Below are 57,671 nucleotides of genomic sequence, written 5' to 3' on the forward strand. Positions count from 1 at the left end.
ATCCCTTAACCCCAGTATCTCAAACTTTCTATGAACTTACGCTCCCGGTTTCCCCGTTTGCGGGTGCAAATATACCACCCTTTTTTCCTATCCAACAAACTTTTTCAAACCTTTTTTTGAAGTTTTTTTGAAATTGAAAATCAAAGATTGATTTTCAGAGCTTTACAAGATAAGAAAAAATCTTTGTTTTGAAAAACCTTATAAAAAGAAATTCCAAACAATACCAAAACGCAGTATAAAATCTCTGTATGGGTAGTTTGGTGCGGAATAATAATCGTATCCAGTCCACGCTGAATTGAAGTGTTCTGCCTTAAAATAAATACGCGCCGTTCTTACCTTCGCATCGATAAAGAAATCAAACATAGGGAAACCTCCAAACTTACGATCTGTCTGAACATAGAATTCTGCCAAAAGTGGATCATAAGCATTCATATAATATTCGGTAAAATAATTAAAGGTTACTCCCGTTTGCAGGAACAACGCATTTCTGAAGAAATGGTTCTGATAATAAACTGTGTTACGTGTTACAAATTCTGGAGCATTGAATACCTGGCTGCCATCTTCAATAGTTTGGTATACTATAGAGTTATCTATTCCAAACTTACCTAACTTCACATCCTTTTTTAATTGAACCTTCAAATATCCAATTGTGCTATTATTCTGAAAGGGCTTAACTAAATCTGAAGTCTCCTCCTTTATATAATAGGCATAATCTGTAATGGTGGAAATATCAACCAGTACTTCAGCCCATTTTTGAGACAAGATTCCAAATTGTAAGTTTTGAGTCTTTACATTATTAAAGTTATTTCGCCAGTTATAGTTCTTGTAACTACTTTGATAAAGTAGAAAGTTATAGTTGGGAGCTTTGGAACTATGATTGATCTTTGCAGACAATAATATATCATCTATGATATTAAGAGTAGCCTGTCCCGTTATAAAGTTACCATCAAAGTCTCCCGCCACGTTTAAACCAAAATCTCCTTTTATATTAAATCTTCCAATTTTATTGGTATAACCTCCTCCTATATTATATACCTTCCCTTTAAGCCTATTCGTTATGACCTCTTCATTTAAGATGACTAGCTTGTCATATCCATAATTGAAGTCATCCATTCCAGTCTGGAATCTTAAATCACCAAGAAGTTCGTTTCTATATTCTGCATAAGCTCCTAAATGAAAATCTTCTAAAGTAGCCCGATCTCTTAAATTACTTGCTTGAAATGCATCACCGAAATACTCATTGGCTGCACTTTGGTTGAATTCATAATACTTGTCTTCAAATGAAATGACATTTCCTACTTTTAAGGAACTATTAGAAATCGAATCCTTTTCTTGGATTAATTTATATGTGTGATCTAAATGAAAGCGCTTTCCTTTTAATATGTTTTCCGCATTTTCAAAGTTTACATCAAATACACCTCTATCCTTAAAATCGGGATTACCGGATTCAAAATATATGATATTATCATCCCGTATCCCTCCATTTTCTTGATTCAACAAATCCTGAATAACGATATGACCGTTGGCCGAGTACCTTTTATCCTTAGAATCATAACTGGAGGTAAACCTAAAGTTTCCCGTACTGGTCAATATATGTTGGTATTTACCTAAAGACCGTAGTCCTTTATATGCCACAGAAAAATTAAACTGCTTGGACGTATTAACAGTAAAGAAGGCATCAACCTGTTGCCCTTGCTCAAATGCTGACTTATAATAGAGCTCTGTAAATGGTGTAGGCACATGATAATAATTGATATCCTCAATCTCCATATAATTAAAATGTCTCGCCCTTGCACCAAAAAGCGGCATTAGTTTTTCATTATCTAAGTTATATATTAAGGTATTATATGTTTGCCCAACATTATTGAACTTCAGCAACCCAAAAAAATCTCTCCTGAGATAGTTCCACTTATATTCTTTTTTTATTGTTAAAGAAGTATCCACATGAGTCGTATCTCGTTCTGGAGATATTATAAGATACTGCTCAATTTTAGCATCATAGTTAATAATGTTCTTATTGGAGGTACTTTTTGTAGACCCTCTTCTTTGTTGGTTTTCATCGTAATCTCCAGTTGGAGTTAGGCCATCTGTTGATTGAATTATTTGCGAATATGTAGAAAGGCCAAAACCAAACAAAAAAAGTGCTAAAAATATCTTCTTCATAATAATTTTTCAGACCTTGCAAAGGTATGTACAATTTATCATAACGCGATTATACTAAGAATTATTTAAATGCTCAAGCTGAAATATTCTGAATTTAAATTTGAATGTGGAACAGATGAAGCAGGGAGAGGTTGCTTATCTGGTCCGGTGACGGCGGCGGCCGTTATTTTACCAAATGACTTTTCAAACAACCTTTTGAATGACTCCAAACAATTATCTGAAAGGAAACGGAAATTCCTAAGGCCTATTATTGAACAAGAAGCACTTGCATTTGGTGTGGCTCATGTTTTCCCTGAAGAAATCGATGCCATCAATATTTTAAATGCCTCCATTTTGGCAATGCATCGGGCCATTGAGCAATTAAAGATCACACCGGAATATATCATTGTTGATGGCAATCGATTCAAACCCTTTAATGAAGTTCCTTTTGACACTATTATCAAAGGAGACAGTAAATATTTATCGATTGCAGCTGCATCTGTTTTGGCAAAAACCTACCGTGATGATTATATGGAACAGGCTCATGAAGAATTCCCTCAATATGATTGGAAAAAAAATAAAGGATACCCAACCAAAAGACACAGGGAAGCCATAAAAAAATTGGGGCCGACAAACTACCACAGAAAATCATTCAAACTACTTCCAGAACAATTAAAGTTAGACCTATAACAATTATATTTGCACAAACCCTCTTTAATGAAAAACCTAAAATATGCCATTCTTTTTGTGGTGCTTGTTTTTAGTTGCTCCAAAGAATCTTCAAAAAGGCAACCTTTAGACTATTTACCCCAGGATCCAGAATTTGTTTTTAGAATTAACCAATTAGAAGGATTAAAAAGCTCCTTAAAGAATAATGACCTTCTAAAATCCCTTTCTTCCTCGGAGGTTTCCCAAAACTTAACCGACAAGTTGGATTTGATTCAGCACTTTTCTACAGAGGAAGAAATTTTATTAAGCTTCATTCATGATCAAAATGATAGCCTACAATATAGCCTAGCTACTCACCTCAATAAATATTTATTCCAAATCGATTCTTTACCGAATCATAAATTAGAGACCATCACAGATCAAGGATTTACCTTTTCCAAAACCACTATTGACCAACACATATTATATAGTGTAATTAAAGACAGTATTTTTATTGGAGCGTCCACATTAGATTTACTTCAAAACTGCCTTAAGTCTAACATCAAAGGAAGTGAATGGTTAGAATTACTGAACTCTTCAAACAGTGGTTCTGATTTATCCGTTTTCATAAATAATAAGAATCATTCCATTCCTCAAAACATTTTTCATCTAGACTCTATTTCTTCAGCGTCCTTTAGTTCATACTATAATTTAGATATAGACTTGAATCAAGATGCTGTTATATATAATGGTGTAACGAAAGCTACTGATTCTACAAAAAGTTTCATCAATCAGTTTAAAGGCATTCAACCTCAAGAAAATGAATTGGCTAAAATCACCCCAGCTAATAGCGATGGCTTTCTAAGTTTCACTTTCGCAAACTACAGCCAACTGAAACCTCAATTGAGATTACCTGAAATCGCAGATTCCTTAAGTGTAGAAACTTCCCTCTTAGATAATATTATAGAAGTAGGTCTCATTTTTGAAGGAAATGACCAGGCTGTCGTTTTAAATTCCCTAGACGACCTATCTACTTTAGAATCTCTAGAATCATCCTTAATAGAAACCTATAGACAAGTGGAAATTCATGAGTTTAAATATCCAGAATTTTTTCATCAATCTTTTGGAAGCTTAGTACCCTATTCAACGGCCACCAAATATTGCCAGTTAAATCAGTTTTTTGTTTTTTCAGATAGTTACGAACTTTTACAAAACATTATAGTCAACTTTCAAAATAATACCACCTTATCTCATCGAGACTTTTATGAGGATATCAAAATGCAGTTAAGTGACGAGTCTTCACTTTTAATGGTGGGGAACCAGGAAACCCTAAGTAACTTCTTCGAAAAAAATCTTAATGAAGAACAAGCATTTAAATTAAATCAATATAAGGTTTCTGCCCTTCAATTTATCTACGATCAAGATTTCGCACATATTAATGGTATTTTCAAAAAGGCCAAAACAAAGGCTGTTGACAATTCCATTTCAGAAGAATTTTCAATAGAACTTGATGCAGCCCTTATTAATGAGCCCAAGTTTGTATCAAATCACATCACACAAGAGAAGGAAATAGTAGTTCAAGATATTAAGAACAACCTTTATCTTATTTCCAATTCTGGGAAAGTTCTTTGGAAAAAGCAACTACATGGACCTATACTTGGTCAAATTAGTCAAATAGACATGTATAAAAATGGAAGGCTTCAATTAGCTTTTGCCACCCCACATCGGGTTTATGTTTTGGATCGCAATGGCAAGGAAGTAGATCCTTTCCCTTTAAAATTCAATGACGATATTACCCAGCCATTAGCTGTATTTGACTATGACAATAACAAAAAATATCGTTTAATCATTACTCAGGGTAACAGAATCTATATGGTTGATGGTAGAGGGAAATCGGTAAAAGGATTCAATTTCAAAGGAACAGAAAAGAACCTAGTACATGCTCCGCAACATATAAGAATAGGAAATAAAGACTACCTCCTATTTCAAACAGAAGACAAAATTTACATTCAAGACCGCGTTGGAAAAACAAGGGTAACCCCGAAAAATCAATACCAGTATTCAGATACCGGCATCTATGAATTCGAAAACAAATTCATAACTACAACAAAAGACGGTATTTTGGTTACTATTGATCAAAGTGGAAATACGGCATCAAGAGATTTAAAACTGACCGATCATCACAAATTGGTAACAACTTCCAAAACATTAGTTGCAATGTCTGAGAATAGATTGACCATTAAGGATAAAACCATAGAACTTGATTTTGGAAATTATACCGATCCCGATATCTTCTACTTAAATGACAAAATCTATGTGACTGTAACTGATTTGCAAACCCAAAAAGTCTATTTATTTGACAGTAATGCCAAACCTATTAATAATTTCCCAGTTTATGGAACTTCAAAAATGGCATTAGACAACATCGACAAAGACAGAAATTTGGAATTTGTTACCCAAGGAGAAAATAACTCCATCTTAATTTACCAAATCAATTAATCTTTTCAAGCTATGATAAAGCGTTCCCAAGCCTCAATCTCTAAGTTAATCATTCATAAAGTTGGTAATAAGTTTAACCATACCAAAAATGCTTTTTCTGAAGATATTGTAAGATTTGATGATGCCAGTTACGATTTAATGCTCCCATTTTTATTACGCCCTTTTGGAAGTGTGGTTCAGAGTTATAGGTTCAACCACCATGCTAGTATTGCATTAAATGAGATCAACACCTATAGCTCTCAAATTTTTGAAGATGACGATCATTTTGTTGAAACTTCCAAACATATTGTTGAGCATCTTTTTGAGCAATCTAATTCTGCACAAATAAAAACGGGAGATGTATTGGTAGTTTTGTTTGAGGGTATTGAATACAATGAAATCACAACCAATGCTGTTGGCATCTTTAAAATAGAGAATAAAGTGGACTTCTTTCAAACCTTTTTAGAAAATAGCAGTTATGATGTGGTTGTTCAAAAAGGAATCAATTCAAAAAAAGTTGATAAAGGATGCTTGATTTTAAATCAAAGCGATGCTGAAGGGCGTATTATTTTGAGCGCCGACAACAATAATTATGATGCGCAATATTGGACCAAGCAATTTTTGAATATCAAATTTGCCGATGATGCTAATCAGCACACCCAAACTTATATCGAATTATGTAGAGATTTTTCTGAGGAAGTTTTAAAGACTTCTTATGGCAATCAAGAGCAAAGTACCTTTTTGGCCAAAACTATTGACTACTTCAAGGAACATGAAAGTGTGGATGTGGAAGACTTCAAAGACGAGGTGTTTTTTGAAGACAAACACAAAGAGCTCTTTGACAATTACAAAAAGAGCTTTGAAAGTGAGCTCGATATTGTGGTTAGAAATCACTTTGACGTGGCCGAAGCTGTAGTAAAAAAGGAAAAGCGAAAGTTAAAAACCGAAATAAAACTTGATACCAATATTCAAATAAAACTGGATATTGATGCTCCCGATGCTTCGGAGGAGTATTTAGAACGAGGCTATGACGAAGAAAAAAAGATGCATTACTATAAAGTTTATTTCAACACAGAGGGATAATTCATTAAATTTATAATGACCCTTTTTTAATAAAAGAGCACTAACATGAAAAAAGTTCGTTACCTCTTTCCTATTCTCATTTTATCTGCGCTTGCTTTACAAAGTTGTAAAGATGATGATTGCTACATACAAGTAAGTAATCCCGTTTATAATCCAGACACAGGTACCTACTCAGATCAAATGAGCAGGGTTCCTTGTGAGGAAGGTAATCGATAATCTCTGGGGTTAAATTAAAATCTCCTTATTTGTTGAAATAAATTCTGCTTCAAAAAGCTCAGTAAAATGCTTTAACAATTTGGATTTCACCTCTTCCATATCAATCTCCTTTTTACCCAGCTCCATATTTAGAGACGTTACGGCTTTACCTTTAATTCCACAAGGAATCATATTGTCAAAATAGCCCAAATCTGCATTTACGTTTAAAGCAAATCCATGCATGGTTACCCAGCGACTCGCTCTTACGCCCATGGCACAAATTTTTCTAGCGAAAGGTGTTCCTACATCCAGCCAAACTCCCGTTTCTCCTTCACTTCTTTCCGCCTTTAATCCGTATTCCGCTAGTGTGAGAATAATCATTTCCTCTAAAAGTCGCAGATATTTGTGAATATCAGTAAAGAAATTATCTAAATCCAAAATCGGATATCCTACAATCTGTCCTGGACCATGGTAGGTGATATCTCCTCCTCTGTTTACTTTGTAAAAGGTTGCCTCTTTTTCTGCTAATTGCTGTTCAGAAATTAATAAGTTGGAGATGTCGCCACTTTTACCCAAGGTATAAACATGCGGATGTTCTACAAAAAGAAAATAGTTGGGAGTTTCAAGAGTTGTTTCCTCCCGTCTATTTTTGATTTTTACATCAACTATTTCCTGAAATAAGGATTCCTGGTAGTCCCATGTATCCTTATAATCCCTTCTTCCTAACTCCTGTAATTGAACTTTTTTATTCATCTATTCATCTTCTAGTTCCACTTCCACGTTTAACAATTCCGGATTTTTCAAATAATCCATAAAATTTAACTCTAGGGTCATGGTCTTTTTATCCTCACTAAACAACGCATCTTCATGAGACGCTGACTTTATTTTTCTAGGGAAATGATAATTCAACTTATAGGTTGAACTTGCCAAAATAGGAGTCAAATCTCCCATACTGTCAACCAAAGTCTTGTATACTTCTTGATCTTTCATCACTGTCTCCCTTTTAAACAAATTTCCTTTAAGGCTATAAGTAAGTTCTGATCCATTTGCATTTGCCATGGCAGAAAAAGGATTACTTGTATCTTTAGTATCCACGCCTCCTTCTCCTTGGAAATTACTCACATTATTCATGGCTTTAAAAAGGTCATCCAATTCTGAAATCGAATTAAAATCTGAGAACAAATCAAACTTCATGGTTTGTTCTTTGGAATCCATAACCATGTGCATTCCAAAAGCCTCAAGGTTTTTTAATTTCTCTTGCTCTTCTTGGCTTAATTTTGAAATACTGTCTTTTTTAGCCTCCAGAAAATCCTTAAAATACAAAATAGAATCTATCGATTTCTCTCCGTCCTTGGACATCTCGTCCCCAGCCATCTTCATTAGTTCAGATGCATCCATGCTAAAGGTCATTTTTCCAGATCCATCTTCTTGCATATAAATGTTTTCTGAAAATTGACAACTGGTTAATAAAAGTATAGCGACAAAAGTTAGGGTAAAAAATAGCTGTTTCATTTGTAAATTTTAAGGTTGGTACAAAGATACAAATTAAGACTTAGGATTATTCAAAATAACCAATGCAGCAATAACTCCAGGAACCCAGCCACAAAGCCATAATAAAAAGACTATTAAAATAGAACCGCAACCCTTATCCAATACGGCTAAAGGTGGGCAAATGATAGAAAGTAATACTCTCCAAAAACTCATAATAATTTAGTTTATTGATTGATGTACTCATTTGTCGAAAAACAAGATGACTTGTTACAGGATTTTCCAATATAATAAATTGAAATAGTAATGAATACTAGTTATCTTTGTGCCTTCAAAAATTACACAAATAATAGTATATGTCACAGTTATCTGAACAAGAAATCGTAAGAAGAGACAAACTTGCCAAATTACGCGAGTTAGGTATCAACCCATACCCTGCAGATTTATTTCCTGTAAAACAGACGTCCAAGGGAATAAAGTCTGATTTCGAGGAAGGAAAGAAGGTTGTGGTTGCTGGCAGATTGATGTCCAGACGTATACAAGGAAGTGCCAGTTTTGCAGAATTACAAGATAGTGAAGGCCGAATTCAAGTGTATTTTAACCGTGACGAAATTTGTACCGGTGATGATAAAAGCAAATACAATGATGTCTATAAAAAATTGCTGGATATTGGGGATTTTATCGGTATTGAAGGTGAATTATTTAAGACTAAGGTGGGTGAAAAAACCATCATGGTTAAGGATTTCACGCTTTTAAGTAAAGCTTTAAAACCTTTACCATTACCTAAAGTTGATGCTGAAGGGAATGTACATGACAAATTTGACGACCCCGAATTAAGATACAGGCAGCGTTATGCCGATTTGGTTGTAAACCCAAATGTGAAGGAAGTCTTTGTAAAACGTACTAAGCTCTTTAATGCGATGCGTGATTTCTTTAACAATGCTGGTTATTTTGAAGTTGAAACTCCAGTTTTACAACCCATTCCTGGTGGAGCGGCAGCTAGACCATTTGTAACGCATCACAACTCTTTGGATATTCCTTTATATATGAGAATAGCCAATGAGCTTTATTTGAAGCGATTAATTGTAGGTGGATTCGATGGTGTCTATGAGTTTTCTAAGAATTTCAGAAATGAAGGAATGGACAGAACACACAACCCAGAGTTTACAGCTATGGAAATCTATGTCGCTTATAAAGATTATAATTGGATGATGGATTTCTGTGAGCAATTGTTGGAACATTGTGCAACAGCTGTAAATGGAACAACCAAGGCGACTTTTGGAGATCATGAAATAGATTTCAAAGCACCTTACAAGCGTGTGACCATGGCCGATTCTATTAAGGAGTTTACTGGTTTTGATATTACTGGCAAAACAGAAGATGAGATTAGGCAAGCGGCTCAAGGCATGGGCATTGAAGTTGATGACACCATGGGTAAAGGAAAATTGATTGATGAGATTTTTGGTGAAAAATGTGAAGGCAATTACATCCAACCGACGTTCATCACAGATTATCCAAAAGAAATGAGTCCGTTGTGTAAAGAACATCGTAACAATCCAGAACTAACTGAACGTTTTGAATTGATGGTTTGTGGAAAGGAAATAGCTAATGCGTATTCCGAATTAAACGACCCAATTGATCAAAGAGAACGTTTTGAACACCAATTAAAATTGGCTGACCGAGGTGATGATGAAGCAACTCAATTTATTGATTATGACTTTTTGCGTGCTTTGGAATATGGCATGCCTCCTACTTCTGGAATGGGAATTGGAATGGATCGTTTGATCATGTTTTTAACTGACAACCAATCGATACAAGAAGTACTATTCTTCCCGCAAATGAAACCAGAGAAAAAGGCTCCAGAAATGACCGAGGACGAAAAAGGGGTATACAACATTTTGAAAGGACAAAGCCCTATTGATTTGAACCAGTTAAAAACACAGTCTGGATTGAGCAATAAAAAGTGGGATAAAACCATTAAGGGCTTGACCAAAAATGGTATTGCCAAAGTGAACAAAACTGATGAAGGTTTGTTTGTGGAAATGGCTTAAAAACTAGTTATGCTAAAATAGTTCAGTATCTAATAATAGTGAAGGGTTGCTTGATGCAACCCTTTTTTATTGGCAGATTATAGCAGATAAATCTTAGAATGATGTCACGCATCTGTCACTTTAATCATCAAACCAAAAAACATCAAACAAGGGCTCTTCATATCCCATGCCTCCTTTATAATTACAATTCCTTTTTTAGTACATTAAGAACCTGACCATCCATTAACAAGATACATAACGAGTAAAAAGCTTCTAACCTGTTATATAGGAAAATCCTTTCACTTTTATTATCTTGGTTTAAAATTCACAAGGGGCGGTTAAAGCCCAGTCTTTTGAGAATTATTAGTAAGCTTAATTGAATTAAAAAAAAGAGAATCAAATGATTATGCAAATCCCCTCTTATCTCAAAACGTTTTATTAATACTGGTAAAATTAAAGGATACTTTAGAGGAAAACTATTAAATTAATTTGCACCTTATGAGATACAAAATTCCAAATATTTCTGCAGACCTAGATTTAACAGAGAATCTAAAAAATATAGATAAAATAATAGACAACCTCAATCGGAGAAGAGATCATGGCCTTGATGCTGATTTAGAGAACAGATTAAAAAAACATCTTCTAATTTCTTCAGTTTACAATTCTAATGCAATTGAAGGAAATAAATTATCCTTGAGAGAAACAGAAATTATATTAGATGGAATGGTTATCAATGAAAGGCCCTTAAAGGATGAAATTGAAGCCAAATCATTAGCTAACGCCACTGAGTATCTTTATAAGTTAATCGATGGTCGCGAACAACTAAGTAAACGTACCCTTGAAGAATTACACTCCTTAATAATGGAAAATATTCCAAAAATTATTGGTGGTCAATTTAGAAAGGAAGAGGTTTCAATTAAAAACTCTGAACATATTCCAATTAGTTGGTTAGATATTGAATTAGAGATTGATGAGTTGTTCAAATGGATGAATAGAAACATGCACAAATACAATCCAATTGTAATGAGTGCAATACTACATCATTGGCTTGTGTGGATTCATCCATTCAGCGATGGTAATGGTCGGGTTACTCGACTATTTACTAACTTCTTTCTACTTCAGAAAGGATTCCCAGAAATTGTCGTTAAAATTGGGGATAGAGACAATTATTACAATGCACTAATTGATGCAGACAAAGGGGACATTACAAAATTAGTTGATTTATTCTCAGACAAAATAAGACAAACCGTTAATATTTATGAGGAGTTTTTGAATGAACATGATAGACAAATAGCTTGGAAAAAAAGATATAAAGAACTTGGAGAAGAAAAGTACTCAGATGCAAAAGAAACATTTTCATATCAATATGAGGTATGGCAAAATCAATTAAATACCTTTAAAACAATTCTTGCTAAAAATGTTGAAACAATTGATAAATTACTACCAAATATTTCCTTTTATATTAAAGAATATGAAATATTATCCTATAGCCAATATTTAGATATTTTAGAGGATAGAAAAGTATCAAACACTTGGTATTTTGTATTATCTGTCAGAAACAATGATAATAATGATAGTATGGGGTTTGTATTTTATTTTGAACGATTTAGACCAACTGGAAAAGCTAATATTGTAGAAGGAAAAGTAAAAAAAAGGCCACATATCAAATTGTATGTAGCAGCAAGAAGAGACCAAGAATCTTTTAAACTTAATCGCAATGTGGATTTAGTTAATGTTGGAACTCACAGAGACCAATTATCCTTTGGAGTTCATAATAGAAATTGGAACCCAAAACTGCAAGATAAAAATAGCAGAGCCTCAATAATAACTGTAAAAGATAACCCAAATAAAATTGTGAGAACATTTATAGACCAAATTCTATTTAATTATTTTGATGTAGGCAAGAAAAAACCTAGAAGAATTAATAGATAAGGCTCAAAGAACGATAGTATCCTGACTTAATTCAAATAAATAAATCACACATCACAATTTTATATGATAAATGAACCATGCGAGCTTTTTAAAAATAGCAGTAGATGTTTTAGATGACAATCCAGAAATTCATTTCTTACATTTTGATAAATTGATGGATGCCCTCTTATCCTTATTTAAGAACAGGATAGAAAAAAAAGAAACACAATTCGAGAATGAGCGAAATTATTTTATAAACCTATTGACTCAAAAATTTATCATTCATGGATTTTCAATTAAGAAGTTAATAGATGGTATAAGCCTAGACTCTAGAAGCAAAAATTTCTCTATTAAATTAATTGATCCATTTTCCATTCATTGTTTAGTAAGGGCTATTATTGAAAATTACTTAGTTCAAAACTATATTTCAAATTTAAACTTCGATAATGATTTACTTCAATTGAGATTTGAGATTTGGATGAGATATGGATTACTTCAAAGACAAATAAATCCTCAAACAGATGAAGCAAAAAGGGTTCATGAGTCAGATAAAAAAAGTATTGAACGGCTGGATATGGCCATCAAAACTAGACACGCCTACTTGGAACTTACTGAAGATAAAAAAATCTCATTTCTAAAAACCATTAATAAGGAATGGAAAATCACATTCAACCATGATAAATTTCATCCATTAAGTTGGAAACAATTAATGAAAGAGGCTGGAATCAAAGAAGGTATAAATGACCAAATTTATAATTTCCTTTCCTGGCACGCCCATTCTCAAAGCATTTCCATTTTACAATTAAAAAATATGTGGGACAAAAATTTTGATAAGCAAAGTATTTTCCTGTCTATTAAAAAATTAAATATGTTTACTAGTTTTATCCTTTCAGATATAATTAAATCGGATAATAGCTTTAGAAATTCATACAAAGACTTAAGTGAAGAATATCAAGATTTAATTAATTTTTACAATTTCTCTTTTAGGGAAAAAGAACATATCGTGGAATGATTTAAATTTTAACTCATCCACTAATATCAACTTTTTCCATTATATTTATCCGTAGGATAAACCTCTAGTAAATGGCCGTTAACCTTAGAAAGAAATATATAGGAGACAGTAAATTAAGTGCTAGAAACAGACCGTATAAATTCCAATTAGATTACTTGGTCAATGGTAAAAGGATTAGAGAGACCATTAAAGAAGTTGAGTTCAAACCATCGGACACCAAGGAAGAAAGGAAAGAAAAAGAGAGAATTGTAAACCGAATTAAAGCTAAACTTGAAATCGAATTAGGAAACTCTAAAAACGGGTTGGTTTCAAGGCAACTTCAAAAAGCCAACTTCATAGAATACTTTAAAAAATTAGGTGACTCAAAGACTGATAATACTAAGACAACTTGGGATAACACCTATAAACATCTAATCTCCTTTCAAGGAAGAAAAATCAAATTTGAGGATGTTTCCCCTAATTGGTTACAAAAATTTATAGAACACCTCAACGATGAGGTTTCTAATAACTCTACTTTCACTTATTTTAATAAGGTAAACGCAGCCTTAAACAAGGCGGTAAAAGAGAAAATCATCCTTGAAAACCCTGCTATACATATTGATAGACCTAAAAAAGAAGAAAATGAAATGGTCTATTTAACTGAAAAAGAAATACAAGAAATCATTAATACTGATTTCTTCGACAAAGATGTTAAGAATGCATTTCTTTTTGGTTGCTATACAGGCCTTAGGTTCTCTGACATTTCTAATCTTAAATGGAAAAATATTACAGAAGAAGGGATTCAATTGAAACAGACTAAAACTAAGTCAACTGTTTATATACCCTTAAATGAAAATTCAAGAAACATCTTAGAATCACAAAAAAAGGATTCAGAATTCGTTTTCAATCTATCTAATTATAACAGTTCCTCAAATAGAACCCTAAAAAAACTAATCGATGTAACTTCAATCGATAAAGATGTTTCATTCCATACAGCTAGACATACGTTTGCCACCTTACTAATCACACATGGGGTTAATATTTATACAGTTTCAAAACTCTTGGGGCATAAGGACATAAATAGCACTTTAGTTTATGCTAAGGTTGTTAATGAGGAAAAAGAAAAGGCCGTCAATAGTATTCCTACATTTAACTTTTAAACCATGGATAAAACCGAAGCAAGTAGATTAGTAGAATACTACGAAGATAGGATTATTTACAATTTCGAAAAATATTTTAATGAATTGGTTCTAGATGATTTTTATGGTGGCGGTTTCAGGGATAGAATTGAAGATAGTTTTTTTTATGATGAATACTATGAACAGTTTGAAGAGGAAATCATAGAACTCCTATTAAAAATAAAAAACATTGATAATTCTGAATTTGAGGATTTAAGGCTTAGGCTAATTAAACTTAAAAGGATTATTGACACTAAATTAATTGAAATTGGAAAATCCCCATCACAGAATAAACCAGTTAGAGAGAGTCGAATCGGCTACTTTATGATAAAAGATAATATTAATTCCAAGGAACTTATATCAGTCCTATATGAAGAGCTTAAATCCAAAAAGTTAGTTGAATGCTCAAAAGAAGATTTTGAATCCTTATTTAAGGTAACAAAACAAGGAAATAAAATCCAATGGAAAGGAACTGAAAGACAAATTACATACTTAATCTGTTCTTTATTAGCTTACTTTGATAATGAAATCGGTAGTCGGCATTTTAAGTTAATTGAAAGCCTATTCACTAACAAATCTGGAAAAACGTTCAAAAGCAAACAACTAAGCAGTGTTTATCACGAAAAAGCAGATTCAATTCCTCCAAACGATAAAATAGTTAAAATCGTTAACAACATAAGTACTCACTTTCCACTTACCTAGCACTTATCTACTAAATTTCTACTTTTTAGGAGATTTACGCCATAATAAAAAACATTATGGCAAAAACTTCATTATTACTCAAAGAGATTAAATCTCTCCGAAAAGAGGTGAAAAATAGTACCCTTTTTAGAAAAAGAATCTACACGCTTAAAGAAGCTTCTATAGTACTGGGTATCTCCTATTCACAAATCCAAAAACTAGTATCCTCTAAACAGATTCCCTACTCTAAACCAACTGGTAAACTCATATTCATTCGTCGTAGGGATTTAGAAAAATTCGTAATGAAAAACCGAATTGAAAGTGAGGATGAAATGGATACTATTATAGCAGATAGAATCTTAAATCTAAAGTTAAATTCAAAATTATAATAAGTTACTCCAATTAACATATAATGATAACTATATGGTTGATACAATTAAAGGCTATATCATGCTTAAGGGTTACGACAAAGGCTATTTCAAAGAGTTAACAAAAGATTCAACTAAAACAATAAAGCAAAATTCAATTACAAGAAATTTTAGCCTTTTGAATATGATAATTACTATTAGTTATGACCTCAATGAAAACCCTAAAAAGCTTTCATTCAATGGCTCTCTGCCCAAGTTTTATTTTGGAAATAATCTAAGACATCTTGATTGGAATGATTTCAAAAATGCTATACAAATGCTTTCAGATAACCTAGGTGTTGATATGAATGAAGCAAAACTGACTAGGGTTGATTTTGGTATGAATATCGAAGTTAACTATCCAGTTAATGAATACATTTCTTGTCTTTTGGCTTTTCCAAGATTAAAAACTATGAGATATGATGAATCTGTTACTTTCTACACAGTTATAAACTCCCGTAGTTTTATTTTCTACGACAAGCTAAAGGAAATGAAGAAAGGCTTAAGGTATACTTCAACGGTAGATTTAACTTATTTAAGAAACAAAAACATCCTGAGATACGAATTACAACTTAAAAAGAACCTTAAAGAAAGATTTCGTTTAAGGAAGTTTAAAGTGAAGCATCTTCTTCGAAATTCTATTCAGCATAAACTAGTTGAGTACTGGCATAATGGATATAAGAAGGTTATTAAGGTTCCTTTGGGCTCAGACCCTGAATTCTTGTTCAAGCACCACAATGGAATTTATAAATACCTATCCTATCACGGTTTGGAGCGAATTGGTTATGAAAGAATATTGAATAAAATATCCCAATTAGAGTTCAATCAGACGAACGATAAGGTAAAACGTAGTAGAATGAGAAAAACCGTTAAAGATATTACAATAGAGGCAAGAGAAAATGCACTAGACAAGCACTTAATCGATGAATTAGACGATAAAATTGAATCTATTAAACTAAAACTATTCGAAAATGGAAAAAAATAACCAAAACATACAGATACAAGTTTTTAAAATAAGGATGTCGAAAAATCATTTTGACACAGACATAAAAAAAATGAATCGCTTTTTAAAAAGACATTCTATACTCAAATCTTATACAAATTTTGTTTGCGAAAAATTTGAATATTGGACTTTGGCATTCCACTACAAATCTGATTAATAACTTATTAACAATAAAAAAATTTGATTTTCACAGAGAAAGAATTAACTTACAATCTTTAATCACTAATCAACCAACTATGAAAACCTTAAAATTCACCATTAGTTTATTACTATTACTTGTTTCCGTAAATGTCTTTTCACAAAAATTAGACCCTGATGTAGAACTAATATCAGAGTTAGTACAACAAAAACAAGAAGAAATTAAGCAAAGAGTCTTAAAAAATTTAGTTGTTAAAAATATTAAAACAACAAATTATACTACCTATAATACAATGTATAATTTAGTTGAAATTCTATCAACAGAAAAAAACAAAACTGTTATGACCAAGTCTTTAATAACAGAGATATCTAATTATTCAATCAATTATGTTCTAGCAAATTATTTTATTGATTACCATCTTAATAACGATCCTTCAGATCAAAAGAAAGCGTATGTAGATTTATTCGGAACGTACGGTTTTATTCCGGATAAATCTACAGGTAAGTTCGTTTTTTCTGACACTACTTTTAATTCCTTAAATGAAAAAATTGATAAGATTGGATATATTAATAAGTGCGGTGTCGATTTTAAATCTAATGCAGATAATAATCAAATAATGCAAGTTTCTAAAATTAAGTCAAGTTTGGAGATTGAATTCAATTTCATAGTTGATGAATTATTTGAAATATTAGTAGATAAGGAGATTAATCTTTTTACATCAAATGGGTTATTTTTAAAAAAATCAATCGAGTACAGATTTAAATCTGGTTTCTCAATTGACTACTCTAATAGCATACCTGACGAAAGAAGGCAATCAATTAAATCAGAATTGAATGAGTTCGTAAATAAACTTAACACATATGCTATTAAAGGAAATGAAATATATGACATGACATCTTCTTTAATTAATGATGGTCAATTTAACATCAACAGTTTAAAGGATTTGGATAATTCGTACATTCAAAAGCTTTTTGGTCTCTTTGCTTTTTCTTTACAAGGTTTTAAAGATGATATTGGGGAAAATAGTTTTTTAGCTCGTATAGGGGAAATTATCTCTAAATATGTGATTTATGAATTCAATATAAATAATCCAGATGTGGTTTTTAATACATTCAAGATTGATATTGAATCAATTATCATTTCTTTAGAAGAAGAGTTTTACGACAAAAGTTTAACTAACTTGAAAAAGCATAAAATAGGGGTCAAACCATTTTTTACAATAGGGCTAAATTATGGCTTATTTACTGGCACCAACACTTCTATTCCAAATAATGACAACTCTGATGATATAACTGATATCGCATTTGTTAGTGAAAAATTGGGAATCAAATTTATGTTATTTGATTTTGATTATACCCGTTCACAAAAACCAATGGACTGGTATTTATATAAAGGAACATACAGAAGATGGGTTTCTCCTCCAAAAGACCCTTTAATTAATGATATTTATATATCGTTTTATGGTTCTGGAGTTATATATAATGTAGTTGATTTAAAGTCTCAAGATAATTTTAATTTCGCAATTGCTGGTGTTGGTACTGGTGTTAGTTTTTTTAACGACCTAGAATTAAATATTTCATATTCTGTACCTATAATTGAAAAATCATTATCATTCGATAATGCAATGTTAATGATGGGATTTGACATTCCTATCTTTGAATATATAAGGGCTTTAAGAGATAAGAGTAAATAATTTTTTATAAAGTTAAAATTTTGTCCCCCATTAATTTTTTAAGTTTTCTTTTTATTAGGATACTAAGAGCCCCTCTTACTACCATAAGTTTTTACGCACGTGATAAAGGTGCCCTGATTAAACAGACTGTTTCCTTTTCAGAGTTATCAAAATCTAATATTTTTATAAACCTTCAATCAAGTAATTATAAGGAGGTTAAACGCTAATATTTATGATTCAAGAAAGTGTTCTAGTTGATACACCTAAAGATGAAACTAAAAAGATTGTAAAAAACCTCATAGGGAAAACCTTTGGAAATGTTTCTTATGAAGATTCGAGACATATAGTGTGGTCAACTCGGTTTGGTCTTCAAACCGTACACTGTGAAACTCACATAATCTCACATGGTGAATTAACGGAAATAACCACCTTTTCACATACCGATGATATTTGGCAAACTGGGGCTAAAAAGACAATAAAAAAATTCTACACTACTCTTTTCCAAAACCCTAATATCAGAGTTTCTCAACAAGAATCTAAATTCATAGATACCTTAGAAAGCAAAAGAAGCCTAAAAGAAGACAATCGTACTACAGCAAGTAGTTCAACCAAATGGGGATTAATTATTACAGGTATTCTTATTTTCACTCTTTTAATATCTTCATATTTCTCAGAGAATGGTTCCAAAGCTGGCATCTATATCACGAAACAAGGATACTATGGTACTACAAGGTACGAAGACCTAAAGCAAATTCTAAAATTAGCAAATCAAGGAGAACAAGATGTACTTAACCAACTTTATAATGAAGGTTTCTATGCAGAAGTACCGGAAGGGATAGAAGTCTATTTAGAAGAATCTAAATGGGGTGCTGTAAAGATTAGAGCAAAAGGAACTAATTTAAGGTTATGGACAGTAAAAGAAGCAATCAAAGATTAATAACATGAAGAAACTTATATCAAAAATCACATTCATTATCCTAGTTATCCTTAGTTTTGGTTGCAAAGAAAAAACGCCTCATCAGCTTCTAAAACCTAAAGAAAAATCAAACAATTCAATTATTGAAATCAAAGACAAAGAGGAATGGGCTAAAAAGGTCAACCGATTAAAACAAATGAAAGAGGGAGATACCTCAATCACTTATGACTATAGCCCGATGAGGATTAAAAATAAAGACAATAATCAAGTACCTTTATCCAATAATAAATCCAATTCAGAACCCCTAGACAATGATTTTGAATATAATGACTATTGGAGAAAGGAGGCATTTAAAAACACAAAACAATTTTTAAGATATTATATACCAAAAGACCTACCTGGGTGTCAGGTAACGGCTCAGGGCAATTATAGGGCGGATTATGTCACTTATCTAGGCAACCAAATTTTCAGGGTAAGAGTCTATTGTGAGTTTGATTGTAATAATGGTTATAACAACCCTTCGATATTTACTGGATATGCTAGTTACCTTGGAAACAAGAAATGGGATATAAAACTAACTGAACAAAAATTAGTGGACTAGTTTTTATATATTGGAGTAATAAATCATTGTTAGAAGTTAATGAACAGCAAATTTCCCAAATTCATTTTTAATGATTTAAAATACTACGTTTACCTCTACTCCCATCCTATTACAAACGAAGTATTTTATGTTGGTAAAGGAAAAGGCAATAGAGCCTTTTCACATTTAGATGAAATCAAGGAAAGTGAAAAAGTAAAATATATCTCATACCTCAGGCAAAGTGGATTAGAGCCAAACATTGAAATCCTTATACACGGTTTAGAAAGTGAAGAAATGGCTTTAAGGGTTGAATCTTCTATAATAGACCTTTTGAACATTAATAACCTTAAAAATATCAATAAAGGTTATCAAAGTGCTTCATTCGGTAGAATGTCGATTAATCAAATAAAATCCTTATACGAACGAAAGCAAATAGATGTCAATGAGCCTAGTCTGTTAATACGAATAAGTAAAGCGTTTAGGTATTCAATGTCTGAGAGAGAATTATATGATTTTACAAGAGGATTTTGGAAAGTGAGCCTTACTAGGGCTGAAAAAGCAAAGTATGCCTTTGCTGTATATCAGGGCATTATTCAAGAAGTCTATAAGATAGATAAATGGTATCAGGCTGAAACCACAGAAAACGTAAGAAATCCAGAAGAGGAGATATTATTGAAAACCAAAGGTAGATTTGAATTTGTTGGCGAAATAGCTCCTAGAGAAATAACGGATAAATACAAGTATAAATCTGTAGAACATTATTTCAAAAAAGGAAACTCCAATCCTATTATGTACGTAAATATTTAAATATGAATCACAAACAGTTATATCAATTTGCCTATAACTATTTATTAGAAAAAGAAGGTGTCACAGAAGAATTATTAAAACGTCACTTCTCCCCAGAGTTCAATAAGCCAGACGATCTAAACTCGGTTTACAAGCGTTTGTGCAGTACAGCACAGAACAAACAAATGAGCCCTAAAATAATCGGTGAATCAATTGGAGGCATCGATAATTTAGATAAAGTCCTTTTCAATTTTAATCCTAAAGAAGTTTCTCTTATATATAATAAGTCCGATTCAGAGTTGCTATTAGACAGCATAATAGAGATATTAAACCCCAAAGGACAAATAAGAAAGACACCTAAAAGTATATGGCCTTTATTTTGTAATTCTGTAATTGATTCAGCCCATTTTTTAAATCAATTTGATAGTGCTCAGTCCTTTTATGAATGGGCTGATTTCTTTGCTAAAGATGAAAAAGCAAAACCAGCTCTACCTCTTTTAATAAGCATTGAAATTAGAGGAATAGGGTTTCCATTAGCTTGTGATTTTCTAAAAGAAATAGGTTATCTAAATTTTGGCAAACCTGATGTCCATTTAAAAGAGATATTTAAGGAATTAAATCTTATAGATTCAAAGAATAGTTTGCAACAGGATTATCAAACTTTAAAACTAATAGATGAAATTGCAAAAGAAAATAAAACTGATGCTTTTGAAATAGATAGAGTCTTTTGGTTAATTGGTAGTGGGGAGTTCTATTTATCAGATTTAAAAATAGGAAGGAATAGGAATGACTTTATTTCAAAAACCAAAAAATATTTTAATTTACCTGAATAGAGGAAATAGCAGATTAAAGCAGATAAATCTCAGTCTAGTGTCACGAAAATGTCAGACAACAATATTGCACCTCGGTTAAACCCTATGTTTACTAGTATTTCAGAAAACTCGATTCATTCTTCCCGCAAATGAAACCAGAGAAAAAGGCTCCAGAAATGACCGAGGATGAAAAAGGGGTGTACAACATTTTGAAAGGACAAAGTCCTATTGATTTGAACCAGTTAAAAACACAGTCTGGGTTGAGCAATAAAAAGTGGGATAAAACCATCAAAGGTCTTACTAAAAATGGTATTGCCAAAGTGAACAAAACTGATGAAGGTTTGTTTGTGGAAATGGCTTAAACACAAAACTTTAACTAAAATATAAGAAAGGAACTACGTAAATGTGGTTCCTTTTTTTTTAATTTTAAGTAAACCGTAACATCAACAATATGAAAAAGATCCGATTAGTCCTGTGTGTTTTAACCATGGTATTTTCAATAAATATCCAAGCTCAACAGTCCATTAATAACCAAAAGTCTAAAGTGGAATTTAAGATTAAAGGTGGAGGCCTTTTCACCGTAAAAGGAACTTTTTCAGGAATGAAAGGTGATTTTAAATTTGATCCTACTCAATTAAATACTTCCAAATTTGATATTTGCATCGAAGCAGCAAGTATTGACACAGATAATAATAAACGTGATACTCATTTAAAAAGTCCAGACTTTTTTGAAGTAGAAACCTACCCATCTATTTGCTTCAATTCAAAATCGGTATCCAAAACAAAAGATGGCTTTGAAACCACAGGAGATTTAACCATTCATGGTGTTACCAAAACTGTAACAATCCCCTTTGGCTTCAAAAATAACACCTTTGAAGGCAGCTTTACTGTTAACCGCTTTGACTATAAGATTGGTGAAGATATCGGCACTTTTAAAGTTGGTGAAGAAGCCGAAGTCACCATTATATGCCAGGTGAATTAGTCCCTAATTAGTGGCATTGTACTACAGCGTAATAAACCTTCCTGCTTAGCAATTTCAGCATAGGGCACCTCTTCGACTGTAAATCCATTTGATTTCAACCATGTATTTAACCTTGTGAAATTTTGTTCGGAAATCACAACATCATCAGCTATTGAAAAAATATTACTGTTCATGTGGTACATTTCCTCCCTTGTAATATGAAATAGGTTTTCCTTTCCAAACAAATCAACCAAATACATATAATCGCTTTCTTCTCTAAAACCGCTTTTATAGATGATTCCCTTATTTTTTCCTACAGGTTGAAAGCAACAATCTAAATGAAGCGCATTATCTCTCGGCTCAATTTTAGATTTTACTAAATCAAATTCTTTCACTTTTTTGTTAGGAAACATATCTTTAATGAACTGAACCCCTTGCATATTAGTTCTGGCCGTTATGTAATTCGGGTAGTCGCTTCCTTTATAAGTACCAACAAAAATATGGTCATTCCACAACATAACATCCCCTCCTTCAATATGCACTTCTTCTGGTGGTCTGATTACTTTTTGGGGGTCTATTTGATCAACGACATATTGAATCGCATCCAATTCCTTTTCCCTATCAGGTAAAATATTGGCTTTTATAAAATAATCATCGATGACAAAGGCAATGTCTCGTGCAAAAATTTGATTACAATCTTCTATTAAGTGTGGTCTAAAAACTTGTACATCATATTTTTCAAATACCTTGGCTACGGCTTCCATTTCCCTGACCATATCTTTCTCTAATGGATAGGTTCCTGCCAAAATATGTTCTAAGGACTTAGGATCATAAGCCTCATCCACTGTTGGTGTAGGACCATTGCTTACAGCGGTACCTAAGACAACAGCTCTTAATCTAGATGTTTCGTTCTTTACGTTTAATTGTAGCATAAATAAGAATACAAAAAAAGCTTCATAGTTGCTTATGAAGCTTTCATTATTAACATTTTAAAAAGTTTATCTATCTTCTAGGTTTACAAACGGTCTATGAGTTTCACCAATGTAAACTTGTCTAGGACGTCCAATTGGCTCTTTGCGAAGTCTCATTTCTCTCCATTGAGCAATCCAACCCGGTAAACGGCCTAAAGCGAACATCACAGTGAACATTTCTACTGGGATTCCCATGGCTCTATAAATAATACCCGAGTAGAAATCTACGTTTGGATACAATTTACGTTGTACGAAATAGTCATCACTTAATGCTTCATCTGCCAATCCTTTAGCAATATCCAAAACTGGATCTGTCACACCTAGGTCTCCTAATACTTCATCAGCTGCTTTCTTAATAATTTTGGCTCTTGGATCAAAATTTTTGTAAACACGGTGTCCGAATCCCATTAAACGGAATGGATCGTCTTTATCCTTAGCCTTGGCCATATATTTTTTAGTATCACCTCCATCTTGTTTGATACCCTCCAACATTTCAAGAACAGCTTGATTGGCTCCACCATGTAATGGTCCCCAAAGCGCAGAAATCCCAGCTGATAAAGAAGCAAACAAACCTGCATGAGAAGATCCTACGATTCTTACGGTTGATGTTGAACAGTTTTGCTCATGATCTGCGTGTAAGATTAATAACTTATCTAAAGCATTAACTAAGATAGGGTTCTGTTCGTAGGTATGATTAGGTTTTTCAAACATCATTTTTAAGATGTTTTCTACGTAACCTATTGAATCACTTCCGTAATTTAGAGGTAAACCTTGTTTTTTACGCATCGTCCAAGCTACCAATACAGGGAATTTACCCAATATTTTAACGATAGCTCTGTACATGTCTTCTTCTGAATTCACATTCACAGAAGATGGGTTAAAAGCAGTTAACGCACTTGTTAAAGATGCAATAACTCCCATAGGGTGTGCCGACTTAGGGAAAGCGTCTATAATTTTCTTTACATCTTCATCGACAACAGCTTCCGCTTTGATGTCTGCATGAAATTTTTCATTTTGTTCTTTGGTAGGAAGTTCTCCAAAAATCAAAAGATAAGCAACTTCTAAAAAGTCAGCTTTTTCAGCTAGTTCCTCAATGGCATATCCCCTATATCTTAGAATTCCTTTTTCTCCATCCAAAAAAGTGATAGCACTTTCGCATGAACCTGTATTTTTAAATCCTGGATCAATTGTAATGGCTCCACCAGTAATAGATCGGAGTGCTTTGATATCTATGGCAACTTCATTTTCAGTACCAACTATAAGAGGAAAATCATATTTTTCACCATCAATTTCTATTGTAGCTTTATCTGACATTTTTATATTATTATTTTAAAGTGTAAATTAATTTTTTCAGCAGGCTCAAATTTACGAAATATCTGACTATTTAAGAAGAAAGTTAGTAAAGGTTTTGTTAATTAAGATATCATTAAAATTGATACAAAAAAATAGGCAGTTATTAAGAAAATAATAACCCGCATTCAGTCAAAAGATTAAGCGTCCATTATTTAAATTTAATTCTTAATAACCTTAGCAAAATGAAATCCATTAACTGTTTGAATCTTTATTAAATACATGCCATTTTTATAAGATCCCAAATCTAATTGAACATGCATTTCATTGTACTCTGCTATACTAAGACGTCGACCCTTTATATCCAAAACCTCCAACGATTTTACAGGCAATGATGAAGAAGCAATTTCAACAACCCCATTTGTTGGATTCGGAAAAATTTTGATACTTCTTTCTTGGGCTGTATTCTCGATTAATGAGAGACTCTCAAAACTGGTGATGGCCTCATTGGTTTCTATAGGAAGGTTGTAATCAAAATAAATCTCTGCCGAATTGCTCACAGTGTCACCTACCTCCAAACTTTCCAAGGTCTTTATTTTATAGGTCACATGTCCCTGCTCTTCGGGACCTAAATCGATATTGTCAAAATAAAACTCCAATAAACTTCCTTCCATCCTTGTTTCCATAGAGTGGGAAGCAGACAGAATCTGTAAAGAATTTAAATTGTATTCACTTTCATTGAGCACATCCTTTATAACCACAAAGGTAGCGGCGGCATTTCCTGTATTTTCAAAGTTGATGGTGTAATGCAAATAGTCGCCTATTTTTTCTATTGGGGCTATATCCCCCTCCAAACAAACCTTTTCGTTGGGATCAAAGGCTCCTACCACCGTTTGGTTCAATTGAAAGCTATTGTTATCAGGGTTTTCATCTTCTTGGACTCCAACAATTTCAACCGAAAATGTAAGAACATCATCAATATTTAGAGGAGGTGTTTCTGTAGGGGCATTTAAGTTAAAAGTAACATAAGTACTTCTCGACTCAAAAGGCAATAAATCCTCAAAATCCCATATCAATTCCCCACTGTTGAAAACATCTTGTTCCTGCGATACCGATACCAACTCCATCAGGGAGGCATCAAAATTTAAACTGACTTGTCCAGAGGTCACTTGATTGCCGTTGTTTTTATAGATCAATTCATAATCGGCATCAAAACCCGGTTGGGCATTACCTATTGGAGTCAATACTACCTCTAAATCTTGGTGAGTCCCTAGAGCTGAAATACAGAAATCTTGAGTGGTAGTATTATTAAGATTGTCTTCAAATACAATAAAAGCATTTTCTGGAGTGATAGTGAACCATTCTGGATGTTCTATGGAGGGTGTAAGGACAAAAGTACCTTCCTGGGAATAATACCAATATGCACCTCCAGAATTCACATAACTTACCTCTTCCATTCCATCTGACTCCACATGTATCAGGACATTAGAAACCGTTCCAGTTCCAGTTTGGCATCCGTCATTGTTTAAATCAAATACAACTTGACCAGTGGTTGTGTTATAATTTCCGCCAGGTGTGAAACTGCAGTAAGGATGAACTACCACTTCATCACCAAAAATATCCGATAGCTCCTGTACTTGAAAATCATCTGCACATATAAAAGCCAAATTTGAATAATCCCAAGGAGAGTTATTAATGTAGATTGACTCTTCCCAGCTACCGTTTTTAATATTTATAGTTTCTAAAGATTCGGATTGAATGTAAACTGTTTGAAGTTGATTATTAGCACTCAAATCCAATAGAGTTATCCCTCCCCCATAAATAGTAATATTTTCAAGATTAGAAATTTCAATTGTATCTAAATTGACAAAATTAGGATGTAAACTTAGCACCATTGTAATTAAGTTAGGATGATTTCCTAAAATTAAATCCTCAATTTGACCACTATAAACATGAATAGTTTGCAAACTCTGTGAGGCTGAAAAATCAAGTTCCAAAAATTGAGTAGTGGTTTCAGCTCCAAAACTAAGTAAGGACTCATTACCTACAAATGACAATGGAGAATTATTGCCGTCTATCCATACATTTTCAACAAGAGTTGAGGAAATGTCTAAAACGGTTAAATCATTGTAGTTTATACCTAATACTGTTAGATTACTATTTTGACTTAAATCAATAGCTTGTAAATAATTCCCATTTAAATTTAAATATTCCAGGTTGGGACAAACAGATAAATCAATCTCAACCAAGGAATACCAATTCAACGTACTTGAAAGCGGTTCAGAAAAATCTAAATATGTTAAAGATGTATTTTGGCTTAAATCAACATAATTGATTTCGTGAGGGGAGCATATAAGATGTGTTAAATTGGTAAAATATTCAATTCCGGTGATATCATTAAGGATTGAATTATTAACTTCTGTTGTGTAGCCTGAAACGGAGATATAAGACACTTCCAACGCTTCCGATTCCTGGATTTCACCATCACTATTGGCATCTATTTGAAACCAGCTTCCGGAAAGATTTTTAGCTATTTGATTAGATGGTGAAGATGCTAGCAACTGATCTTTAAAGGTCTGGTCTGGAAAGTTGATTATTTGTGATTGAACGCTTAGGGAGAAGAGAACGAATAACAAATATGTATGTTTCATGATTGGTTATTTTACATAGAAAAGCATTTTTTATAAAAGAATTCCTTTAAGTTAATAAAAAAAGGCCTACAATTTGCATTGTAGGCCTTTTTTCCGTGTTGTATGTAAATGAGTTTACTTCACCTTAAATGCTTTTTCCTGAGGAAAATAGGCTACATCACCCAACTCTTCTTCAATTCTCAACAATTGGTTGTACTTGGCCATACGATCACTACGAGACGCAGATCCTGTTTTAATTTGACCACAATTTAAAGCCACAGCTAAATCAGCAATTGTGTTGTCTTCTGTTTCACCAGAACGGTGTGACATAACAGAAGTATAACCAGCATTTTTAGCCATATTAACAGCTGCAATAGTTTCAGTTAAAGAACCAATTTGGTTTACTTTGATAAGGATTGAGTTTGCAATTCCGTTTTCGATTCCTCTTGATAAACGCTCTACGTTAGTTACGAATAAATCGTCTCCTACCAACTGTACTTTATCACCTACCAACTCAGTTAAGTAACTCCATCCTTCCCAATCGTTTTCATCCATACCATCTTCGATAGAGATAATTGGGTATTTAGAAACCAATTCAGCTAAATATTCAGCTTGTTCTTTACTTGTTCTGGTGACACCAGTTTCTCCTTCAAATTTAGCATAGTTGTAAACACCATCTTCATAGAATTCAGCAGAAGCACAGTCTAAAGCAATTTTAATTTCTTCGCCAAATTTATATCCTGCATTTTCAACTGCTTTAGCAATCGTTTCGATAGCATCTTCTGTTCCGTCCAAGGTAGGAGCAAATCCTCCTTCATCCCCAACAGCTGTACTTAAATTTCTATCGTGTAATACTTTTTTCAAGTTATGGAAGATTTCAGTACCCATTTGCATCGCATGTGTAAAGTTTTTCGCTTTAACAGGCATAATCATGAATTCTTGGAATGCAATAGGCGCATCACTGTGAGAACCTCCGTTGATAATATTCATCATTGGAACGGGAAGTGTATTTGCAGACACTCCTCCAACATAACGATACAATGGCATTCCCAATTCGTTAGCAGCAGCTTTAGCCACTGCCAAAGAAACTCCTAAAATAGCATTGGCTCCTAATTTCGATTTATTAGGCGTTCCATCCAATTCTATCATCATTCTATCAATTAGGTTTTGTTCAAAAACTGAAACACCTAATAATTCTTGAGCAAGTACTGTGTTAACATTTTCAACTGCCTTAGATACTCCTTTTCCCATGTAGGTATTCCCACCATCTCTTAGCTCTACCGCTTCGTGTTCACCTGTTGATGCTCCCGAAGGCACCGCAGCTCTACCTAAAATACCATTTTCAGTTATCACATCTACTTCAACAGTAGGGTTTCCACGGGAATCTAAAATCTGTCTCGCGTGAATATTGGTTATCATGCTCATAATGTTCTTTTTATAAAATTAATTTCCTTAACAAATTTACGAAATTACCAGCCTTTTTGCACCTTCACAAGGCATATTTATGTAATAATCTAACTACATTGTTTTCGAATAAAAAAAACCTCAAAGAATGGCTAAAATCTTTGAGGTTTTTCTTTATTTATTTTTGATATTCTCTATAAATTGATCAAAAAGATAGGATGCATCGTGAGGTCCAGGACTTGCTTCTGGGTGGTATTGTACCGAGAAGCAATTCTTATTCTTCATCTTAATACCAGCAACCGTATTATCGTTCAAATGAATATGTGTGATTTCAATATCGGGATGCTTTTCTGCTTCTTCCCTATTGACAGCAAAACCATGATTTTGAGAAGTAATTTCTCCTTTACCAGTAATTAGGTTCTTTACAGGGTGATTGATCCCTCTATGACCATGGTGCATTTTATAAGTGGAAATTCCGTTTGCCAATGCAATAACTTGGTGTCCCAAACAGATACCAAACAAAGGTAAATCTCTTTTGATAATTTCCTTTGCAACCTCTTGCGCCTCTTTCAAAGGTTCAGGATCACCTGGACCATTGGATAAAAAGTACCCATCAGGATTCCAAGCTTCCATTTCTTCAAAACTGGCATTATATGGATATACTTTAATGTAAGCATCTCTACTTGCCAAGTTTCTTAAAATATTCTTCTTTATTCCAATATCTAAAGCTGCAATTTTGATACTTGCATTTTCATCTCCATAGAAATAGGGCTCTTTAGTAGATACCTTTGATGACAATTCCAAACCATTCATATCTGGAATTTCAGCCAACTGCTTTTTCAATCCTTCAATGTTATCTACTTCAGTTGAAATTACAGCGTTCATAGCACCGTTGTCTCGAATATAACTTACTAAAGCTCTAGTATCTACATCAGATATAGCCAAAAGGTTATATTTATTTAAAAACTCGAGCAAGGAAGAATCAGCGTCCTCCCTAGAATAATCATAACTGAAATTTCTACATACTAAACCAGAAATCTTTATTGAATCTGACTCAACCTCTTCATCATTAGCCCCGTAGTTACCAATGTGTGCATTGGTAGTAACCATAATTTGACCAAAATAAGAAGGATCTGTAAAAATTTCTTGATACCCAGTCATTCCAGTATTGAAACAAACCTCACCAAAAGAAGTTCCCTTTTTACCGCCTACTGATTTTCCATAGAAAATGGTTCCATCAGCCAATAGAATAATTGCTTTTTCTCGCTTGTTGTATTTCATTTGTTTAGAAAAGTTTTGCAAAATTGCATAAAAAAAAGGATAAACTAAAATGTTTACCCTTTAATTATGTGAGAAAGATGTCCAACTACAATGTATCATAATAGCTAGCAACTCTTTTTACTTGTTCAGAATCTTTTAATGATATTTTGTTATCCTTTATAAACTTAAGTAGTTCAGCGGAATGTTCTGGGAATAACTCGGCAAATTTCTTCTTATTATTAGGGACTTCAATAAATTCATCTCCAATTTTAACCAAAACAATCTCTTCCTTATCATAATATGCCGGTTTGGTAACAACCTTGGTCATTGGGTTTACTGAAGCCTCTTTTAAAACAACTTTGAACTTTTGAAATAGAATGGCTTTTTCACCTATATAAAGAACCTGATGTAGTTCATTGGTTTCTGGAAGAAACACAAATTTATCTCCGTTCTTCTCAAAAAATCGAATATCATAATTATTGAAGGTAAATACTTTTCCTTGACCAATTGGAACGAAAAGCTGATCACTAACTAAATTATAGTTTGCTCCCTGAATCATATAGCCTTTTCCGCTTTTTGTAACGATTTTAACTTTCCCCTTTTGACTGTCAAACAAGAAAGCATCCTTGACGTCAATACCCGTTTTAGCATTGACAAACCTTCCAAATTTACTATTATCATCCAATAGGGCTTCTAAATTTTGAATATCGGTAGGTCCTTCAAAATTAGCTAACAAATCCGATGCCATTCCCCCTCTCATGTCAATGGGCACCTCAATACCATTTTCAATTTTTGTTGGTCCCGTGGGGCCTAAAGCCTCATAAGGACTGGTAGAAGGCATTTGGGAGTAACTGAACAAACTAAAAATCCCAATCGAAATACTTAAAATAGTTTTCATTTTCATAAGTGCTTTTTTTAAAATGTTAATTAATAAACCAGACAAAAGTCAAAAAACAACATGGAAATAGGAAGACATCTCTACAGTAATTGACTTTATATCAATTAAATATACACAAAAAATAAAAAGGGCTGAAAAATTTCAGCCCTTTTTATCCTACAACACTTACTATATTGTATTATAATATTCTATCACCTTTATAATGTCATTGTTATTTTTCAATGATATATTATTGCTTTTGATATATTTTGCAATCTTACCACTATCGTCTCCAAACGCTTCTAAGAATTTCTTCTTTTTTGAGGGTAATTCAAAAACTTGATTATCTCTTCTAAGCACCATTACCTCTTCTTTAGTATAATATGCTGGCTTGGTAATTTCGTTAGTCAGTGGATTTGTCATTGCTTGTTTAAGCTCTAAATCAAACTTCTTAAATAAGGATCCCTTGTCACCTTTAAAAACAATTTCATGTAATGGCTTAGATTGACCTGGTATAAAAACAAACTTTCTATTTCCTTTTTGAAAATACTTGATATCAGCATTATTGAATGTGAAAGACTTCCCATCTTCTAGTGGTACACTTAACTCTTGCTTGCTTAAATTGAAATTAACATCTTTAAATGAATAAGCTTTTCCAGACCTGGTGAATATTTCCACTTTTCCACTAGTATCATCAAATAAGTAAGCATCCTTTACAGAACCACTTTCTCCTCTAGCATTGACAAACCTGCCAAATTTTGTGTTTTCATCCAAAACGCCTTCTAAAATAGCCGCATTGGTTAATTGTGCAAATCCTACTTGACAAGTTAATAGTAAGACTGTTAAATAAATTAAATTTTTCATATCGATTTTATTAAGAAAGCGACAAATATAAAAAAAGGATAGACTTTGATAGCCTATCCTTTTACAATTAACATAAGTTAACAGATTTTTATTCCTCTTCTTCTTTAGAAGCTTGAGTATCTTGAACTGGAGCAGCTGGCTTTTCAGCTTTAGAACCACCTCTTCTACTTCTTCTTGTAGTTTTCTTTTCTGGCTTAGAAGCATTATAGATTTCATTGAAATCTACTAATTCAATCATAGCCATATCAGCGTTATCTCCCAAACGATTACCCAATTTAATAATTCTGGTGTAACCTCCTGGACGATCTCCAACTTTAGGAGCAACTTCTCTAAACAATTCTACAACAGCATCTTTTTGCTTTAATCTAGAGAAAACAATTCTTCTATTATGAGTTGTGTCTTCCTTAGATTTAGTTACCAATGGCTCAACAAACAATTTTAAAGCTTTTGCTTTAGCAACTGTAGTGTTGATTCTTTTGTGTTCAATTAAAGAACAAGCCATATTGGCTAACATTGCTTTTCTGTGAGCAGTTTTTCTACCTAAGTGGTTTACTTTTTTTCCGTGTCTCATGACATTAAAATTTAATCTTCATCTTGCTACAACTCCTTCGAGGAGCAAAATATGAAGAAGTTAGTCTTTATCTAATTTGTATTTTGAAAGATCCATTCCAAAGTTCAAACCTTTAACGTTTACAAGCTCTTCAAGCTCAGTTAAAGACTTTTTACCGAAGTTACGGAACTTCATTAAGTCGTTTTTGTTATAAGAAACCAAATCACCAAGGGTATCGACCTCTGCTGCCTTTAAACAATTTAAAGCACGTACAGAAAGATCCATATCCACTAATTTTGTTTTCAATAACTGTCTCATGTGAAGTGATTCTTCATCATAAGTTTCGGTTTGAGCAATTTCGTCTGCTTCAAGAGTAATTCTTTCATCAGAGAACAACATAAAGTGGTGAATTAACACTTTAGCTGCTTCTGTTAAAGCATCTTGAGGATTTATAGAACCATCAGTAATGATTTCAAATACCAATTTTTCATAATCCGTTTTTTGCTCAACACGATAATTTTCAATACTATACTTCACATTTTTAATTGGAGTATAGATTGAATCAGTAAAAATAGTTCCTATTGGCGCAGAAGCTTTTTTGTTTTCTTCAGCAGGAACATATCCTCTACCTTTTTCAATGGTAATTTCCATATTAACACTTACCTTAGGATCTAAGTTACAGATAACCATTTCTGTATTTAATACTTGGAATCCTGAAATAAATTTCTGAAAATCACCTGCTGTAATTTGTTCTTGTCCAGAAATTGAAATTGACACAGACTCATTATCTACATCATCAATTTGTCTTTTGAAACGCACTTGTTTCAAGTTCAAGATAATTTCTGTTACATCTTCAACAACACCAGCAATAGTAGAGAACTCATGATCTACACCTTCTATTCTCACAGAAGTGATAGCAAAACCTTCTAATGAAGATAAAAGAACTCTTCTTAAAGCGTTTCCTACGGTTAAACCGTACCCAGGCTCTAAAGGTCTGAATTCAAACTTGCCTTCATAATCGGTTGAATCGATCATGATTACTTTGTCCGGCTTTTGAAAATTAAATACTGCCATTTTTTTCTTCGTTTTAATTGTTATTTAGTTGCGCGGTCTATAAGTTTGAAGAAGTACGAATAGACCCTTTGGCTAAATACCAATGTGGTTAATTTATTATTTAGAATATAATTCGACGATGAATTGCTCGTTGATATTTTCTGGAATTTGGATTCTAGCTGGAACAGATACATAAGTACCTTCTTTCTTCTCAGTGTTCCAAGTAATCCATTCGTATACTTGGCTAGAATTTGCTAATGATTTATCAATAGCCTCCAAAGATTTAGATTTTTCTCTTACCCCTACTACATCACCAGCTTTCAATTGGTAAGAAGGAATGTTTACAACTTCACCATTTACAGTAATGTGTCTGTGAGAAACTAATTGTCTAGCACCTCTTCTTGAAGGAGAAACACCCATTCTGTAAACTACATTGTCCAATCTAGACTCACATAATTGTAAAAGTACCTCACCAGTAATTCCTTGTGCTGCTGTAGCTCTTTTAAACATGTTTCTAAATTGACGCTCTAAAATACCGTAGGTATATTTAGCTTTTTGCTTCTCCATTAATTGGATAGCGTATTCAGATTTTTTACCACGACGCTTGTTAGCACCATGTTGACCTGGAGGATAATTTCTTTTTTCAAAAGATTTATCATCTCCGAAAATAGCTTCACCAAACTTACGAGCTATTTTAGTTTTAGGACCAGTATATCTTGCCATTTCTAATTGTTTTTGAGAGTGATTATGGATTAAGGTCTTAATCTTATCCTCCGATAATCGTTAACCTCTCGTTAATACTTGTTATTTTTTTCGGTGTGCAAATATACAAAAAAATTAATATCAGCCATGTACTCAGCTGATATTAATTTCTTTATGAATATTTACGAGTAATAATTATACTCTTCTACGTTTTGGAGGTCTACATCCATTGTGTGGTAATGGAGTAACGTCAATGATTTCGGTTACTTCAATTCCAGCATTGTGTAAAGATCTAATAGCAGATTCTCTACCATTACCAGGACCTTTAACATATACCTTCACTTTTTTCAAACCAGCTTCTTGAGCAGTACCAGCTGCATCTTCTGCTGCCATTTGAGCTGCATAAGGAGTGTTTTTCTTAGATCCTCTAAACCCCATTTTACCAGCAGAAGACCATGAAACCACGTCTCCTTTTTTGTTGGTCAATGAGATAATGATGTTATTGAAAGAAGCATTAATATGAGCTTCTCCAACTGCATCAACTATAACTTTACGTTTTTTTGTACTTGACTTTGCCATATTTCTTAGTTTCTAGCTGTTAGTTTTTAGTTGTTAGAATCCTAAACATTTCTATTTCGAACAGATTCATCTAACTCTAATAACTAATGACTAATGTCTTAATGATTATTTACCTGCCATTTTTTTGTTGGCAACAGTTTTTCTTCTACCTTTTCTGGTTCTAGAGTTGTTCTTAGTTCTTTGACCTCTTAATGGAAGTCCAGCTCTATGACGAATTCCTCTATAACAACCGATATCCATTAAACGTTTGATGTTTAATTGGGTTTCAGAACGTAATTCACCTTCAATAGTATAAGCTGATACAGCCTCACGAATGTTTCCAATCTCGTCATCTGTCCAATCTTGTACCTTAGTGTTCTCGTCCACCTTAGCGGTAGCTAAAATTTCTTGTGCTCTACTTTTACCTACTCCGTAGATATAAGTCAAAGAGATTACTCCTCTTTTGTTTTTTGGTATATCAACCCCTGCAATTCTTGCCATAACTATCCTTGTCTTTGTTTGAATTTAGGATTCTTTTTGTTAATTACGTAAAGTCTACCTTTTCTACGTACGATTTTACAATCGGCGCTTCTCTTTTTTATTGATGCTCTTACTTTCATAGTATTAGTATCTATAGGTTATGCGAGCCTTTGTTAAATCATAAGGGCTCATTTCTAATTTTACTTTATCTCCTGGTAACAATTTAATATAGTGCATACGCATTTTGCCAGAAATGTGAGCTGTTACAATATGCCCGTTCTCTAACTCCACACGAAACATCGCATTTGATAATGCTTCTATAATCGTACCGTCTTGTTCTATTGCTGCTTGTTTTGCCATAGGTCTAATGTTAAGCTACTGCTTTTCTATTTTTACCAGTTTTCATCAAGCCATCATAGTGTCTATTCAACAAGTAAGAGTTTACCTGTTGCATTGTATCTATTGCAACTCCAACCATAATCAATAGCGAGGTTCCTCCAAAGAACAAGGCCCAACTTGATTGCACACCTAATAACTTCACAATAATAGCCGGGAACACGGCAATCAATGCTAAGAAAATAGATCCTGGCAATGTAATTTGAGACATAATCTTGTCCAAGTATTCAGAAGTTTCTGTACCTGGTCTAATTCCAGGGATAAAACCACCACTACGTTTTAAATCATCTGCCATTTTATTGGTTGGTACTGTAATTGCCGTATAGAAATAAGTAAACACAATAATTAACAATGCAAATAGCACATTATACCATAAACCAAAAATATCAGAAAATTGAGTTTGTAACCACTGTCCAACTGATGAGTCCTTCATTATAGAAGTACCTCCAATCAAACCAGGAACAAACATTATTGCCTGAGCAAAAATGATTGGCATTACACCAGAGGCATTCAATTTTAAAGGAATGTATTGTCTTGATCCAAACACATTCTTTTCATAACCCCCAGTTGCAGTTCTTCTTGCATATTGCACAGCAATTTTCCTAACCGCCATTACTAACATGACCGAAGCCAAAATAATTACCAACCAAATTACCAATTCAAAAACAATCAACATCACTTGGTTGTTCTCCATTCTTGAAGAGGCATTTTGTAAAAATGAAACAGGTAATTTAGCTATGATACCTACCATAATCAATAAAGAGATACCATTACCAATTCCTTTATCAGTGATTTTTTCACCTAACCACATAGCAAATATGGTTCCTGTTACCAAAATAACTATCGATGAAAAATAAAACACGCCTCCTGTTCCTAACAAAAAGGCACTTTGTGGAATACCAAACGCTGTAGGTAAACTAGCTAAATATCCCGGTGCTTGTACCAAACAAATGGCAATTGTCAACCAACGGGTGATTTGGGTAATTTTCTTTTGCCCACTAGCTCCTTCCTTTTGTAGTTTCTGTAAATAAGGAATAGCAATTCCCATTAATTGAACTACAATTGATGCGGAGATGTAAGGCATAATACCCAACGCAAAAACCGAGGCATTCGCAAATGCTCCCCCGGTAAATGCATTTAATAGTCCTAACAACCCTGTTTCTGTATTAGATTGCAAACTCTCTAATTGAGCCGCATCAATACCAGGTAAAACCACTTGCGCGCCAAAACGATAAACTAACAACAGCCCTAAAGTAAGAATGATTCTGTCCTTTAGTTCATCTATTTTCCAAACATTTTTTATTGCTTCTATAAATTTCATGCGCTAAAAAGTGATTATAAAGTTACGGCTTCTCCTCCAGCAGCTTCGATAGCAGCCTTTGCTGAAGCAGTAAATTTATGAGCAGATACATTAATTTTTGACTTCAATTCTCCTCTACCTAAGATTTTAACTAGATCATTCTTTCCAGCCAAACCTAAAGATACCATAGTATCAAAATCTAAAGTATCACTAATCTTTTTATCGTCGATCAATTGTTGTAAAGTATCCAAATTGATTCCTTGGTATTCAACACGGTTAATGTTGGTGAAACCAAATTTAGGAACCCTTCTTTGAAGTGGCATTTGTCCACCTTCAAATCCGATCTTCTTAGAATACCCAGAACGAGACTTAGCTCCTTTGTGTCCTCTTGTAGAAGTACCGCCTTTTCCAGAACCTTGTCCACGTCCGATACGCTTCCCTTGACCTTTAACTGAACCTTCTGCAGGTTTTAAATTACTTAAATCCATTTCAGTGTTTTATTATTTTGTTTCTTCAACAGAAACTAAATGTTTAACTTTTTCAACCATACCAAGGATATTTGGTGTAGCATCGTGCTCAACTACTTGACCCATTTTTCTTAGACCAAGCGCTTCTAGAGTTCTCTTCTGTCTCAAAGTGCGGTTAATTGCACTTTTAACTTTAGTTACTTTAATCTTTGCCATCTCTATCCTTTATATTAACCGTTAAAAACTTTTTCTAAAGATACACCTCTATCACGCGCTACTGTTTGAGCACTTCTCAATTGTAATAAAGCATCAAAAGTTGCTTTTACCACGTTATGAGGGTTTGATGATCCTTGAGATTTAGATAATACGTCATGTACACCAACTGCTTCCAATACTGTTCTTACAGCACCACCAGCAATTACCCCGGTACCAGGAGCAGCAGGAATAATGTTTACTCTAGCTCCACCATATTTACCTTTTTGTTCATGAGGTAATGTTCCTTTCACTATAGGAATACGTACTAAGTTTTTCTTTGCATCTTCCACTGCCTTAGCGATAGCACTAGCCACATCTTTAGATTTTCCTAAACCGTGACCTACTACACCAGCTTCATCACCTACTACTACGATAGCAGAAAAACCGAAGGCTCTACCCCCTTTGGTTACCTTAGTAACTCTTTGTACTCCTACCAAACGATCTTTAAGATCTAATCCGCTTGGTTTTACTAGTTCTGCACTTTTATATTTTTGATACATAATTTCTTAAAATTTAAGTCCTGCTTCTCTAGCTCCTTCAGCTAATGATTTTACTCTTCCGTGATATAAATACCCACCTCTATCAAAAGAGATAGTTTCTACACCGGCCTTCATAGCTTTTTCAGCAACTGATTTACCTACTAGTGCAGCGATTTCCATTTTAGTTCCTGTTGCAGAACTAATGTCCTTATCTCTTGAAGATGCCGAACTGATTGTTTTACCAGTTACATCATCAATGATTTGAGCATATATTTCTTTATTGCTTCTAAAAACAGACAATCTTGGTCTTGCTTCTGTACCAGAAACTACCTTACGTACTCTGCTTTTAATTCTTAATCTTCTTTCGTTCTTTGTTAATGCCATAGCTTAAATGATTATGCAGACTTACCTGCTTTTCTTCTAATTTGTTCACCAACAAACTTAACTCCTTTTCCTTTATAAGGCTCTGGCTTACGGAAACCACGGATCTTAGCAGCAACCTGACCAACTAATTGTTTATCGTGAGACGTTAACTTAATGATTGGATTTTTACCTTTTTCAGAAACAGTTTCAACTTTCACTTCTGGAGCTAGGTCTAATACGATGTTGTGAGAAAATCCTAAAGCCAAATCTAATTTTTGACCTTGGTTACTTGCTCTATAACCAACACCTACTAATTCCAATTCTTTTGTCCATCCGTTAGATACTCCGTGAATCATATTGTTCACCAAAGCTCTATATAGACCGTGTTTAGCTCTTTCGTCTTTTAAATCTGAAGAGCGCTCAACGATTACTTGACCTTCTTCTACCTTTACGGTTACATCTTCGAAATCTTGTGTTAATTCACCTAATTTTCCTTTAACAGTAATTAGATTGTCCTTCACTTCAACTGTAACTCCTTCTGGTATTGCAACTGGGTTTTTTCCTATTCTTGACATGTCTTCTACTGTTTTAAATTAGTAAACGTAACACAATACTTCACCACCCACTTTTTCTCTTCTTGCTTGCTTATCAGTCATTACTCCGTGAGAAGTAGAGATGATAGCAATACCAAGACCGTTTAAGATTCTAGGTAGATCTTTTGAACTTGCATACTTACGTAAACCTGGCTTACTGATTCTTTCGATCTTTTTAATGACAGGTTCCTTAGTTTCCTTATTGTACTTAAGGGCAATTTTGATAGCACCTTGTACAGTATCTTCTTCAAATTTGTAACTTAAAATATATCCTTGATCGAATAATATTTTAGTTATCTCCTTTTTCAAATTAGAAGCAGGGATTTCAACCACTCTGTGGCCAGCACGCACTGCGTTTCTAATTCTTGTTAAATAATCCGCAATAGGATCTGTATACATACTAATTGATTTTGTGATTCCGGTTTTCGAGTATTACGCTCTCGAACCTAAAACCTGATTATATAAATAATATTACCAACTTGCTTTTTTAACTCCTGGAATTAATCCTTTGTTAGCCATTTCACGGAACATGACACGGGAAATTCCAAATTGTCTCATATAACCTTTAGGTCTTCCTGTTAATTTGCAACGGTTGTGCATACGTACAGGAGAAGCGTTTGCAGGTAGCTTTTGTAATGCTTCATAATCTCCAGCTTCTTTTAAAGCTTTACGTTTTTCAGCATATTTAGCTACTGTTTTAGCTCTTTTTACCTCACGGGCTTTCATTGATTCTTTAGCCATATCTTAATTCTTTTGAAATGGTAATCCTAATTCTGTTAATAATGATTTTGCTTCCTTATCAGTTTGAGCAGAAGTAACAAAGGTAATATCCATACCTGAGATTTTGTTTACCTTATCGATATCAACCTCTGGGAAGATAATTTGTTCAATAATCCCCAAATTGTAATTACCTCTTCCGTCAAAACCTGTAGCTTTGATTCCATTAAAATCTCTTACTCGCGGTAAAGCTGAAGTAATCAAACGGTCTAGAAATTCATACATTCTTTCTCCACGTAAAGTTACTTTGGCACCGATAGGCATCCCTTTACGTAATTTGAATGAAGCCACGTCTTTTTTAGACATGGTAGAAACCGCTTTCTGTCCAGTTATCATTGTTAATTCATCCACTGCGTGGTCGATTAACTTTTTGTCTGCAACAGCAGCACCTACTCCTCTAGATAATACAATCTTTTGAAGTTTAGGAACCTGCATTACATTGTCATAACCAAATTCATCTGTAAGAGCAGCAATTACTCTGCTTTTGTACTCTTCTTTAAGTCTCGGTGTATATCCCATAACTATATTACTTCATTAGATTTTTTGGAAAATCTCACTTTCTTATCACCTTCCATTTTCAATCCAACTCTTGTTGTCTCACCTTTTGAGGTCAGCAAAGATAAGTTAGAAATATGAATTGGCGCTTCTTTTTCTACGATTCCTCCTTGAGGGTTCTGTGCACTTGGTTTGTTGTGTTTCTTAATCAAGTTTACACCCTCAACGATCGCTTTGTTCTTATCTATTAATACTTGTAAAACCTTACCTTCAGCACCTTTGTGGTCTCCTGCGATAACTTTTACTGTATCTCCTGATTTTATTTTAAGCTTTGTCATCTTATTTTTCATTAAAGCACTTCTGGTGCCAATGATACAATTTTCATGAATTGTTTATCACGAAGTTCTCTAGCAACAGGACCAAATACACGTGTACCTCTCATCTCACCTTGAGCATTTAAAAGCACACAAGCATTGTCATCGAATCTTATATAAGATCCGTCTGGTCTTCTTACTTCTTTTACAGTACGCACTACTACAGCAGTAGAAACAGCACCTTTCTTAACGTTACCATTAGGAGTAGCTTCTTTAACTGAAACTACAATTTTGTCTCCTAAGGAAGCATATCTTTTTTTAGTACCACCAAGAACACGAATAGTTAGTACTTCTTTAGCTCCTGTATTGTCAGCTACTTTTAATCTTGATTCTGTCTGTACCATAATTACTTCGCTCTTTCAATTATTTCAACTAATCTCCAGCACTTAGATTTACTCATAGGTCTAGTTTCCATGATCCTTACAGTATCTCCAATGTTGCATTCGTTTGTTTCGTCGTGTGCGACATATTTCTTAGTCTTTAACACGAACTTACCATACATAGGGTGCTTTACTTTTTTCACCTCAGAAACTACAATAGATTTCTGCATTTTGTTACTCGTAACAACACCTATACGTTCTTTTCTTAAATTTCTTGTTTCCATTTTCTGCAGACTTATTGTAATTCTCTTTTAGTTAATTCAGTCGCAATTCTAGCTACTGTTCTTCTTGCAGAACGAAGTTGAATTGGATTCTCTAGAGGAGAAATAGCGTGAGCCATTTTCAATTCTGCATAGCTCTGTTTTGTCTCACTAAGTTTTTCCTGTAACTCAGCTACAGATAATTCTTTAATTTCTGATTGTTTCATAATATCAAATAAATTATGCTTCGTAATCTCTTGCAACAATGAACTTAGTTTTAACCGGTAACTTTTGAGCGGCTAAACGCAATGCTTCTTTAGCAGTTTCTAAAGGCACTCCACCTACTTCAAAAAGTATTCTACCTGGTTTAACAACAGCAGCCCAATATTCAACAGCACCTTTACCTTTACCCATACGTACCTCTAGAGGCTTCTTCGTGATTGGCTTATCTGGGAAAATCTTAATCCAGATAGATCCTTCTCTCTTCATATAACGGGTTGCAGCAATACGTGCAGCTTCAATTTGACGTGCTGTAACAAAACTTGAGTCTAATGATTTTATTCCAAAAGTACCACTTGAAAGACGGTGCCCTCTTCCGGCATTTCCTTTCATGCGTCCTTTTTGTTGCTTACGAAATTTTGTTCTTTTAGGCTGTAACATGATTTCTATTCTTTAAAAAATTACTTTCTGCGACGAGATTTGTTATTATTGTTACCTCGTCCACCTCCACCTTTTCCTTGCTTCTTAGATAGACCAACAAGCGGAGAAAGCTCTCTTTTACCATATACTTCGCCTTTCATAATCCACACTTTAACACCCAATCTACCATAAGTAGTATGAGCTTCTACAAGTGCATAATCAATATCGGCTCTAAATGTTGATAATGGAATACGTCCTTCTTTGTAGTGTTCGCTACGTGCCATTTCAGCACCGTTTAAACGACCACTAATTTGAATTTTAATTCCTTCAGCATTCATTCTCATGGTAGCGGCAATTGCCATTTTGATAGCACGTCTGTAAGAAATACGATTCTCAATTTGACGAGCTATACTAGAAGCTACCAAGTACGCATCAAGTTCCGGTCTTTTAATTTCAAAGATGTTAATTTGAACCTCTTTGCCAGTAATTTTCTTAAGCTCTTCTTTTAACTTATCTACCTCTTGACCACCTTTCCCGATAATGATACCAGGTCTTGCAGTAGTGATAGTAACGGTTACAAGTTTAAGCGTACGCTCAATAATTACTCTTGATACACTAGCTTTAGATAGACGAGCATGAATATACTTTCTGATCTTATCGTCTTCGGCAAGTTTATCACCATAATCGTCTCCTCCATACCAGTTAGACTCCCATCCTCTGATAATTCCTAAGCGATTCCCGATTGGATTTGTCTTTTGTCCCATACTCTTATCTTAGCTTTGTGTGTTATTGTTAGCTCCAACCACTAAAGTAACATGGTTAGAACGTTTTCTAATTCTGTGTGCACGACCTTGTGGTGCTGGACGCAATCTTTTCAACATTGCTCCGCCATCCACTTTAATCTCTTTAACAAACAATTCAGCGGTTTCAATATCAGCATCTTCGTTTTTAGCTTGCCAGTTTGCAATTGCAGACAATAACAATTTCTCTAAACGGTTAGACGCTTCTTTCTTACTGAATTTCAAAATATTAAGAGCTTTCTCTACGCTTTCACCTCTTACTAAATCAGCTACTAAACGCATTTTTCTTGGAGATGTAGGACAGTTATTAAGCTTAGCAAAAGCAACTTGCTTCTTCTGTTCTTTAATAGCGTCCGCCATTTGTTTTTTACGACTTCCCATAGCTTATTACTTTTTACCTTTGTTTTTTGCACCTGCGTGACCTCTAAAAGATCTAGTTGGTGAAAATTCTCCTAATTTATGTCCTACCATATTTTCAGTTACATAAACTGGCACAAATTGACGCCCGTTATGTACTGCAATAGTTTGTCCAACGAAATCTGGAGTAATCATACTTGCTCTAGACCAAGTTTTGATGACTGTTTTTTTACCAGATTCTACGTTATCTTGAACTTTTTTGTCTAATTTATAATGAACGTAAGGTCCTTTTTTTAATGATCTTGCCATGACTTATTATTTCTTTCTACGTTCTACAATATACTTATTACTCGCTTTTGTCTTAGAACGGGTTCTATAACCTTTAGCAGGTATACCTTTTCTAGAACGTGGATGACCTCCTGAAGCACGACCTTCACCACCACCCATTGGGTGATCTACTGGGTTCATTACTACTGGTCTAGTTCTTGGTCTTCTACCTAACCATCTAGATCTACCAGCTTTACCAGATACCATTAATTGGTGATCTGAATTGGAAACAACACCGATAGTTGCCATACAAGCAGACAATACCATTCTTGTTTCACCAGATGGCAATTTGATAGTAGCATACTTACCTTCCTTAGCCATTAATTGTGCAAAAGTACCAGCACTTCTTGCCATTACAGCACCTTGACCTGGTCTTAACTCAACACAACTAATAATAGTTCCTAATGGGATGTTTGCTAATGGCATTGCGTTACCAATTTCTGTTGGCACCACTTCACCAGAAACAACAGTTTGTCCAACTTGTAATCCGTTTGGAGCTACCATATATCTCTTCTCTCCATCTTCATAATTCAATAGAGCGATGAATGCAGTTCTGTTTGGATCGTATTCAATTGACATTACTTCAGCTGGAACATTTGCTTTGTTACGCTTGAAGTCAATGATACGATATCTCTTTTTGTGACCACCACCTAAATAGCGCATGGTCATCTTTCCTTGACTGTTTCTACCACCAGATTTTTTCTTCGGAGCTAATAAACTTTTCTCCGGCTTATCAGTAGTAATGGCGTCAAACCCATTTACTACTCTAAAACGCTGACCTGGCGTGATTGGTTTTAATTTTCTTACTGACATCTTTTTGTCTTATTACATATTGCTATATAAATCAATCACCTCTCCGTCACTCACAGTTACAATTGCTTTTTTGATAGCATTTGTTTTACCGTGCTGAATCCCAGTTTTTGTATAACGGGTTCTTCTTTCTGGACGGACATTTATCGTACGAACTTGTTCAACAGAAACACCATAAGCAGCTTCAACCGCTTTTTTAATTTCTACCTTGTTCGCCTTTTGGCTCACTTCAAAAGCGTAAGCATTCAAAGTTTCACTTTGAGTAGTCGCTTTTTCAGTAATAATAGGTTTTATTAAAATACTCATTGCCTTCCTTATTTACTTAAATTCGATTCAATTCCTTCTAATGAGCTCTCTAAAAGCACCACTTGATTCGCATTCAAAATCTTGTAAGTGTTTAATTCTGAGTTATTTACAACTTCAGACCCTTTTAAATTGCGCGACGACAAATATACATTATTATTTGATGCACCCAACACAAACAAAGATTTTTTATCCTCTAGTCCTAAGGCTTTTAGCACAGCTGTAAAGCTCTTAGTCTTTGGAGTCTCAAATGAAAAATCTTCTAATACTACGATAGAGTTTTCATTTGCCTTAATTGATAAAGCTGATTTTCTAGCTAAACGCTTAAGGTTCTTGTTCAATTTGAAACCGTAGTTTCTAGGAGTAGGACCAAACATACGTCCACCACCTTTAAAAACTCCAGACTTGATACTACCAGCTCTTGCTGTACCAGTACCTTTCTGTTTTTTAATTTTTCTAGTACTACCTGCAATCTCTGCTCTTTCTTTAGACTTGTGAGTTCCTTGTCTTTGGTTAGCCAAGTATTGTTTCACGTCTAAATAAACAGCATGGTTGTTAGGCTCAATAGCAAACACATCTTTAGAAAGCTCAACCTTTCTACCTGTGTCTTTTCCGTTTATATCTAAAACTGCTACTTTCATTACTTCTCGATAATTACATAAGAGTTTTTGTGTCCAGGAACACATCCTTTAACAACAAGTAAGTTCTTTTCAGGAACTACTTTTAATACTCTTAAATTTTCAACTTTTACTTTTTCACCACCCATACGGCCAGCCATACGTATTCCCTTGAATACACGTGCTGGATAAGAAGCAGCTCCAATAGATCCTGGTGCTCTTAAACGGTTATGTTGACCGTGAGTAGCTTGACCTACACCACCAAAACCATGACGTTTAACAACCCCTTGGAATCCTTTTCCTTTTGAAACTCCAGAGATATCAACAAACTCTCCTTCAACAAAATGCTCAACAGTGATTGCATCACCTAATTTGTACTCCGCATCAAAACCTTGAAATTCTACGACTTTGCGCTTAACAGAAGTACCAGCTTTTTTGGCGTGACCAATTTCAGCTTTAGTAGCACTTTTTTCTGTCGCGTCATCGAAACCAAGTTGTAAAGCTGTATAGCCATCAACTTCTTCGGTTCTGACTTGGGTAACGATACATGGACCTGCTTCGATAACAGTACAAGGAATGTTCTTTCCTTTGTCATCAAAAATGCTGGTCATTCCGATCTTTTTTCCAATTAACCCAGACATAATTATTAATTTAATTTATTATTACTTACTTATTTAAAAAACTTCAGGGTCAAAATACCTTTCAACCCTGAATTGTATTTTTTCCGTTTTTCCTTTGCACGCAGCTCCGGACATGTACTTGTCAACTTATCCAGCTAACAAACGAAGTGTACTTACACTTTGATCTCTACTTCAACTCCACTTGGCAATTCAAGCTTCATTAAAGCGTCGATAGTCTTTGAGGAAGAACTATAGATATCCAATAATCTCTTATAAGAGCTTAATTGGAATTGCTCTCTACTCTTCTTGTTTACGTGCGGAGAACGTAGTACAGTGAAAATTTTCTTGTGTGTTGGTAATGGAATTGGTCCAGTTACAACAGCTCCAGTACTTTTTACTGTCTTCACAATCTTATCAGCAGACTTATCTACTAAATTGTGATCGTATGATTTTAATTTTATTCTAATTTTTTGACTCATTTCCTTAAAATTTAAGCTTCAACTCCTTTAGCCGCTTTAATCACTTCTTCTGCAATGTTAGAAGGTGTTTCAGCATAATGTGAAAATTCCATGGTTGATGTTGCTCTACCAGAAGAAAGGGTACGTAACGCAGTTACATATCCAAACATTTCAGATAATGGCACATCAGCCTTGATAACTTTAGAACCTGCTCTGTCGCTCATGTTATTAACTTGACCACGACGACGGTTAAGGTCACCTACAATATCTCCCATGTTTTCTTCAGGAGTCAACACTTCTAATTTCATAATTGGCTCCATGATTACAGCTTTTGCAGCTTTAGCAGCAGCTTTAAATCCTAGTTTAGCAGCCAATTCGAATGACAATTGATCAGAATCCACATCGTGGTAAGAACCATCCGTTAAAGTAACTTTCATTGAATCCACTTCATATCCAGCCAACGGACCATTAACCATAGCCATTTTAAATCCTTTCTCAACTGAAGGAACAAATTCTTTAGGAACGTTACCACCTTTAATTTCTGAAACGAATTCAAGACCTGTTTTTCCTTCTTCAGCTGGCTCAAGAGTAAATACGATATCAGCAAATTTACCACGTCCACCAGATTGTTTTTTGTAAACTTCTCTGTGCTCAGCTTTTCTTGTAATTGCTTCTTTGTACTCCACTTGAGGCTGACCTTGGTTTACTTCAACCTTAAATTCTCTTCTAAGACGATCAACAATGATATCTAAGTGAAGCTCACCCATTCCAGAAATAATCGTCTGTCCTGAAGCTTCATCTGTTCTTGCTGTAAACGTTGGATCCTCTTCAGCTAATTTAGCCAAAGCCATACCTAATTTATCAACATCAGCCTTAGTTTTAGGCTCAACAGCGATACCGATTACTGGATCTGGGAAGTCCATAGATTCTAAAACGATTGGTGCCTTCTCATCAGATAAGGTATCTCCTGTTTTAATATCCTTGAAACCTACAGCAGCTCCAATATCTCCTGCCTCGATATATTCAATAGCATTTTGCTTGTTTGAGTGCATTTGGTAAATACGAGAAATACGCTCTTTTTTACCAGATCTATTGTTCAAAACATAAGATCCTGCATCTAAACGACCAGAATAAGCACGGAAGAATGCCAAACGACCTACGAATGGATCTGTAGCAATCTTAAATGCCAATGCAGCAAATGGTGCAGTAACATCTGGCTTACGCTTAACCTCTTCTCCTGTATCAGGATTTGTACCTACAATCGCATCTTTATCTACTGGCGAAGGCAAGTAACGACATACGGCATCCAATAAGAATTGAACCCCTTTATTTTTAAATGAAGAACCACATACCATAGGAATGATAGACATATCCATAACAGCAGCTCTTAAAGCAGCATGGATTTCATCCTCTGTAATAGAGTTTTCATCCTCCATGAATTTCTCTAACAAGTTTTCATCATATCCAGCAACTTCTTCAATTAAGTTAGCTCTGTATTCGCTAACTTCTGCTTTCATATCTTCAGGAATGTCAACAACGTCAAAAGTTGATCCGAAGTTATCCTCATGCCATACAATAGCACGGTTTTTAACTAAATCAACTACCCCTCTAAAGTCTGCTTCATCACCAATTGGCAATACAATTGGCACAGCGTTAGACCCTAACATATCCTTAACCTGTTGGCATACTGCTAAGAAGTTAGATCCTTGACGATCCATCTTATTAACAAATCCCATACGAGGCACTTTATAGTTATCAGCTAATCTCCAGTTAGTTTCAGATTGTGGCTCAACACCATCAACAGCACTAAACAAGAATACCAACCCATCTAATACACGTAATGAACGGTTTACCTCTACAGTAAAGTCAACGTGACCAGGAGTGTCAATAATATTAAAGTGATAATCTTTTGCATCAGGAGTTGGAACACCATTTTCTCTTGGAAACTGCCAAGTACAAGTCGTTGCAGCAGAAGTAATAGTAATACCTCTTTCTTGCTCTTGCTCCATCCAGTCCATAGTAGCGGCTCCATCATGAACTTCACCGATTTTATGACTTACCCCTGTATAGAATAAGATACGCTCTGTAGTTGTTGTTTTTCCAGCATCAATGTGTGCTGCAATACCTATATTTCTTGTGTATTTTAAATCTCTACCCATTTATATTAGAATCTAAAGTGTGAGAATGCTTTGTTTGCTTCTGCCATCTTGTGAGTATCTACTCTCTTCTTAACGGCTGCTCCTTCTTCTTTTGCAGCAGCTAAAATCTCTGATGCCAATTTTTGAGCCATTGACTTTTCGTTTCTTTTACGCGCATATCCAATCAACCATTTCATAGCTGTTGAAATCTTACGGTCTGGACGAATTTGCATTGGAATTTGGAAGGTAGCACCACCAACACGACGGCTACGTACTTCTACGTGAGGCATCACATTAGATAAGGCATCTTTCCACAATTCTAAAGCAGTCTTCTCGTCGTCAGTTTTCTTTTGGTCTACAATGTCAATCGCATCATAAAACACTTTAAAAGCTACAGACTTCTTACCATCCCACATCATCATGTTAACGAAACGCGTCACTAACTGATCGTTGAAACGTGGATCTGGCAACAAAGGTCTTTTTTTCGCTTGTCTTTTTCTCATGTCTTCGTCTTAAAAAATTTTACTTTTTAGGGCGTTTTGCTCCATACTTAGATCTACGTTGCGTTCTTCCTTGAACACCTGCGGTATCCAAAGCTCCACGAACAATGTGGTATCTAACTCCTGGTAAATCCTTTACCCTTCCACCTCTTACCAATACTATCGAGTGCTCTTGGAGATTATGTCCTTCACCTGGGATGTACGCGTTTACTTCTTTACCGTTAGTTAACCTTACCCTTGCTACTTTACGCATAGCTGAGTTAGGCTTCTTAGGTGTAGTCGTATATACACGAGTACAAACGCCACGTCTTTGCGGACACGAATCCAAAGCAGCCGATTTACTCTTCTTGGTAATCTTGGCTCTTCCTTTTCGTACTAATTGTGAAATTGTTGGCATAAATTTTTACTAATTTTATACAATACCTCTTCTTTGAGGGCTGCAAAGGTAGAAATTAAATTTAATTTTTCAAATCATAACAAATTAATTTTCAATCTCATTTAAAAAATAAAAGCCTCTTTATATTAAAACATCTCTTTTTGAGTTAGTTTTACATACCAATAAGAATTTTTACCGTTGCAGAAATCTTATCTCACACTCCTTATTATATATATCTTTTTTACTACAGATACTGTTTGTCAAGAACTTCATCTCAGAATTCTATCTAAATCCATTTCAGATTCAGCCAAAATAGATTCTTTAGGTTATGCAAAAATACATCTGGATGTCCTATCCATTGAAAAAGAATACGCCCTTTTTAAAGAAAGAACATTTAAATCTGGTTTTTTAGATGCTGAATTTGACAAACTAAGGAAAACAAATGATTCTACTTTTTTAGGCTTGATCGACCTAAAAAAAAAATATGACTCTATACATATATATTATAACAACATTCCGAAAGAGGCAATAAAAAAAATAAGCGACACTTATACAGACACGTTTTTCACCCTTCCATTTTTTGATTTAGAGGAAAGTTTAAATAAATTAAGTTTGACGTTATCAGATTTAGGGAATCCCTTTATCTCTTTTCAACTTGACGACATTCAAGCTGAAAACAACTATTTAACTGCAAAATTAAAAATCAAAGACAACCAAGACCAACGTCATATAGACGATATTAAAATTAAAGGTTACGAAAAATTCCCTAGGTCATTTGTCCGGCATTACCTTAAAATAAGGAACGGTCAAAATTTGAACATTTCCAAAATCAAGGAAAAGGTTAACAGATTAGACCAATTGTCATTCGCAAGTTCTATTAAAGACCCAGAAATCCAATTCACTAAAGATTCAACCATTCTATACCTTTATATAGAAAAACAAAAAATAAACAACTTTGACGGCTTCATAGGATTTGGAACCAATGAAGAAACCAATAAAATAGAATTTAACGGTTACTTAAATTTAAACTTGACAAACAACCTTAATTTTGGGGAGCGATTTAGCTTGACCTACAAAAGCGACCAAAACGATCAAAGAAGGTTTCAAACCAATATAGAAATCCCTTATCTCTTCCAGACACCATTGGGAACTGAATTTGAATTGAGACTGTTTCGGAAGGATTCAACTTTTACAACTAGCGAGCAACGCGCCAATCTTTTCTATCAGTTTAATCCGAAGCATTCTATATATATAGGCATTCAAGGTGTGCAATCTGAAAATCTTTTAAGTCAGGAAGCCACAATCCCCCTTAACGATTATAAATCTACCTTTTATAATGTAAGGTATGTTTTCAATTTACGACAAAGCAACAGACTATTCCCTACAAATTCGTTGTTACGATTCCAAATCGGAACCGGAAAAAGAACATTATCCGGAGAAGATTTGGCACAAAATCAAATATTGGTAGACGCATTTAAAATCTTTAATTTAAATCTCAAAAACAGTATTTACGTTAGGTTAAATAGCTTCCTCTTGGATAGTTCCAATATCCTTGAAAATGAACTGTCATGGTTTGGAGGAATCAATTCTATACGTGGGTTTGAAGAAAATAGTTTAGCTGCTAATTTATATGCCTTCATCAATACAGAATACAGGCATTCACTTTCAGAAAGTATTTATATTCATACCATTATAGATTTTGGATACCTTGAAAACGAGCTTTCAACTCAGCAAGAAAACCTCTACAGTTTTGGTCTTGGGTTCGGACTTTTAACCAAAGCAGGATTATTAAAATTTAATTATGCCAACGGGAAAACAGAGTCTCAAAATTTCAAGTTTTCCAACTCCCAGGTGCATTTAAGCCTCACTTCTTTTTTTTAGAGTTTTCTTAACGTTAATCCAACAAACTTTTTAAAAAAAATGAAAATTTTAACCTGCTAATGTTGTTTAATTAACTTTTTATTATGATTTTTGGCGTAGACTAATTCAAATAAAATATAAAATGAAAACAAAGTTTAGTGGAATTCTAACGCTATTCTTAGCGTTTGTTGTGCATCTTTCCTTTGCACAAGAAAAAACAATTTCAGGGACAATTTCGGATGAAAACGGATTGCCGCTCCCTGGAGTTAATATCATCGTTAAAGGTACGACCAATGGTACTCAAACAGATTTTGATGGAAATTATTCCATTTCTGCGAGCCAAGGAAGTGTCCTTGTCTATACTTTTGTGGGTTACACTCCAAAGGAAATGACAGTAGGATCTTCTTCTACCATTAGTTTTGCCATGGAGCCCGATGTTCAAGCCATAGACGAGGTAGTTATCTCGGTTCTTGGTACTAAGAGAAAACTTGATGAGATTACCACAGCCAACCAAGTGGTAAAAGCAGAAGAGTTGACTCAGGCTCAAAACCCTAACTTAGTACAAGGTTTATCTGGTAAGGTATCTGGTCTACAAATTAACACTACTAACAGTGGAGTTAATCAAAGTACTCGTATCGTATTACGTGGTAACAGATCCTTGACTGGTAACAACCAAGCTTTAATTGTAATTGATGGGGTAATTTCATCATCTGAAATTTTAGCTAATATTGACCCTAACTTAATTGAATCTGTAAACGTAATTAAAGGTGCTAACGGTGCTGCTCTTTACGGTTCTCAAGGTTCTAACGGGGTTTTTATTGTAACAACTAGAAAAGGTGGTACTACTGACAAATTCAATGTTTCAGTTAGTTCATCTGCTTCTTTTGAATCAATCGCTTACATTCCTCAAAGACAAAATAGATATGGTCAAGGATGGAATGGAGAGTTTGTTTCTTATGAAAATGGTGGATGGGGACCTGAAATGGATGGTCAACTTAGACCAGTTGGTTTACCATTAGCTGATGGATCATACAGATATTTCCCATACAGCGCAATTGATGATAACATCAAGGAATTCTTCCAAACAGGTACAACTTTCCAAAATACTATTAGTTTATCAAACGGTAATTTGGAAGATGGTTATGTGTTCTTATCTGCTAACAAAGTAGATACAGAATTCGTTATTTCTGATGACAAGGCTAACAGAAACACCTTTAACTTTAAAGGAGGTAAAAAAGTTGGTAAGTGGACATTAGAAGGTAACGTATCTTATTTAACTAGTAAGACGCAACAATCTACAGGAACTTTGTATACTGAATTATTACAAACAGCAACAAACATTCCAGTAGAAGAATTTTCTGAGCCTAACAATGCTACTCACTGGACTTCTTACTACAGATCTCCATACTGGATTAGAGACAATGAAAGACAAGAAGATCGTTTTGATATCTGGACTGGTGTTGTAAACTTAGGATACCAACTTAATGATAACATCGATATCCTTTATAACGCGAGTATCAGAACTAGACAACGTAGTGGAAGAAACTGGGTTAATGGTTATGTAGATACTGAAAACGTAGGTGGTGGAGATCACACAACCATTTCCTCTTTTGGAACTTACAATGACAATTACAGAAACTTTTATGGGGATTTATTAGTTAACTTTAATTACAATTTAACTGATGATATCACATTAAAAGCGAATATCGGTCACAACTTACAGGATAACTTATTTATCCGTACAAATAACAGTGGTAGCAACGTAACAATTCCTGGTTTCTATAACATTAGCAACGTAACAGGAACACCAAACGTTGGTAACTCAACTGTTAGAAGTAGAAGAATTGGTCTATTTGGAAACGTGGATTTAGGATTTAAAGATTTCTTATTCTTAAACGTAACAGCTAGAAATGACTGGGTTTCTACATTAGACCCTTCAAACAACTCATTCTTCTACCCTGGAGTAGGTTTATCTTTTGTTCCTACAGAAGCGTTTGATATTACTGATGGTCCAATAAACTACATGAAAATTGCTGCTTCTCACGTAAAAGTAGGTAATGATGGTGGTATCGGGGCATATGAGGTAGTTCCAATTTATGGGCAAGCTGCAAACTTCCCTTATGGTTCATTAAACTCTTTCTTAGGAGACACAAGTATTACTGACCAATTCTTAGAGCCAGAATTCGTAACTTCAACAGAATTTAACTTAAACCTTGGATTGTTTAACGATAGAGTAACTGTTGATGGTTCTTACTATTTCTCAAAAAACACAAACCAAATTGCTAATACTTCTGCATCTTATGCATCTGGTGTTGCTACATCTAGAGTTAACATTGGTGAAACTGAAACAAAAGGTTTTGAAGTTGATTTAGGAGTTAAGCCAATCTGGTCTGCAGATCCAAGAGGATTACGTTGGGAAGCAAGATTCTCTTATGCAACTAACAAAACTGACGTTATCAAAATTAGTGATGATACAGATGAGTTAGCATTACAATCATTCCCTAACAACGCTAACCCAATTGGTGTGTTTGCAGTGGTAGGTGAAGAATTCCCTACTATCAAAGGTTCTGCTTATGAAAGAGATCCTCAAGGACGTGTTATCATTGATCCTGCTACAGGAACACCAAGAGTATCTAACGAATTACAAATTTTAGGTACTGCGAATCCTGATTATATCTTAGGATTAAATACTTCTATCAGCTACAAAGGTTTCAGATTATCTGGTGTATTTGATTACAGAACTGGTCACCAATTTTGGTCTGGATCTAAATCTTGGTTATCTTGGTCAGGTCACTTAATTGAATCTGCTCAAAATGGTAGAACTGGATTTATCTATCCAAACTCAGCTATTCCTGATGGAAACGGTGGATATGTAGCAAATACAAGTGTTATCACTGGTGGTACTACTTACTCTAATTACTTAAACTACTTCTCTAACGATTACTATACTGTTGCTGAAAACTTTGTGTTAGATGCTACTGCATTCAAGTGTCGTGAGTTGTCTTTAAGTTATTCATTATCTCCAAAGATGTTAGATAACACTGCTTTAAGTTCTTTAACTTTAGGTGTAAACGCAAGAAACTTGTTTACTATTCTTCCTAAGGAGAATAGAGGTTATAACGATCCTGAAACTTCCAATACAACTGGAAATGGTCAAGGTTTAGCAGCAGTTAACCAATACCCTGTGACAAGATCAATTGGTATGAGCCTAAATGTAACATTTTAATAATTGCTTGAAATCATGAAAAAATTAAATAAATTATTTACACTATTAATTGCCTTGACGTTACTAAACTCATGTAGCAATTACTTAGACATAAACGATCCGATAGACAACCCTACGGCAGATTTAATCTCTCCTGACCTAATTTTGGCAGGAGCACAAACGAGAATTTACTCCACTCAGGCTGGTACGATGAATCGTTTAGGGAATGTCTTCATGAATAACTGGTCTGCTAACGTTAACGCCTTTACTGGTGGATTTAACGAAGAGTACCAAATGATTATGACTAGTACCTTTTACAGTAGTATTTGGGATGGTCTTTACATTCAGTTAGGTAACTTTCAAGCTATGATTGATTCTAACTTTGAAGGTTACAACCAACACGTGGCTATAGCTAAGATTATGAAGTCTTTCTATTTCCAATATTTAGTTGACCTTTATGGTGATTGTCCTTACAGTGAGGCATTCCAAGGGAATGACAATTTAACACCTGCTTATGACGACGAAATGGCTATTTACAGAGCTTTAATCGTAGAACTTGACGAAGCTATCGCTTTAATCCAAGATGGATCAGGTTATGCAGTAGGAGTTGAGGATGTTATCTTTGGTGGAAACATGGCAAGTTGGGAGCGTTTTGCTAACACTGTTAAGCTTAAGATTCTTATGAGAGAAGCAACTAAAGCTGAAACAGATGGTGAAACTGCTACTTACTTAAATGAACAATTTGCTTCATTATCTCAGAATTTCGTTTCAACTGACGTAACTATTAACCCTGGATATGCTCAAGATGCAGGACGTCAAAATCCTTTCTACGGAACTTATGGTTATAACGTTGACGATTCTGAAACTACTTCACACCGTTTTGTTAGAGCATCTAAATATGCTGCTGACTTTGTAAATGGTACTCCTGGTATTCCAGATCCAAGAGGAAATGAAATCTATGAGGCTATTGGAGGAGTAGTTATTGGTGTTGAGCAAGGTATCGATAGTAACGATCCTAACATCCCAGAAGATATCTCTCCAATCGGTCCTGGTCTTTTGAAAGGACATGATCAGGATGGTGTTCTTATGTTAGCTGCTGAAAGCTACTTCTTACAATCAGAAGCTGCTTTTAGAAACTATATTTCTGGAGATGCTAAGGCTTTATTCCAAGCTGGTATCGCCGCGTCATTTGATTATTATGATCTTTCTGCTACTAGTTACATTGCTAATAGTGATGCAATCAACGAAATTGGTTGGGATGGATCAGCAAACAAAATTGAGGCTATTATGACTCAAAAATGGTTAGCTACAAACGGAATCAATGCAATTGAATCTTGGATTGAATATACAAGAACTGGATATCCTGAAATTCCTTTGGCTTTGACTGCTCAAAGACCAAACAAGCCTAATAGATTATTATATCCAGCTTCTGAGTTAATTGCCAATGCCGCAAATGTACCTAGCCAAAATGCAGAAACTGCATTCAGCACCTACATTTTCTGGGATGCTACTCAAAATTAATCTTAAAAAAAATTGAATATGAAAAATTTTAAATTATTAACCTTATTATTAGTAAGTGCACTTTTTAGTGTTTCTTGTATCGTAGACGACGAAGATGAGACGTTAGATGCTATGGCCAACACTCCTTATGTGGTTGGTTTTAAAACAGCATCATTTACTGAAAGTTATTTTTCAGATGAAGGACCTATTGAATCTTACTATCCGTTAAATTTAATAGGTGGTATGGATGGAACACCATCAGCTTCTAATATCGTTGTTAATTACAGCGTGAATCCAGCATCTTCTGCAACAGAAGGTGTAGAGTTTGATTTCATGGATAACTCTGGAACAATGACTATTCCTGCTGGTCAAAGATTTGATGAATTTGGTATTTATATCAATACTGGAAATTTAAATCCTACTGAACCAACAAGATTGATCTTAGACCTTGAAGGTGTTGCTTCAAACAACGCTACTATTTCATCTTTCAATACTACACTTACCATTACCTTTGTAGGTTGTCAATCTGAATTAGGAGGACAAAACTATTTGGTTACTGGAACAAGAAGTGATGGAGCAAGCTTTAGTATGGGAGTTGAACCACTTGAAGAAGTAGGTGTAAACACATTCCATACGTTAACTACAGGTCACTGGGCTGCAGGTTCTTTACAACCTGATCACGGTTTCTCATTTGTAGATGTATGTGGTGAATTATCTATTTTACCTGATCAATACTTAATGAATGCCTATAGTAATACTTGGGGTGGTGTACAATACCCAGATGCAAGTTCAGGTGCTCACGGAGTTGTTGATGAGAATGGAAACTTTACTATTATTTATTCAATAGTATTATCTGGTACGAACTACATCTATACCATGACCTATACGCTTCAATAAAAATCTCTTAAACGACATTAAAAATGAAAAAATTAAATTATAAATTATTCTTGTTTGGTTTATCCCTTCTAGCATTTGGATGTATGGATGATGATCAAGATTATCCATCACATAACAAACCAACTGCAACAGTAACTACTACAGATTTGGATGTTACAGAAGGTGATGATCCAGTAATGGTTACAATCACAATTGACAGAGCAATTTCTTTAGATTCTGACTTTAAAATCGATCTATTATCTGATCATTGGGATGATGTAGCTATTTACGGAGAAGGAGGAAGTGATATTCACCTTTCAGAATATGAAAATGGTCCTGAAGGTTGGTATGTTACTATTCCTGCTTATTCTACATCAGTTAGTTTCTACGTTGAACCTCTTTACGATATTTATCCAGAGGGAACTGAATCTGCAAGAATCAGAGTTTCTCAAGGATATGCTGGTAACTCAATCGTTGGTGCTGGAGCTGAATTTGCTGTAAACATTAGCAACATCACATCAAATGACTTCCAAGTTATTTTGAGATGGGATGGTGAATTCACCGGAGCTGATGGGGATACTCACGACTGGTGTGGAGCTGACTTCGATTTAGAGTTTTATGATGCTAACTTCGGTCTTTTAGCTGCTTCATGGTATGATTGTCCAGAATCAATTACAGTTCCTGAAGGTGTTTTACCAGATGGAGACTACTGGGTTATCCCTGGATTCTATTCTATGGTTTACTCTGGATCAGAGTTGCCAGAAGCTGCAACCAATGCTCCTGCTTCTATCATTTTTGCCAAGCCTGGTGTTTGGGTTGAAGAAGTAGATTTAAGCACTGTTTGGAATACTGCAACTGGTGGTTTAGAAGAAGGTAATGATGATGCTTATTTAGTTAAATTTGTTTTAACTATTGAAGGTAATACTTACACAGTAACAGATATTGAAACTGGTGAAACTATTGTTTCTGGTAAATCTGCAGCAGGAATTTCTTCTGCAAATCTTCCAGTGAAATTTAAAGGGTCTAGATCCTAATTTAAATTAAACAATAACTCATAATTAAAAGCCTGCTTTTTTAAGCAGGCTTTTTTATATTTTTACATCATGAAAAACGACACAGAAATATTTGGGATTAGAACCATTATTGAAGCTATCAATTCTGGAAAAAATATTGATAAGGTATTCTTGCAAAAAGGTTTGAAAGGTGATTTGTTTAAAGAATTGGAAAGCCTAATTCGATCAGAAAACATTAATTACTCCTATGTTCCTATTGAAAAATTGAATAAGTTCAAGAATAGAAACCATCAAGGTGCCGTTGCCCAAATCGCTCCGATTGCATTTCATGATTTGGATGCGCTTATTCTTGAGACTCTAGAATCAGGTGTTATTCCCCTATTTTTAGTCTTAGACCAATTAAGTGATGTTAGAAATTTTGGGGCCATCATACGAACCGCTGAATGTACTGGT

General features: G+C 34.3%; 66 protein-coding genes and 1 pseudogene (1 of these 67 running past the window's edge). 24 read left to right on the forward strand and 43 right to left on the reverse strand.

Going from position 1 to position 57,671, the window contains the following annotated elements; genetic code table 11:
* Window positions 1-198: 198 nt before the first annotated feature.
* Entirely contained in the window at window positions 199-2,163 is a 1,965-nt protein-coding gene (locus tag GZ212_RS03230) for a putative porin (protein ID WP_166957284.1), read from the reverse strand.
* 69 nt (window positions 2,164-2,232) lie between these two features.
* Between GZ212_RS03230 and GZ212_RS03235 the strand changes: the two genes are divergently transcribed.
* Genes GZ212_RS03235 through GZ212_RS03250 form a run of 4 tightly spaced genes read left to right on the forward strand, consistent with a single transcriptional unit; the run spans window position 2,233 to window position 6,567 of the window.
* Window positions 2,233-2,832 (forward strand): ribonuclease HII, encoded by a 600-nt coding sequence (locus tag GZ212_RS03235; protein ID WP_053971538.1) that lies wholly within the window; start codon window positions 2,233-2,235, stop codon window positions 2,830-2,832.
* A gap of 27 nt (window positions 2,833-2,859) precedes the next feature.
* Window positions 2,860-5,289: a ribonuclease HII gene (locus GZ212_RS03240; RefSeq protein ID WP_166957286.1), complete on the forward strand. Its 2,430-nt coding sequence runs from the start codon at window positions 2,860-2,862 to the stop codon at window positions 5,287-5,289.
* Between the two features lie 12 nt (window positions 5,290-5,301).
* Window positions 5,302-6,351: a nucleoid-associated protein gene (locus GZ212_RS03245; RefSeq protein ID WP_166957288.1), complete on the forward strand. Its 1,050-nt coding sequence runs from the start codon at window positions 5,302-5,304 to the stop codon at window positions 6,349-6,351.
* Between the two features lie 45 nt (window positions 6,352-6,396).
* Entirely contained in the window at window positions 6,397-6,567 is a 171-nt protein-coding gene (locus GZ212_RS03250; RefSeq protein ID WP_157492110.1) for a hypothetical protein, read from the forward strand.
* A 9-nt stretch (window positions 6,568-6,576) separates the two neighbouring features.
* On the opposite strand, the gene lipB is transcribed toward GZ212_RS03250, so the two are convergent.
* From lipB to GZ212_RS03265, 3 genes are read right to left on the reverse strand one after another with little or no spacing between them, the layout of a single operon-like run.
* Window positions 6,577-7,299, reverse strand: coding sequence for a lipoyl(octanoyl) transferase LipB (gene lipB / locus GZ212_RS03255; protein ID WP_166957290.1), 723 nt, complete (start codon window positions 7,297-7,299; stop codon window positions 6,577-6,579).
* A complete protein-coding gene (locus GZ212_RS03260; RefSeq protein ID WP_166957292.1) occupies window positions 7,300-8,058 on the reverse strand; it encodes a hypothetical protein in 759 nt (252 codons plus the stop codon).
* 33 nt (window positions 8,059-8,091) lie between these two features.
* Complete coding sequence (locus GZ212_RS03265; protein ID WP_082316562.1) at window positions 8,092-8,250, reverse strand: YqaE/Pmp3 family membrane protein; 159 nt, start codon at window positions 8,248-8,250, stop codon at window positions 8,092-8,094.
* Window positions 8,251-8,390: 140 nt separating this feature from the next.
* Between GZ212_RS03265 and lysS the strand changes: the two genes are divergently transcribed.
* The 14 genes and pseudogenes from lysS (at window position 8,391) to GZ212_RS03335 (ending at window position 22,122) form a co-directional block, all read left to right on the forward strand.
* The gene (lysS, locus tag GZ212_RS03270) at window positions 8,391-10,085 is read left to right on the forward strand and encodes a lysine--tRNA ligase (protein WP_166957294.1); all 1,695 of its coding nucleotides are present in this window, start codon (window positions 8,391-8,393) and stop codon (window positions 10,083-10,085) included.
* Between the two features lie 477 nt (window positions 10,086-10,562).
* Window positions 10,563-11,996 carry a Fic family protein gene (locus GZ212_RS03275; protein ID WP_166957296.1) on the forward strand — a complete coding sequence of 478 codons (1,434 nt, stop codon included), beginning with the start codon at window positions 10,563-10,565 and terminating at the stop codon, window positions 11,994-11,996.
* A 70-nt stretch (window positions 11,997-12,066) separates the two neighbouring features.
* Window positions 12,067-12,987: a hypothetical protein gene (locus GZ212_RS03280; protein WP_166957298.1), complete on the forward strand. Its 921-nt coding sequence runs from the start codon at window positions 12,067-12,069 to the stop codon at window positions 12,985-12,987.
* Between the two features lie 71 nt (window positions 12,988-13,058).
* Window positions 13,059-14,126, forward strand: coding sequence for a tyrosine-type recombinase/integrase (locus GZ212_RS03285; protein WP_166957300.1), 1,068 nt, complete (start codon window positions 13,059-13,061; stop codon window positions 14,124-14,126).
* A gap of 3 nt (window positions 14,127-14,129) precedes the next feature.
* Entirely contained in the window at window positions 14,130-14,846 is a 717-nt protein-coding gene (locus GZ212_RS03290) for a hypothetical protein (protein ID WP_166957302.1), read from the forward strand.
* Between the two features lie 56 nt (window positions 14,847-14,902).
* Window positions 14,903-15,214: a helix-turn-helix domain-containing protein gene (locus GZ212_RS03295; protein ID WP_166957304.1), complete on the forward strand. Its 312-nt coding sequence runs from the start codon at window positions 14,903-14,905 to the stop codon at window positions 15,212-15,214.
* Window positions 15,215-15,377: 163 nt separating this feature from the next.
* Window positions 15,378-16,217, forward strand: coding sequence for a phage/plasmid replication protein (locus GZ212_RS03300; RefSeq protein ID WP_166957306.1), 840 nt, complete (start codon window positions 15,378-15,380; stop codon window positions 16,215-16,217).
* Between the two features lie 254 nt (window positions 16,218-16,471).
* Entirely contained in the window at window positions 16,472-18,067 is a 1,596-nt protein-coding gene (locus GZ212_RS03305; protein ID WP_166957308.1) for a hypothetical protein, read from the forward strand.
* Between the two features lie 211 nt (window positions 18,068-18,278).
* Window positions 18,279-18,983 carry a hypothetical protein gene (locus GZ212_RS03310; RefSeq protein WP_166957310.1) on the forward strand — a complete coding sequence of 235 codons (705 nt, stop codon included), beginning with the start codon at window positions 18,279-18,281 and terminating at the stop codon, window positions 18,981-18,983.
* Window positions 18,984-18,987: 4 nt separating this feature from the next.
* Complete coding sequence (locus GZ212_RS03315; RefSeq protein WP_166957312.1) at window positions 18,988-19,563, forward strand: hypothetical protein; 576 nt, start codon at window positions 18,988-18,990, stop codon at window positions 19,561-19,563.
* Between the two features lie 39 nt (window positions 19,564-19,602).
* Window positions 19,603-20,349 carry a hypothetical protein gene (locus tag GZ212_RS03320; RefSeq protein ID WP_166957314.1) on the forward strand — a complete coding sequence of 249 codons (747 nt, stop codon included), beginning with the start codon at window positions 19,603-19,605 and terminating at the stop codon, window positions 20,347-20,349.
* Window positions 20,350-20,513: 164 nt separating this feature from the next.
* Window positions 20,514-21,161: a hypothetical protein gene (locus GZ212_RS03325; protein ID WP_166957316.1), complete on the forward strand. Its 648-nt coding sequence runs from the start codon at window positions 20,514-20,516 to the stop codon at window positions 21,159-21,161.
* Window positions 21,162-21,277: 116 nt separating this feature from the next.
* Window positions 21,278-21,502 (forward strand): annotated as a pseudogene (locus GZ212_RS03330) (lysine--tRNA ligase); the annotation flags it as partial.
* 89 nt (window positions 21,503-21,591) lie between these two features.
* A complete protein-coding gene (locus GZ212_RS03335; RefSeq protein ID WP_166957318.1) occupies window positions 21,592-22,122 on the forward strand; it encodes a YceI family protein in 531 nt (176 codons plus the stop codon).
* Here the strand turns inward: GZ212_RS03335 and GZ212_RS03340 are convergent.
* The 39 genes from GZ212_RS03340 to rpsL form a co-directional block, all read right to left on the reverse strand.
* Window positions 22,119-23,033, reverse strand: coding sequence for a dimethylarginine dimethylaminohydrolase family protein (locus GZ212_RS03340; protein WP_166957320.1), 915 nt, complete (start codon window positions 23,031-23,033; stop codon window positions 22,119-22,121). The two genes, GZ212_RS03335 and GZ212_RS03340, sit on opposite strands and share 4 nt — an antisense overlap.
* A gap of 66 nt (window positions 23,034-23,099) precedes the next feature.
* Window positions 23,100-24,386, reverse strand: a complete 1,287-nt coding sequence (locus tag GZ212_RS03345) for a citrate synthase (protein WP_166957322.1) — start codon at window positions 24,384-24,386, stop codon at window positions 23,100-23,102.
* 197 nt (window positions 24,387-24,583) lie between these two features.
* Window positions 24,584-27,013, reverse strand: a complete 2,430-nt coding sequence (locus GZ212_RS03350) for a T9SS type A sorting domain-containing protein (RefSeq protein WP_166957324.1) — start codon at window positions 27,011-27,013, stop codon at window positions 24,584-24,586.
* A 114-nt stretch (window positions 27,014-27,127) separates the two neighbouring features.
* Window positions 27,128-28,417: a phosphopyruvate hydratase gene (eno, locus tag GZ212_RS03355; protein ID WP_166957326.1), complete on the reverse strand. Its 1,290-nt coding sequence runs from the start codon at window positions 28,415-28,417 to the stop codon at window positions 27,128-27,130.
* Window positions 28,418-28,570: 153 nt separating this feature from the next.
* Window positions 28,571-29,677: a glutamine-hydrolyzing carbamoyl-phosphate synthase small subunit gene (gene carA / locus GZ212_RS03360; protein ID WP_053971527.1), complete on the reverse strand. Its 1,107-nt coding sequence runs from the start codon at window positions 29,675-29,677 to the stop codon at window positions 28,571-28,573.
* 85 nt (window positions 29,678-29,762) lie between these two features.
* On the reverse strand, window positions 29,763-30,560 hold the full coding sequence (locus GZ212_RS03365; protein ID WP_206080376.1) for a hypothetical protein: 798 nt from the start codon (window positions 30,558-30,560) through the stop codon (window positions 29,763-29,765).
* Between the two features lie 162 nt (window positions 30,561-30,722).
* Entirely contained in the window at window positions 30,723-31,397 is a 675-nt protein-coding gene (locus GZ212_RS03370) for a hypothetical protein (RefSeq protein WP_166957330.1), read from the reverse strand.
* 88 nt (window positions 31,398-31,485) lie between these two features.
* Window positions 31,486-31,968: a 50S ribosomal protein L17 gene (gene rplQ / locus GZ212_RS03375; protein ID WP_053971524.1), complete on the reverse strand. Its 483-nt coding sequence runs from the start codon at window positions 31,966-31,968 to the stop codon at window positions 31,486-31,488.
* A 60-nt stretch (window positions 31,969-32,028) separates the two neighbouring features.
* Complete coding sequence (locus GZ212_RS03380) at window positions 32,029-33,021, reverse strand: DNA-directed RNA polymerase subunit alpha (RefSeq protein WP_053971523.1); 993 nt, start codon at window positions 33,019-33,021, stop codon at window positions 32,029-32,031.
* A 96-nt stretch (window positions 33,022-33,117) separates the two neighbouring features.
* Window positions 33,118-33,723 (reverse strand): 30S ribosomal protein S4, encoded by a 606-nt coding sequence (gene rpsD / locus GZ212_RS03385; protein ID WP_053971522.1) that lies wholly within the window; start codon window positions 33,721-33,723, stop codon window positions 33,118-33,120.
* A 174-nt stretch (window positions 33,724-33,897) separates the two neighbouring features.
* The gene (gene rpsK, locus GZ212_RS03390) at window positions 33,898-34,281 is read right to left on the reverse strand and encodes a 30S ribosomal protein S11 (protein ID WP_053971521.1); all 384 of its coding nucleotides are present in this window, start codon (window positions 34,279-34,281) and stop codon (window positions 33,898-33,900) included.
* A gap of 105 nt (window positions 34,282-34,386) precedes the next feature.
* Window positions 34,387-34,761 carry a 30S ribosomal protein S13 gene (rpsM, locus tag GZ212_RS03395; protein ID WP_053971520.1) on the reverse strand — a complete coding sequence of 125 codons (375 nt, stop codon included), beginning with the start codon at window positions 34,759-34,761 and terminating at the stop codon, window positions 34,387-34,389.
* Between the two features lie 2 nt (window positions 34,762-34,763).
* Entirely contained in the window at window positions 34,764-34,880 is a 117-nt protein-coding gene (gene ykgO / locus GZ212_RS03400) for a type B 50S ribosomal protein L36 (RefSeq protein WP_015361145.1), read from the reverse strand.
* A gap of 4 nt (window positions 34,881-34,884) precedes the next feature.
* Window positions 34,885-35,100, reverse strand: a complete 216-nt coding sequence (infA, locus tag GZ212_RS03405) for a translation initiation factor IF-1 (protein ID WP_007094967.1) — start codon at window positions 35,098-35,100, stop codon at window positions 34,885-34,887.
* A 10-nt stretch (window positions 35,101-35,110) separates the two neighbouring features.
* Entirely contained in the window at window positions 35,111-36,457 is a 1,347-nt protein-coding gene (gene secY / locus GZ212_RS03410) for a preprotein translocase subunit SecY (protein ID WP_053971519.1), read from the reverse strand.
* 14 nt (window positions 36,458-36,471) lie between these two features.
* Window positions 36,472-36,924 (reverse strand): 50S ribosomal protein L15, encoded by a 453-nt coding sequence (gene rplO / locus GZ212_RS03415; protein ID WP_166957332.1) that lies wholly within the window; start codon window positions 36,922-36,924, stop codon window positions 36,472-36,474.
* Window positions 36,925-36,936: 12 nt separating this feature from the next.
* Window positions 36,937-37,119 carry a 50S ribosomal protein L30 gene (gene rpmD / locus GZ212_RS03420; RefSeq protein WP_053971517.1) on the reverse strand — a complete coding sequence of 61 codons (183 nt, stop codon included), beginning with the start codon at window positions 37,117-37,119 and terminating at the stop codon, window positions 36,937-36,939.
* Between the two features lie 14 nt (window positions 37,120-37,133).
* Window positions 37,134-37,658: a 30S ribosomal protein S5 gene (rpsE, locus tag GZ212_RS03425; protein WP_053971516.1), complete on the reverse strand. Its 525-nt coding sequence runs from the start codon at window positions 37,656-37,658 to the stop codon at window positions 37,134-37,136.
* 6 nt (window positions 37,659-37,664) lie between these two features.
* Entirely contained in the window at window positions 37,665-38,021 is a 357-nt protein-coding gene (rplR, locus tag GZ212_RS03430; RefSeq protein ID WP_053971515.1) for a 50S ribosomal protein L18, read from the reverse strand.
* 11 nt (window positions 38,022-38,032) lie between these two features.
* The gene (gene rplF / locus GZ212_RS03435) at window positions 38,033-38,575 is read right to left on the reverse strand and encodes a 50S ribosomal protein L6 (protein ID WP_166957334.1); all 543 of its coding nucleotides are present in this window, start codon (window positions 38,573-38,575) and stop codon (window positions 38,033-38,035) included.
* An 18-nt stretch (window positions 38,576-38,593) separates the two neighbouring features.
* On the reverse strand, window positions 38,594-38,992 hold the full coding sequence (gene rpsH / locus GZ212_RS03440; RefSeq protein ID WP_053971513.1) for a 30S ribosomal protein S8: 399 nt from the start codon (window positions 38,990-38,992) through the stop codon (window positions 38,594-38,596).
* 72 nt (window positions 38,993-39,064) lie between these two features.
* A complete protein-coding gene (gene rpsN, locus GZ212_RS03445) occupies window positions 39,065-39,334 on the reverse strand; it encodes a 30S ribosomal protein S14 (protein ID WP_053971512.1) in 270 nt (89 codons plus the stop codon).
* 3 nt (window positions 39,335-39,337) lie between these two features.
* Window positions 39,338-39,889, reverse strand: coding sequence for a 50S ribosomal protein L5 (gene rplE / locus GZ212_RS03450; RefSeq protein ID WP_053971511.1), 552 nt, complete (start codon window positions 39,887-39,889; stop codon window positions 39,338-39,340).
* Window positions 39,890-39,891: 2 nt separating this feature from the next.
* Window positions 39,892-40,203, reverse strand: coding sequence for a 50S ribosomal protein L24 (gene rplX, locus GZ212_RS03455; protein ID WP_053972117.1), 312 nt, complete (start codon window positions 40,201-40,203; stop codon window positions 39,892-39,894).
* Window positions 40,204-40,214: 11 nt separating this feature from the next.
* On the reverse strand, window positions 40,215-40,583 hold the full coding sequence (gene rplN, locus GZ212_RS03460) for a 50S ribosomal protein L14 (RefSeq protein ID WP_053971510.1): 369 nt from the start codon (window positions 40,581-40,583) through the stop codon (window positions 40,215-40,217).
* A 2-nt stretch (window positions 40,584-40,585) separates the two neighbouring features.
* Window positions 40,586-40,843 (reverse strand): 30S ribosomal protein S17, encoded by a 258-nt coding sequence (gene rpsQ, locus GZ212_RS03465; RefSeq protein WP_053971509.1) that lies wholly within the window; start codon window positions 40,841-40,843, stop codon window positions 40,586-40,588.
* 11 nt (window positions 40,844-40,854) lie between these two features.
* On the reverse strand, window positions 40,855-41,046 hold the full coding sequence (gene rpmC, locus GZ212_RS03470; RefSeq protein WP_053971508.1) for a 50S ribosomal protein L29: 192 nt from the start codon (window positions 41,044-41,046) through the stop codon (window positions 40,855-40,857).
* Between the two features lie 13 nt (window positions 41,047-41,059).
* A complete protein-coding gene (gene rplP / locus GZ212_RS03475) occupies window positions 41,060-41,479 on the reverse strand; it encodes a 50S ribosomal protein L16 (protein WP_053971507.1) in 420 nt (139 codons plus the stop codon).
* A gap of 20 nt (window positions 41,480-41,499) precedes the next feature.
* Entirely contained in the window at window positions 41,500-42,222 is a 723-nt protein-coding gene (rpsC, locus tag GZ212_RS03480) for a 30S ribosomal protein S3 (protein ID WP_053971506.1), read from the reverse strand.
* Between the two features lie 9 nt (window positions 42,223-42,231).
* The gene (rplV, locus tag GZ212_RS03485) at window positions 42,232-42,639 is read right to left on the reverse strand and encodes a 50S ribosomal protein L22 (RefSeq protein ID WP_053971505.1); all 408 of its coding nucleotides are present in this window, start codon (window positions 42,637-42,639) and stop codon (window positions 42,232-42,234) included.
* 6 nt (window positions 42,640-42,645) lie between these two features.
* On the reverse strand, window positions 42,646-42,924 hold the full coding sequence (rpsS, locus tag GZ212_RS03490) for a 30S ribosomal protein S19 (protein WP_053971504.1): 279 nt from the start codon (window positions 42,922-42,924) through the stop codon (window positions 42,646-42,648).
* A gap of 6 nt (window positions 42,925-42,930) precedes the next feature.
* On the reverse strand, window positions 42,931-43,755 hold the full coding sequence (rplB, locus tag GZ212_RS03495; protein ID WP_166957336.1) for a 50S ribosomal protein L2: 825 nt from the start codon (window positions 43,753-43,755) through the stop codon (window positions 42,931-42,933).
* Between the two features lie 12 nt (window positions 43,756-43,767).
* Entirely contained in the window at window positions 43,768-44,058 is a 291-nt protein-coding gene (rplW, locus tag GZ212_RS03500; protein ID WP_166957338.1) for a 50S ribosomal protein L23, read from the reverse strand.
* Window positions 44,059-44,066: 8 nt separating this feature from the next.
* The gene (rplD, locus tag GZ212_RS03505; protein WP_166957340.1) at window positions 44,067-44,696 is read right to left on the reverse strand and encodes a 50S ribosomal protein L4; all 630 of its coding nucleotides are present in this window, start codon (window positions 44,694-44,696) and stop codon (window positions 44,067-44,069) included.
* Window positions 44,696-45,313 (reverse strand): 50S ribosomal protein L3, encoded by a 618-nt coding sequence (gene rplC / locus GZ212_RS03510; RefSeq protein WP_166957342.1) that lies wholly within the window; start codon window positions 45,311-45,313, stop codon window positions 44,696-44,698. Before rplC ends, rplD begins: the two co-directional genes overlap by 1 nt.
* 152 nt (window positions 45,314-45,465) lie before the next feature.
* Entirely contained in the window at window positions 45,466-45,771 is a 306-nt protein-coding gene (gene rpsJ, locus GZ212_RS03515; RefSeq protein ID WP_007650482.1) for a 30S ribosomal protein S10, read from the reverse strand.
* 11 nt (window positions 45,772-45,782) lie between these two features.
* Window positions 45,783-47,909 (reverse strand): elongation factor G, encoded by a 2,127-nt coding sequence (gene fusA, locus GZ212_RS03520; RefSeq protein WP_166957344.1) that lies wholly within the window; start codon window positions 47,907-47,909, stop codon window positions 45,783-45,785.
* A gap of 5 nt (window positions 47,910-47,914) precedes the next feature.
* The gene (gene rpsG / locus GZ212_RS03525; protein WP_053971498.1) at window positions 47,915-48,391 is read right to left on the reverse strand and encodes a 30S ribosomal protein S7; all 477 of its coding nucleotides are present in this window, start codon (window positions 48,389-48,391) and stop codon (window positions 47,915-47,917) included.
* A 19-nt stretch (window positions 48,392-48,410) separates the two neighbouring features.
* Window positions 48,411-48,785 carry a 30S ribosomal protein S12 gene (gene rpsL / locus GZ212_RS03530; RefSeq protein ID WP_036121756.1) on the reverse strand — a complete coding sequence of 125 codons (375 nt, stop codon included), beginning with the start codon at window positions 48,783-48,785 and terminating at the stop codon, window positions 48,411-48,413.
* Window positions 48,786-48,962: 177 nt separating this feature from the next.
* On the opposite strand from rpsL, the gene GZ212_RS03535 reads away from it, so the two are divergent.
* From GZ212_RS03535 to rlmB, 6 genes are all read left to right on the forward strand, one after another.
* Window positions 48,963-50,645 (forward strand): POTRA domain-containing protein, encoded by a 1,683-nt coding sequence (locus GZ212_RS03535; RefSeq protein ID WP_206080377.1) that lies wholly within the window; start codon window positions 48,963-48,965, stop codon window positions 50,643-50,645.
* A 121-nt stretch (window positions 50,646-50,766) separates the two neighbouring features.
* Complete coding sequence (locus GZ212_RS03540; RefSeq protein WP_166957346.1) at window positions 50,767-53,850, forward strand: SusC/RagA family TonB-linked outer membrane protein; 3,084 nt, start codon at window positions 50,767-50,769, stop codon at window positions 53,848-53,850.
* Between the two features lie 15 nt (window positions 53,851-53,865).
* Window positions 53,866-55,350, forward strand: a complete 1,485-nt coding sequence (locus GZ212_RS03545) for a SusD/RagB family nutrient-binding outer membrane lipoprotein (protein WP_166957348.1) — start codon at window positions 53,866-53,868, stop codon at window positions 55,348-55,350.
* 18 nt (window positions 55,351-55,368) lie between these two features.
* Window positions 55,369-56,226: a hypothetical protein gene (locus GZ212_RS03550; RefSeq protein WP_166957350.1), complete on the forward strand. Its 858-nt coding sequence runs from the start codon at window positions 55,369-55,371 to the stop codon at window positions 56,224-56,226.
* Between the two features lie 23 nt (window positions 56,227-56,249).
* Window positions 56,250-57,239, forward strand: coding sequence for a hypothetical protein (locus tag GZ212_RS03555; protein WP_166957352.1), 990 nt, complete (start codon window positions 56,250-56,252; stop codon window positions 57,237-57,239).
* Window positions 57,240-57,308: 69 nt separating this feature from the next.
* Window positions 57,309-57,671: the 5' portion of a 23S rRNA (guanosine(2251)-2'-O)-methyltransferase RlmB gene (gene rlmB / locus GZ212_RS03560; RefSeq protein ID WP_166957354.1), read on the forward strand. The gene runs 372 nt beyond the window's last position; the window shows 363 of its 735 coding nt (coding positions 1-363); the start codon lies at window positions 57,309-57,311; its stop codon lies off the right edge, out of view.

The organism is Mangrovimonas sp. CR14, assembly GCF_011764015.1.
Taxonomy (GTDB): domain Bacteria; phylum Bacteroidota; class Bacteroidia; order Flavobacteriales; family Flavobacteriaceae; genus Mangrovimonas; species Mangrovimonas futianensis.

Coding starts and splice junctions, on each gene's coding strand:
- GZ212_RS03245 (WP_166957288.1), top strand. CDS start 5,302: ATGATAAAGCGTTCCCAAGCCTCAATCTCTAAGTTAATCATTCATAAA.
- rplD (WP_166957340.1), bottom strand. CDS start 44,696: ATGAAAGTAGCAGTTTTAGATATAAACGGAAAAGACACAGGTAGAAAG.
- GZ212_RS03550 (WP_166957350.1), top strand. CDS start 55,369: ATGAAAAATTTTAAATTATTAACCTTATTATTAGTAAGTGCACTTTTT.
- GZ212_RS03250 (WP_157492110.1), top strand. CDS start 6,397: ATGAAAAAAGTTCGTTACCTCTTTCCTATTCTCATTTTATCTGCGCTT.
- rpsM (WP_053971520.1), bottom strand. CDS start 34,761: ATGGCAAGAATTGCAGGGGTTGATATACCAAAAAACAAAAGAGGAGTA.
- rpsQ (WP_053971509.1), bottom strand. CDS start 40,843: ATGGAAACAAGAAATTTAAGAAAAGAACGTATAGGTGTTGTTACGAGT.
- GZ212_RS03365 (WP_206080376.1), bottom strand. CDS start 30,560: ATGAAAATGAAAACTATTTTAAGTATTTCGATTGGGATTTTTAGTTTG.
- GZ212_RS03555 (WP_166957352.1), top strand. CDS start 56,250: ATGAAAAAATTAAATTATAAATTATTCTTGTTTGGTTTATCCCTTCTA.
- rpsH (WP_053971513.1), bottom strand. CDS start 38,992: ATGTATACAGATCCTATTGCGGATTATTTAACAAGAATTAGAAACGCA.
- secY (WP_053971519.1), bottom strand. CDS start 36,457: ATGAAATTTATAGAAGCAATAAAAAATGTTTGGAAAATAGATGAACTA.
- rplR (WP_053971515.1), bottom strand. CDS start 38,021: ATGGCATTAACAAAGAACGAAAGAAGATTAAGAATTAAAAGCAGAGTA.
- ykgO (WP_015361145.1), bottom strand. CDS start 34,880: ATGAAAGTAAGAGCATCAATAAAAAAGAGAAGCGCCGATTGTAAAATC.
- GZ212_RS03290 (WP_166957302.1), top strand. CDS start 14,130: ATGGATAAAACCGAAGCAAGTAGATTAGTAGAATACTACGAAGATAGG.
- rpmC (WP_053971508.1), bottom strand. CDS start 41,046: ATGAAACAATCAGAAATTAAAGAATTATCTGTAGCTGAGTTACAGGAA.
- GZ212_RS03230 (WP_166957284.1), bottom strand. CDS start 2,163: ATGAAGAAGATATTTTTAGCACTTTTTTTGTTTGGTTTTGGCCTTTCT.
- GZ212_RS03545 (WP_166957348.1), top strand. CDS start 53,866: ATGAAAAAATTAAATAAATTATTTACACTATTAATTGCCTTGACGTTA.
- rplC (WP_166957342.1), bottom strand. CDS start 45,313: ATGTCTGGGTTAATTGGAAAAAAGATCGGAATGACCAGCATTTTTGAT.
- rplF (WP_166957334.1), bottom strand. CDS start 38,575: ATGTCAAGAATAGGAAAAAACCCAGTTGCAATACCAGAAGGAGTTACA.
- GZ212_RS03305 (WP_166957308.1), top strand. CDS start 16,472: ATGAAAACCTTAAAATTCACCATTAGTTTATTACTATTACTTGTTTCC.
- GZ212_RS03325 (WP_166957316.1), top strand. CDS start 20,514: ATGAGCCCTAAAATAATCGGTGAATCAATTGGAGGCATCGATAATTTA.
- GZ212_RS03285 (WP_166957300.1), top strand. CDS start 13,059: ATGGCCGTTAACCTTAGAAAGAAATATATAGGAGACAGTAAATTAAGT.
- GZ212_RS03295 (WP_166957304.1), top strand. CDS start 14,903: ATGGCAAAAACTTCATTATTACTCAAAGAGATTAAATCTCTCCGAAAA.
- rpsS (WP_053971504.1), bottom strand. CDS start 42,924: ATGGCAAGATCATTAAAAAAAGGACCTTACGTTCATTATAAATTAGAC.
- GZ212_RS03320 (WP_166957314.1), top strand. CDS start 19,603: ATGAACAGCAAATTTCCCAAATTCATTTTTAATGATTTAAAATACTAC.
- GZ212_RS03300 (WP_166957306.1), top strand. CDS start 15,378: ATGATAATTACTATTAGTTATGACCTCAATGAAAACCCTAAAAAGCTT.
- rplE (WP_053971511.1), bottom strand. CDS start 39,889: ATGGGATATACACCGAGACTTAAAGAAGAGTACAAAAGCAGAGTAATT.
- GZ212_RS03275 (WP_166957296.1), top strand. CDS start 10,563: ATGAGATACAAAATTCCAAATATTTCTGCAGACCTAGATTTAACAGAG.
- rplP (WP_053971507.1), bottom strand. CDS start 41,479: ATGTTACAGCCTAAAAGAACAAAATTTCGTAAGCAACAAAAAGGACGC.
- rpmD (WP_053971517.1), bottom strand. CDS start 37,119: ATGGCAAAGATTAAAGTAACTAAAGTTAAAAGTGCAATTAACCGCACT.
- GZ212_RS03370 (WP_166957330.1), bottom strand. CDS start 31,397: ATGAAAAATTTAATTTATTTAACAGTCTTACTATTAACTTGTCAAGTA.
- fusA (WP_166957344.1), bottom strand. CDS start 47,909: ATGGGTAGAGATTTAAAATACACAAGAAATATAGGTATTGCAGCACAC.
- carA (WP_053971527.1), bottom strand. CDS start 29,677: ATGAAATACAACAAGCGAGAAAAAGCAATTATTCTATTGGCTGATGGA.
- infA (WP_007094967.1), bottom strand. CDS start 35,100: ATGGCAAAACAAGCAGCAATAGAACAAGACGGTACGATTATAGAAGCA.
- rpsK (WP_053971521.1), bottom strand. CDS start 34,281: ATGGCAAAGTCAAGTACAAAAAAACGTAAAGTTATAGTTGATGCAGTT.
- lysS (WP_166957294.1), top strand. CDS start 8,391: ATGTCACAGTTATCTGAACAAGAAATCGTAAGAAGAGACAAACTTGCC.
- GZ212_RS03345 (WP_166957322.1), bottom strand. CDS start 24,386: ATGTCAGATAAAGCTACAATAGAAATTGATGGTGAAAAATATGATTTT.
- rpsN (WP_053971512.1), bottom strand. CDS start 39,334: ATGGCTAAAGAATCAATGAAAGCCCGTGAGGTAAAAAGAGCTAAAACA.
- GZ212_RS03540 (WP_166957346.1), top strand. CDS start 50,767: ATGAAAACAAAGTTTAGTGGAATTCTAACGCTATTCTTAGCGTTTGTT.
- GZ212_RS03350 (WP_166957324.1), bottom strand. CDS start 27,013: ATGAAACATACATATTTGTTATTCGTTCTCTTCTCCCTAAGCGTTCAA.
- GZ212_RS03240 (WP_166957286.1), top strand. CDS start 2,860: ATGAAAAACCTAAAATATGCCATTCTTTTTGTGGTGCTTGTTTTTAGT.
- GZ212_RS03335 (WP_166957318.1), top strand. CDS start 21,592: ATGAAAAAGATCCGATTAGTCCTGTGTGTTTTAACCATGGTATTTTCA.
- eno (WP_166957326.1), bottom strand. CDS start 28,417: ATGAGCATGATAACCAATATTCACGCGAGACAGATTTTAGATTCCCGT.
- rpsD (WP_053971522.1), bottom strand. CDS start 33,723: ATGGCAAGATATACTGGTCCTAAAACTAAAATAGCTCGTAAGTTTGGT.
- lipB (WP_166957290.1), bottom strand. CDS start 7,299: ATGAATAAAAAAGTTCAATTACAGGAGTTAGGAAGAAGGGATTATAAG.
- GZ212_RS03280 (WP_166957298.1), top strand. CDS start 12,067: ATGAACCATGCGAGCTTTTTAAAAATAGCAGTAGATGTTTTAGATGAC.
- rpsE (WP_053971516.1), bottom strand. CDS start 37,658: ATGTATCAAAAATATAAAAGTGCAGAACTAGTAAAACCAAGCGGATTA.
- GZ212_RS03260 (WP_166957292.1), bottom strand. CDS start 8,058: ATGAAACAGCTATTTTTTACCCTAACTTTTGTCGCTATACTTTTATTA.
- rpsJ (WP_007650482.1), bottom strand. CDS start 45,771: ATGAGTCAAAAAATTAGAATAAAATTAAAATCATACGATCACAATTTA.
- rplV (WP_053971505.1), bottom strand. CDS start 42,639: ATGGGAAGTCGTAAAAAACAAATGGCGGACGCTATTAAAGAACAGAAG.
- GZ212_RS03380 (WP_053971523.1), bottom strand. CDS start 33,021: ATGGCAGTATTTAATTTTCAAAAGCCGGACAAAGTAATCATGATCGAT.
- rpsL (WP_036121756.1), bottom strand. CDS start 48,785: ATGCCAACAATTTCACAATTAGTACGAAAAGGAAGAGCCAAGATTACC.
- rplQ (WP_053971524.1), bottom strand. CDS start 31,968: ATGAGACACGGAAAAAAAGTAAACCACTTAGGTAGAAAAACTGCTCAC.
- GZ212_RS03235 (WP_053971538.1), top strand. CDS start 2,233: ATGCTCAAGCTGAAATATTCTGAATTTAAATTTGAATGTGGAACAGAT.
- GZ212_RS03265 (WP_082316562.1), bottom strand. CDS start 8,250: ATGAGTTTTTGGAGAGTATTACTTTCTATCATTTGCCCACCTTTAGCC.
- GZ212_RS03315 (WP_166957312.1), top strand. CDS start 18,988: ATGAAGAAACTTATATCAAAAATCACATTCATTATCCTAGTTATCCTT.
- rplN (WP_053971510.1), bottom strand. CDS start 40,583: ATGGTACAGACAGAATCAAGATTAAAAGTAGCTGACAATACAGGAGCT.
- rpsC (WP_053971506.1), bottom strand. CDS start 42,222: ATGGGACAAAAGACAAATCCAATCGGGAATCGCTTAGGAATTATCAGA.
- rplB (WP_166957336.1), bottom strand. CDS start 43,755: ATGTCAGTAAGAAAATTAAAACCAATCACGCCAGGTCAGCGTTTTAGA.
- GZ212_RS03310 (WP_166957310.1), top strand. CDS start 18,279: ATGATTCAAGAAAGTGTTCTAGTTGATACACCTAAAGATGAAACTAAA.
- rplW (WP_166957338.1), bottom strand. CDS start 44,058: ATGAGTATTTTAATAAAACCTATTATTACTGAAAAAGCGACTACTCAA.
- rplX (WP_053972117.1), bottom strand. CDS start 40,203: ATGACAAAGCTTAAAATAAAATCAGGAGATACAGTAAAAGTTATCGCA.
- rpsG (WP_053971498.1), bottom strand. CDS start 48,391: ATGAGAAAAAGACAAGCGAAAAAAAGACCTTTGTTGCCAGATCCACGT.
- rplO (WP_166957332.1), bottom strand. CDS start 36,924: ATGGATTTAAGTAATTTAAAACCTGCAGAAGGTTCAGTTAAAGGTCAA.
- GZ212_RS03340 (WP_166957320.1), bottom strand. CDS start 23,033: ATGCTACAATTAAACGTAAAGAACGAAACATCTAGATTAAGAGCTGTT.